This is a genomic window from Pseudomonas sp. XP2, from assembly GCF_053557975.1.
On the sequence record NZ_JBNRIK010000028.1, the window covers coordinates 19,637 to 76,592 of the forward strand.

Below are 56,956 nucleotides of genomic sequence, written 5' to 3' on the forward strand. Positions count from 1 at the left end.
TGGTTCCCCGGCGATAGGGCCGGTACAGGAAAACGGCGAACTTACAGGCCTGGCAACCGCTGGCGAATCTGCTCGATCACCTGGTCCATGCTGCCAGCATCCTGGGTATCGACCCGTGTGCTCTGCACCAGCTCCTGCGCATCCAACGCTTCACGGCTCGCCTGCTGGGCCTTGACCACATCCAGGGTGGCATCGGAGGGGTCGGTGTTTTCGGCCTGACGCTGCTCCAGCCAGCTGGCGATGACGGCCTCGGGTGCGTGGCAGTCGAGGATCAGGAACGGCACACCGGTCTGGCTGGCGACGTCTGCAGCAGCCTGGCGCTGTTCACGCTTGAGGTAGGTGGCATCCAGCACCACCGGGAAGCCGGCGCGCAAAACGGTGGCTGCCACTTCATGCAAACGTTGGTAGGTGGCGGCACTGGCATCCGGGTCATAAATGCCTGCAGTGAGTTGGCCGGCGTGGTCGTGCGGCTGATCGCCGAACAGGCGCTTGCGCTCGACGTCGGAGCGCACGCGAATGGCGCCCAAGGCCTCGACCAGGCGCATTGCCACGTGGCTCTTGCCCACTGCCGAGACACCATGGGTGATGGCCAGCAGCCGCGAAGGGATGGCGCTGTAGCTTTCCGCCAGGTTGGCGTAGTTGCGGTAGGTGCGCAGGGTAGTGGCCCGCTGCACGCCATCGGCATTGGCCGGCATGCTGAACAGCGCGACCTTGGCCCGTACCAGGGCGCGATAGGCTTTGTAGAAGTTGAGCACCTCCAGGCCTTCATAATCGCCGGTCAGCTCCAGGTACTGACTGATGAAACGTCGTGCCAGGCACTTGAGGCCGCGATCTTCCAGGTCCATGGCGAGGAAGCCGGTGTCGGCCCAGACATCGGTCATGCGGAACGGTTCGTTGAACTCGATGCAGTCGAAGATCACCACCTGGCCGTTGATCAGGGTCGCGTTGCCCAGGTGGATGTCGCCATGACACTCGCGGGTAAAGCCATTGGCCTTGCGCGAGGCGAACAGGCCTTGCAGCCGCTCGAAACTGCTCCGCGCCCACGCCTGCAGGTTGTCCAGTTGCAGCAGGTCGGCCTTGTCGCTGAGGAATGGGCGGATCTGCTCGAAGTTCTGCTCGACCGGGGCCATGACGCTTTCAGGCGAACCGTAGGGCTGCTCGGCAGATACCTTGGGGGTCTGCAGGTGAAACTCGGCAATTTGCCGGGCCATCTGGTCAATGTGCGCGGCATTCAGTTCACCATTGGCCTGCAGGGTGCTGAGCATCTGCCCCTGAGGGAACTGGCGCATCTTCAGCGCGTATTCGATGGCCTCGCCGTCGCCACCGATCTGCGGCGCTTCGACACTACCGGTCACCGCCAATACCTCCAGGTACAGGCCATCGGTCATGCGCTGGTTCAGGCGCAACTCTTCGTTACAGAAATGCTGGCGCTGACCCAGTTCGGTGAAATCGAGGAAGCCGAAGTTCATCGGTTTCTTGATCTTGTAGGCGTACTCGCCGGTGAGCAGCACCCAGGAGATATGCGTCTCGATGAGCTGGAACCCATCCACGGGGTGAGGGTACAGGGCGGGGTTCTGCAACGCAGTGATAAGAGCTTGGCTCACGGCAAATCCTTCCGGGGCAGGGAATTCGAATGCGCCATTATGGTCAATGGTGCCGTCCCTGCCTACCGCTGGGCCGTCTGCCCAGCCTTTATAAAGTGCGTATAATCCGCCGCCATGACCCGATCTCGAAATCCTCGTACCCCTCAGAAACCCTCGACCAGCCGTTCTCGCGCCTGGCTGGGCTGGGCTTTGAAGCTCAGCCTGGTAGGCCTGGTGATCGTTGCCGGCTTCGCGGTTTACCTCGATGCTGTCGTGCAGGAGAAGTTCTCCGGCAAGCGCTGGACCATCCCGGCCAAGGTGTATGCCCGGCCGCTGGAGCTCTTTACTGGTCAAAAACTGAGCAAAAACGACTTCCTTACCGAACTCGATGCGCTCGGCTACCGGCGTGAGAGCGCGGCCAACGGCCCAGGTGCGGCGGCCGTCAACGGCAATACCGTCGACCTCAACACCCGTGGCTTCCAGTTCTACGAGGGGATGGAACCGGCGCAGTTCGTGCGCGTGCGCTTCTCCGGCGATTACGTGGCGGGCCTTTCTGCGGCCAACGGCAAGGCGCTCGACGTGGTGCGGCTGGAGCCGCTGATGATCGGCGGCATCTACCCGAAGAACCTCGAAGACCGCATCCTGATCAAGATCGATCAGGTACCCAAGTACCTGCTCGAAACACTGGTAGCGACCGAAGACCGCGACTTCTACAGCCACTACGGCGTGTCGCCCAAGTCCATCGCCCGGGCAATGTGGGTCAACACATCGTCGGGGTCCATGCGCCAGGGGGGCAGTACCCTGACCCAACAGCTGGTGAAGAACTTCTACCTCAGCAGTGAGCGCAGCCTCAGCCGAAAGCTGACCGAGGCAATGATGGCGATGCTGCTTGAGCTGCATTACGACAAGCGCGAGATTCTCGAGGCCTACCTCAACGAGGTGTTCGTCGGTCAGGATGGCCAACGTGCAGTTCACGGTTTCGGTCTGGCCAGCCAGTTCTTCTTCAGCCAACCGCTGTCTGAGCTGAAACTGCACCAGATCGCCCTGCTGGTAGGCATGGTCAAAGGCCCGTCCTACTACAACCCGCGGCGTTACCCTGACCGTGCCCTGGCTCGCCGCAACCTGGTGCTCGACCTGGTGGCCGAGCAAGGCGTGGCCAGCCAGGCGGAAGTTGATGCAGCGAAGAAGATGCCGCTGGGCGTGACCAAGCGCGGCAGCCTGGCTGACAGCTCGTTCCCGGCCTTCCTCGACCTGGTCAAGCGTCAACTGCGCCAGGACTACCGCGACGAAGACTTGACTGAAGAAGGCCTGCGTATTTTCACCAGCTTCGACCCGATCCTGCAGATGAAGGCCGAAACTTCGATGAGCGAGACCTTCAAGCGCCTGTCGGGGCGCAAGGGTGCTGACGAGGTGGAATCGGCAATGGTCGTGACCAACCCGGAAACCGGTGAGGTACAGGCGCTGATCGGCAGCCGCCTGGCAGGCTTCGCCGGTTTCAACCGGGCCATTGATGCTGTGCGGCCGATCGGCTCGCTGGTAAAACCGTCGGTGTACCTGACTGCGCTGGAGCAGCCGAGCAAGTACACCCTGACCAGCTGGGTGCAGGATGAGCCATTTTCGGTCAAGGGTGCCGATGGTCAGGTCTGGCGCCCACAAAACTACGACCGTCGACCGCATGGCACCATCTATCTGTATCAGGGGCTTGCCAACTCGTACAACCTTTCGACTGCCAAGCTTGGCCTGGAAGTGGGCGTGCCCAATGTGATCAAGACCATTGGCCGGCTAGGGGTAAATGTCGACTGGCCAGCCTTCCCGGCCATGCTGCTGGGTGCTGGTGGCATGTCGCCGATGCAGGTTGCAACCATGTACCAGACCATCGCCAACGGCGGTTTCAACACCCCGATGCGCGGTATCCGCAGCGTGTTGACTGCCGAAGGCGAGCCGCTCAAGCGCTACCCGTTCCAGATCCAGCAAACCTTCGACCCGGGCGCCATCTACCTGGTGCAGAACGCCATGCAGCGGGTCATGCGCGAAGGTACCGGGCGCTCGGTGTACAACACCTTGCCGCGCTCGCTGACCCTGGCGGGCAAGACCGGTACCAGTAACGACTCGCGCGACAGCTGGTTCTCCGGCTTCAGCCAGGACCTGCTGGCCGTGGTGTGGATGGGCCGTGACGATAACGGCAAAACACCCTTTACCGGTGCCACCGGTGCCCTGCAGGTATGGACCAGTTTCATGAAAAAGGCCGACCCGCTGCCGCTGGACATGCCGCAACCGGACAACGTGGTGCAGGCCTGGATCGACCCTTACACTGGCCATGGGTCTGATGCCAGCTGTCCGGGAGCGGTGCAGATGCCGTATATTCGCGGGAGTGAACCGCCCGCCGGTGCGACCTGTGGCGGCGAGCAGAATCCTGCCGAGTCGGTCATGGACTGGGTCAAAGGCTGGATGAATTAAGCACAGGCTGCATTGATGAGGTGTGACGTGAACAAGTGGCTGTTTCCTGCCGTGACGGCGTTGGCTGTGCTCCAGGGGTGCTCAAGCGTCCCGCGCGGCAATATACCGGTGGTCGATTCGAGCACCCGCGTGTCCAACAGCGAGCGCGTGACGGCTAACCGCTCGGCGGGTGGCTATAACACGGGCACCGCGCAAGCGCAGACGCTGCCCGAAGACTCCGGTGTTACCGTGATGATTCCGCAGGGCGCTGGCGCTTCAGGTATCCAGACGTTCCCGGCTGCCAATGGCGCGGCACCGATCAGCACCTCGCCTATCACGCCTGGCCCGATTACCCCGGGCCCGGTCAGTTCGGCGCCGATGACCACAAACCCGAACCCGATCGCCGACGAGCCGTTCGACATCGCGGCCATGAACAGCGCCCCGGCAAGCACCAGCGCGCCAACCGGTATTCCGCGCAGCAGCACCGCTGCCGGTGGTCTGTCGGCCGACGAGCAGCTAGATGGCCCGGTGCTGGCCCTGTTGACCACCGCGCAGACCCAGCAGGGCAGTGGTGACTTCAACGGCGCTGCTTCGAGCCTTGAGCGTGCCCAGCGCATTGCCCCGCGCGAGCCGCAAGTGCTGTACCGCCTGGCCCAGGTACGCCTGTCGCAGGGTGATGCCGCCCAGGCCGAACAGTTGGCGCGTCGCGCCCTGACTTACGCCAACGGCCGGCCAAGCCTGCAGGCCGAGCTATGGAACACCATCGCCCAGGCCCGTGAAAAGCAAGGTGACAGTGCTGGCGCAGCACTGGCCCGGCAGAAGGCACGGGTCAATTCGTGATGATCGAGCAACGTATTCTGGATATTGCCGACCACCTGTTGCTGATCGAACGTGAACTGGTGGTGCAGGGGTGGTGGGATGACGAGCCACCCAGCGACGAGGCATTGGCCAGTACTGTGCCGTTCGCTGTCGATACCCTCAGTTTCGAGCAGTGGCTGCAATGGATTTTCCTGCCGCGCATGAAGATCATCATCGAGCTGGGCCATCCCCTGCCCAACGCCTCCAGCATCCTGGTCATGGCCGAGACCGTGTTTACCGACCGGCCGGAGCAAAGTCGTGAGCTGCGCCGACTGTTGGCAGCATTTGACCAATTGATCGCTCCTTCCGCCTGATTTCTTCAGTTTTTCCTTCAAGGGCCGCAGATTGTGGCCCTTTTTTGTGGAAATCTTATTTATTCTGCTGCTGAAGCGATTTTTAGTGGTGGCAGGAATTCATCTTGGGGAAAAATTGGCAATAATTTTTCTTGACATGTTGGCGCCGAATCACAAGAATCCAACTTCCGCTGTAGAGGGACTGCCAGAAGCAGACCCGCTAGGCAGATCATGAGGTGCACACCCGCGCCGACCTGTTACACCCCGCAACGCGTTACCTCGCGCTGGGTGGGAAAACCCCGCAACACTCTGGGGTGCTCCCAATACTTGCTCAGTCAGTGCTGACGTTTTCGCTCATGCTCTGCTTGGCAGTAAACCTATTAAGACCCGTCCACTAGGGACGGTATTCTGGCGTTTTAGAGGTGAACAACGTGGAGCTTTTATCTGGCGCTGAGATGGTCGTCCGCTTTTTGCGTGACGAAGGCGTTAAGCACATCTACGGGTACCCTGGTGGTGCTCTCCTGCATGTTTACGACGCGCTGTTCAAAGAACCGGAAGTGGAACACATCCTGGTTCGTCACGAGCAGGCGGCAACCCATATGGCGGACGGCTATGCCCGCGCCACCGGCAAGGCCGGTGTGGTGCTGGTAACCTCCGGCCCGGGCGCGACCAATGCCATTACCGGCATTGCCACCGCCTACATGGATTCGATTCCGATGGTCATCCTGTCCGGCCAGGTGCCTAGCACCATGGTGGGTACCGATGCCTTCCAGGAAACCGACATGATTGGTATCTCGCGGCCGATCGTGAAGCACAGCTTCATGATCAAGAACCCGACCGAGATCCCTGAAGTCCTCAAGAAAGCTTTCTACCTGGCGCAATCCGGTCGCCCAGGTCCGGTCGTGGTCGACATTCCAAAAGATATGACCAACCCGGCCGAGAAGTTCGAATACGTCTATCCGAAAAAGGTCAAGCTGCGTTCCTACAGCCCGGCGGTCCGTGGCCATTCTGGCCAGATCCGCAAGGCTGCCGAGATGCTCCTGGCTGCCAAGCGCCCGATCGTCTACTCCGGTGGTGGCGTGATTCTGGGCGGTGGCTCCGAAGCCCTGACCGAAATCGCCAAGTCGCTGAACCTGCCGGTCACCAACACCCTGATGGGGCTGGGTGGCTTCCCGGGTACTGACCGCCAGTTCCTCGGCATGCTTGGCATGCACGGCAGCTACACCGCCAACATGGCCATGCACAATGCCGACGTGATCCTCGCTGTGGGCGCACGCTTTGACGACCGTGTGGTCAACGGCCCGGCCAAGTTCTGCCCGAACGCCAAGATCATCCACATCGACATCGACCCGGCGTCGATCTCCAAGATGATCAAAGCCGACGTGCCAATCGTTGGTCCGGTCGACAGCGTGCTCAGCGAAATGCTCGGCATCCTCAAGGAAATCGGCGAGCAGCCTGACAAGGCGGCGCTGGATGCCTGGTGGAAGCAGATTGACGAATGGCGTGGCGATGGCGAGCTGTTCCCTTACGACAAGGGCGATGGCAACGTCATCAAACCGCAGAAAGTCATCGAGACCCTGTGCGAAGTGACCAATGGCGATGCCTTTGTGACCTCCGACGTGGGCCAGCACCAGATGTTTGCGGCGCAGTACTACCGCTTCAACAAGCCGAACCGCTGGATCAACTCCGGTGGCCTGGGCACCATGGGCTTCGGCTTCCCGGCGGCGATGGGCGTGAAGCTCAACTTCCCGGACCAGGACGTTGCCTGCGTGACCGGCGAAGGCAGCATCCAGATGAACATCCAGGAGCTGTCCACCTGCATGCAGTACGGCCTGCCGGTGAAAATTGTCAACCTGAACAACGGTGTGCTGGGCATGGTCCGCCAGTGGCAGGACATGGCCTACAACGGTCGTCACTCGCACTCGTACGTCGAGTCGCTGCCTGACTTCATCAAGCTGGCCGAGGCCTATGGCCATGTGGGTATCCGCATCACCAGCCTGAAGGACCTCAAGCCGAAGCTGGAAGAAGCGTTTGCGATGAAGGACCGCCTGGTGTTCATCGACATCGCGGTTGACCGCAGCGAGCACGTCTATCCGATGCAGATCAAGGATGGCTCGATGCGTGACATGTGGCTGAGCAAGACGGAGCGTACCTGATATGCGGCACATCATTTCCCTGCTGCTGGAAAACGAACCAGGTGCGTTGTCCCGTGTGGTCGGCCTGTTCTCCCAGCGCAACTACAACATTGAAAGCCTGACCGTGGCGCCGACCGAAGACCCGACCCTGTCGCGTCTGACGCTGACCACCGTTGGCCATGACGAAGTGATCGAACAGATCACCAAGAACCTGAACAAGCTGGTCGAAGTGGTCAAGCTTGTCGACCTGTCGGAAAGCGCTCATATCGAGCGCGAACTGATGCTGGTCAAGGTCAAGGCCACCGGTGCCCAGCGCGCCGAGATCAAGCGCACCACGGATATCTTCCGTGGCCAGATTGTCGACGTGACCGCCAGCGTGTACACCGTGCAGCTGAGCGGCACCAGTGACAAACTGGACAGCTTCATCCAGGCGATCGGCACTGCATCGATTCTCGAAACCGTGCGCAGCGGCGTTACCGGCATTGCCCGTGGCGACAAAGTGCTCAGCATCTAAATTCAAAAATTAGCGATGGCTCCGCAGGGGCCGAGATATAACCAGGGGTATTTCATGAAAGTTTTCTACGATAAAGACTGCGACCTTTCCATCATCCAGGGCAAGAAAGTCGCCATCATCGGTTACGGCTCCCAGGGCCACGCTCAAGCGTGCAACCTGAAGGACTCCGGTGTAGACGTTACCGTCGGTCTGCGTAAAGGTTCGGCTACCGTTGCCAAGGCTGAAGCCCACGGCCTGAAAGTTGCCGACGTTGCAACCGCTGTCGCTGCGGCTGACCTGGTCATGATCCTGACCCCGGACGAGTTCCAGGGCGCGCTGTACAAGAACGAGATCGAGCCGAACATCAAGAAGGGCGCTACCCTGGCCTTCTCCCACGGCTTCTCGATCCACTACAACCAGGTTGTTCCGCGTGCCGACCTCGACGTGATCATGATCGCACCGAAGGCCCCGGGCCACACCGTTCGCTCCGAGTTCGTCAAAGGCGGCGGCATCCCTGACCTGATCGCTATCTACCAGGACGCTTCGGGCAATGCCAAGAACGTCGCCCTGTCTTACGCTTCGGGCGTTGGTGGTGGCCGTACCGGCATCATCGAAACCACCTTCAAGGACGAGACTGAAACCGACCTGTTCGGTGAGCAGGCCGTTCTGTGCGGCGGTACCGTCGAGCTGGTCAAAGCCGGTTTCGAAACCCTGGTCGAAGCTGGCTACGCGCCAGAAATGGCCTACTTCGAGTGCCTGCACGAACTGAAGCTGATCGTTGACCTCATGTACGAAGGCGGCATCGCCAACATGAACTACTCGATCTCCAACAACGCCGAATACGGTGAGTACGTTACCGGCCCGGAAGTCATCAACGAAGAATCCCGCAAGGCCATGCGCAACGCTCTGAAGCGCATCCAGGACGGCGAGTACGCGAAGATGTTCATCTCCGAAGGTGCTACCAACTACCCATCGATGACCGCCAAGCGCCGCAACAACGCCGCTCACGGTATCGAAATCATCGGCGAGCAACTGCGCTCGATGATGCCGTGGATCTCGGCTAACAAAATCGTCGACAAGACCAAGAACTAAGTCTTATCGATAGATGAAAAACGCGGCTTCGGCCGCGTTTTTTCGTTCTGGGAGCCCGCTTCTGGTATAAAGCAGACCAGTGGCCTGCTGTCAGAACCTGTTTCGCGGGCCCGTGTCGAACATTTTCCATCCTGTTGCAAGGTACCCTTTATGAGCGAACGTCCCGAAGAGCCGAACAAGCCCTCCGACGCCGAAAGCCTGCTACCTGTCGATGAGCACGTTGAAGAAGGGCATGACGCCGAAGGCCGCAAGGTGCGCCACCGCGGCATCTACCTGCTGCCCAACCTGTTTACCACCGCCAACCTGTTTGCCGGCTTCTATTCCATCATCAGCTCGATGAGCGCACAGAGCGCCCTGAGTGCCGGTGACCCGCGCGAGGCGAGCAAGTACTTCGCCTTTGCCGCCATCGCCATCTTCGTGGCCATGGTGCTCGATGGCCTGGACGGCCGCGTTGCACGCATGACCAATACCCAGAGTGCCTTCGGTGCCGAGTACGACTCGCTGTCGGACATGGTTGCCTTCGGCGTGGCCCCTGCTTTGCTGGCATTTGGCTGGGCGCTGGGTGACATGGGCAAGGTCGGCTGGATGGTCGCCTTCATTTATGTGGCCGGTGCCGCGTTGCGTCTGGCACGCTTCAATACCCAGGTCGGCACTGCCGACAAGCGTTACTTCATCGGCCTGGCCAGCCCGGCTGCCGCAGGGGTGGTGGCGGGTACCGTGTGGGCGTTCAGCGATTACGGCATTCAGGGCTCCAAGCTGTCGTTCCTGGTGGCGCTGCTGGTAGCGGCTGCCGGCATGCTGATGGTCAGCAATATCAAGTACAACAGCTTCAAGGAGCTGGACCTCAAGGGGCGCGTGCCGTTCGTGGCCATCCTTGCCGTGGTGCTGGTATTTGCCGTCGTGTTCAGCGACCCGCCGCGCATCCTGCTGCTGATCTTCCTCGCCTATGCGGCATCTGGTCCGATCCAGTTCCTGCTGAAGGCGCGCCGGCGCAAAGCGTGAAAATCGCTTAACGCTGGAATAACCTTCCGGCTCCATAGTCATACTGGTACATCCGTTACCCAGTGCTATGGAGCCGCCCATGCTCATCAAGCTTCCCAGGTCTTCCGAGTGCAAGGCCTCGCAGATCACGCCAGAAGGCATCTACCTTTCCCGTCGCACATTGCTGGGTGGCTCGTTGGCCGGTCTGGCGCTGGGCGCCCTGCCAGGCGGGGCTGGGGCTGCAGAAGTCTCGCGTTATGCCGATGTGCAGGCCGGCACCGCGCCAGCCTGGTTCGCCGACAAGCTCGCTGCCACGCGCTGGCAGGCGATGACGGTGAAGGACGAGGCGATCACGCCGTTCAAGGATGCCACCCATTACAACAATTTTTACGAGTTCGGGCCCGACAAGGGTGACCCGGCAGCCAATGGCGATAGCCTGAAGACCGAGCCGTGGTCGGTTGTGGTGGATGGTGAGGTGGGCAAGCCTGGGCGCTATGCGCTGGAAGACTTCGTCAAGCCTTATCAGCTTGAAGAGCGGATTTATCGGCTGCGTTGCGTAGAGGCTTGGTCGATGGTTATCCCTTGGTTGGGATTCCCTTTGGCGCAGGTGCTCAAGCAGGTGGAGCCCACGTCCAAGGCGCGGTATGTGCGCTTCGAAACATTGAAGGATCCGCAGCACATGCCCGGGCAGCGTTCGGGGTTCGCCCTGATCGACTGGCCTTATAGAGAGGGGCTTCGCCTGGACGAGGCAATGCACCCTTTGGCGATCCTGGCGGTAGGCATGTATGGCCGCGAACTGCCGAACCAGAATGGCGCGCCGTTGCGCCTGGTGGTGCCGTGGAAGTATGGCTTCAAGAGCATCAAGTCGATCGTGCGCATCAGTTTGGTGGCTGAACAGCCCGGCACTACCTGGGAAGGGCTGGCGCCGGATGAGTATGGCTTCTATGCCAATGTGAACCCTACGGTCGATCACCCGCGCTGGAGCCAGGCACGTGAGCGCCGATTGCCCAGCGGGTTGTTCAGCCCCAATGTGCGAGAGACCCAGATGTTTAATGGCTACGCCGATGAAGTGGCGTCGCTGTATACCGGGCTCGATCTGCGGAAGAACTATTGATGCGTTACCCCTGGTTTCGCCTGGCTATTTTCGTCGTGGGATGTCTGTTCCCGGCGTGGTGGTTATATGAGGCAGCGATGAACCTGCTGGGGCCTGACCCCGGGAAGATCATGATGGATCGCCTTGGGCTTGGGGCACTCACCTTCCTGTTGGTGTCCTTGAGCATGACGCCACTGCAGAAGGTGACGGGCTGGTCGGGGTGGATCGTGGTGCGTCGGCAGCTGGGGTTGTGGGTGTTTGCTTATATAGTGCTGCACATCCTTTGTTACCTGTTCTTTATTCTTGGGCTGGATTGGGGGCAGTTGGCGGTGGAGCTGAGTAAGCGGCCCTACATTATTGTGGGTGCGCTTGGGTTCCTGTGCTTGCTGGCCTTGGCGGCTACCTCGAATCGGTATAGCCAGCGGCGGCTGGGGGCGCGGTGGAAGAAGCTGCACAGGTTGGTGTATCTGGTTCTTGGGCTGGGCTTGCTGCACTTTTTGTGGATCGTGCGTTCGGACCTGCGGGAGTGGGCTGTCTATGCGTTTATTGGTGCTGTGCTGATGGTGCTGCGGATTCCTGCTGTTGGGCGGGGGCTTTCGAGGGTTGGTCGGAAGCAGGGCAGGGCGGTTTGAGAGTGAGGTGGGGCTGCCAAGGGTCGGTCTCGAGATAGTAGTGGCTGTGAAAGGTGCTTGCCTTTGATCTTGTGGCGCCTGTGAGATCGAGCGCCGCCCGCGCGGCGCATCGCGACGCAAGGCCGCTCCCACATTTGTTTCGGGCCAGTCCAGCCTGTGCCATTGGCGCGCGCCCCCTTGTTTGTTCCCTTCAATATTGAAGGTTGCGCCGCCCCTTCACTGCAATCTCCAGCCATACACCCAGGGTGCGAGTGCGGAAGAGGCAGGAGTAACTGGCCCGAAACAAATGTGGGAGCGGCCTTGCGCCGCGATGCGCCGCGCGGGCGGCGCTCGATCTCACAGGCGCTGACTGTGTTGTGGCGGACACCTGGTGGCCTTTCTACGGTGTTCCCTGCTTATATTTCAGTTTCTTGAAATTAAAGGTTGACGCCCTTCTGAATCCCCTTATAATGCGCCCCACTTCCAGCGACATCGGAACGACAAACTCCTTGAGATTCAATGAGTTAAGTAGTTAAGGTGGCGTTGAAAGGGCTACGATCGAAAGATCGCAAGCGGTTGAAATGGTGGTTGACAGCGCTTCTAAACGCTGTATTATTCACCTCCCGCTACGAGAGATCGCAGCGAGTTAAGTGATTGAAGCTAAACGAGTTTCTCGCAAAAAACTTCAAAATAAACGCTTGACAGGCTCTGAGGAATGCGTAGAATGCGCGCCTCGGTTGAGACGAAAAGCTCTTAACCAAACGCTCTTTAACAAATCGAATCAAGCAATTCGTGTGGGTGCTTGTGAGTACGGACTGATAGTCAAAAAGATTATCAGCATCACAAGTGACCATGCGAGAAATCACATAGTCATTTGAGATTGCTGAGCCAAGTTTAGGGTTTCTTAAAAACCCAAGCAGTATTGAACTGAAGAGTTTGATCATGGCTCAGATTGAACGCTGGCGGCAGGCCTAACACATGCAAGTCGAGCGGATGAGAAGAGCTTGCTCTTCGATTCAGCGGCGGACGGGTGAGTAATGCCTAGGAATCTGCCTGGTAGTGGGGGACAACGTTTCGAAAGGAACGCTAATACCGCATACGTCCTACGGGAGAAAGCAGGGGACCTTCGGGCCTTGCGCTATCAGATGAGCCTAGGTCGGATTAGCTAGTTGGTGAGGTAATGGCTCACCAAGGCGACGATCCGTAACTGGTCTGAGAGGATGATCAGTCACACTGGAACTGAGACACGGTCCAGACTCCTACGGGAGGCAGCAGTGGGGAATATTGGACAATGGGCGAAAGCCTGATCCAGCCATGCCGCGTGTGTGAAGAAGGTCTTCGGATTGTAAAGCACTTTAAGTTGGGAGGAAGGGCATTAACCTAATACGTTAGTGTTTTGACGTTACCGACAGAATAAGCACCGGCTAACTCTGTGCCAGCAGCCGCGGTAATACAGAGGGTGCAAGCGTTAATCGGAATTACTGGGCGTAAAGCGCGCGTAGGTGGTTTGTTAAGTTGGATGTGAAAGCCCCGGGCTCAACCTGGGAACTGCATCCAAAACTGGCAAGCTAGAGTACGGTAGAGGGTGGTGGAATTTCCTGTGTAGCGGTGAAATGCGTAGATATAGGAAGGAACACCAGTGGCGAAGGCGACCACCTGGACTGATACTGACACTGAGGTGCGAAAGCGTGGGGAGCAAACAGGATTAGATACCCTGGTAGTCCACGCCGTAAACGATGTCAACTAGCCGTTGGAATCCTTGAGATTTTAGTGGCGCAGCTAACGCATTAAGTTGACCGCCTGGGGAGTACGGCCGCAAGGTTAAAACTCAAATGAATTGACGGGGGCCCGCACAAGCGGTGGAGCATGTGGTTTAATTCGAAGCAACGCGAAGAACCTTACCAGGCCTTGACATGCAGAGAACTTTCCAGAGATGGATTGGTGCCTTCGGGAACTCTGACACAGGTGCTGCATGGCTGTCGTCAGCTCGTGTCGTGAGATGTTGGGTTAAGTCCCGTAACGAGCGCAACCCTTGTCCTTAGTTACCAGCACATTATGGTGGGCACTCTAAGGAGACTGCCGGTGACAAACCGGAGGAAGGTGGGGATGACGTCAAGTCATCATGGCCCTTACGGCCTGGGCTACACACGTGCTACAATGGTCGGTACAGAGGGTTGCCAAGCCGCGAGGTGGAGCTAATCTCACAAAACCGATCGTAGTCCGGATCGCAGTCTGCAACTCGACTGCGTGAAGTCGGAATCGCTAGTAATCGCGAATCAGAATGTCGCGGTGAATACGTTCCCGGGCCTTGTACACACCGCCCGTCACACCATGGGAGTGGGTTGCACCAGAAGTAGCTAGTCTAACCTTCGGGAGGACGGTTACCACGGTGTGATTCATGACTGGGGTGAAGTCGTAACAAGGTAGCCGTAGGGGAACCTGCGGCTGGATCACCTCCTTAATCGACGACATCAGCCTGCTGATGAGCTCCCACACGAATTGCTTGATTCATTGTNGAATGTTGATTTCTGACTTTTGTCAGATCGTTCTTTAAAAATTCGGATATGTGATAGAAATAGACTGAACACCAGTTTCACTGCTGGTGGATCAGGCTAAGGTAAAATTTGTGAGTTCTGCTCGAAAGAGCGACGTGCGAATTTTCGGCGAATGTCGTCTTCACAGTATAACCAGATTGCTTGGGGTTATATGGTCAAGTGAAGAAGCGCATACGGTGGATGCCTTGGCAGTCAGAGGCGATGAAAGACGTGGTAGCCTGCGAAAAGCTTTGGGGAGTCGGCAAACAGACTGTGATCCAGAGATCTCTGAATGGGGGAACCCAGCCAGCACAAGCTGGTTATCTTGTACTGAATACATAGGTGCAAGAGGCGAACCAGGGGAACTGAAACATCTAAGTACCCTGAGGAAAAGAAATCAACCGAGATTCCCTTAGTAGTGGCGAGCGAACGGGGACCAGCCCTTAAGTTGGTTTGAGATTAGTGGAACGCTCTGGAAAGTGCGGCCATAGTGGGTGATAGCCCCGTACACGAAAATCTCTTATCAATGAAATCGAGTAGGACGGAGCACGAGAAACTTTGTCTGAATATGGGGGGACCATCCTCCAAGGCTAAATACTACTGACTGACCGATAGTGAACTAGTACCGTGAGGGAAAGGCGAAAAGAACCCCGGAGAGGGGAGTGAAATAGATCCTGAAACCGTATGCGTACAAGCAGTGGGAGCCTACTTTGTTAGGTGACTGCGTACCTTTTGTATAATGGGTCAGCGACTTATATTCAGTGGCGAGCTTAACCGAATAGGGGAGGCGTAGCGAAAGCGAGTCTTAATAGGGCGTTTAGTCGCTGGGTATAGACCCGAAACCGGGCGATCTATCCATGGGCAGGTTGAAGGTTAGGTAACACTGACTGGAGGACCGAACCGACTACCGTTGAAAAGTTAGCGGATGACCTGTGGATCGGAGTGAAAGGCTAATCAAGCTCGGAGATAGCTGGTTCTCCTCGAAAGCTATTTAGGTAGCGCCTCATGTATCACTGTAGGGGGTAGAGCACTGTTTCGGCTAGGGGGTCATCCCGACTTACCAAACCGATGCAAACTCCGAATACCTACAAGTGCCGAGCATGGGAGACACACGGCGGGTGCTAACGTCCGTCGTGAAAAGGGAAACAACCCAGACCGTCAGCTAAGGTCCCAAAGTCATGGTTAAGTGGGAAACGATGTGGGAAGGCTTAGACAGCTAGGAGGTTGGCTTAGAAGCAGCCACCCTTTAAAGAAAGCGTAATAGCTCACTAGTCGAGTCGGCCTGCGCGGAAGATGTAACGGGGCTCAAACCATGCACCGAAGCTACGGGTATCACCTTTTGGTGATGCGGTAGAGGAGCGTTCTGTAAGCCTGTGAAGGTGAGTTGAGAAGCTTGCTGGAGGTATCAGAAGTGCGAATGCTGACATGAGTAACGACAATGCGAGTGAAAAACTCGCACGCCGAAAGACCAAGGTTTCCTGCGCAACGTTAATCGACGCAGGGTTAGTCGGTCCCTAAGGCGAGGCTGAAAAGCGTAGTCGATGGAAAACAGGTTAATATTCCTGTACTTCCAGTTATTGCGATGGAGGGACGGAGAAGGTTAGGCCAGCCTGGCGTTGGTTGTCCAGGTTTAAGGTGGTAGGCTGAAATCTTAGGCAAATCCGGGATTTCAAGGCCGAGAGCTGATGACGAGTTGCCTTTAGGCGACGAAGTGGTTGATACCATGCTTCCAAGAAAAGCTCCTAAGCTTCAGATAACTGGGAACCGTACCCCAAACCGACACAGGTGGTTAGGTAGAGAATACCAAGGCGCTTGAGAGAACTCGGGTGAAGGAACTAGGCAAAATGGCACCGTAACTTCGGGAGAAGGTGCGCCGGCGAGGGTCAAGGACTTGCTCCGTAAGCCCATGCCGGTCGAAGATACCAGGCCGCTGCGACTGTTTATTAAAAACACAGCACTCTGCAAACACGAAAGTGGACGTATAGGGTGTGACGCCTGCCCGGTGCCGGAAGGTTAATTGATGGGGTTAGCGCAAGCGAAGCTCTTGATCGAAGCCCCGGTAAACGGCGGCCGTAACTATAACGGTCCTAAGGTAGCGAAATTCCTTGTCGGGTAAGTTCCGACCTGCACGAATGGCGTAACGATGGCGGCGCTGTCTCCACCCGAGACTCAGTGAAATTGAAATCGCTGTGAAGATGCAGTGTATCCGCGGCTAGACGGAAAGACCCCGTGAACCTTTACTATAGCTTTGCACTGGACTTTGAATTTGCTTGTGTAGGATAGGTGGGAGGCTTTGAAGTGGGGACGCCAGTTCTCATGGAGCCATCCTTGAAATACCACCCTGGCAACTTTGAGGTTCTAACTCAGGTCCGTTATCCGGATCGAGGACAGTGTATGGTGGGTAGTTTGACTGGGGCGGTCTCCTCCCAAAGAGTAACGGAGGAGTACGAAGGTGCGCTCAGACCGGTCGGAAATCGGTCGTAGAGTATAAAGGCAAAAGCGCGCTTGACTGCGAGACACACACGTCGAGCAGGTACGAAAGTAGGTCTTAGTGATCCGGTGGTTCTGTATGGAAGGGCCATCGCTCAACGGATAAAAGGTACTCCGGGGATAACAGGCTGATACCGCCCAAGAGTTCATATCGACGGCGGTGTTTGGCACCTCGATGTCGGCTCATCACATCCTGGGGCTGAAGCCGGTCCCAAGGGTATGGCTGTTCGCCATTTAAAGTGGTACGCGAGCTGGGTTTAGAACGTCGTGAGACAGTTCGGTCCCTATCTGCCGTGGACGTTTGAGATTTGAGAGGGGCTGCTCCTAGTACGAGAGGACCGGAGTGGACGAACCTCTGGTGTTCCGGTTGTCACGCCAGTGGCATTGCCGGGTAGCTATGTTCGGAAGAGATAACCGCTGAAAGCATCTAAGCGGGAAACTTGCCTCAAGATGAGATCTCACTGGGATCTTGAATCCCCTAAAGGGCCGTCGAAGACTACGACGTTGATAGGTTGGGTGTGTAAGCGCTGTGAGGCGTTGAGCTAACCAATACTAATTGCCCGTGAGGCTTGACCATATAACACCCAAGCAATTTGCTAGCGCAGATTGCGGTGGTGAAGATGATACGAACCGAAAGTTCGCAACGAACCACAAATATCACATATCCGGATTCGCTGGGCTGTCCATTTGGACATTCTGGCTACAGAATTTCTTGACGACCATAGAGCATTGGAACCACCTGATCCCATCCCGAACTCAGCAGTGAAACGATGCATCGCCGATGGTAGTGTGGGGTTTCCCCATGTGAGAGTAGGTCATCGTCAAGATTCATTTCGCAAAACCCCTATCTGCGCATGCAGGTAGGGGTTTTGTCTTTGTGGGCAAAAAATCTCAGCCCTGCCCGAACCCCTGTAGGAGCAGCCTTGTGCTGCGAAGAGGCCGGTAAGGCTAAAGATTATCTTCGGCTGCAATGGCCTCTTTGCAGCACAAGGCTGCTCCTACAGGGGTCTGTGGTAAGTCGCCTCCCACAATTTGAGCCAGAACACTAGAATAGGCCCACGCACCTTTCCAGAAGCGCCATATGCCCAACCCTGACGAACACGAAGCCTTGGCCCAATTGCCGCTGGACGAGCTTGTCGCCTGCCACGAATGCGACCTGCTGCTCCGTAAGCCTGTGCTCAAGCCCGATGAAAAAGCCCAATGCCCACGTTGCGGCTACGAGCTCTATGCCCATCGGCATAATGTAGTCAACCGCAGCCTGGCTCTGGTACTGACCGCGTTGTTACTGTTCGTACCTGCCAATTTTCTACCGATCATGCAGCTGCACCTGCTTGGCCAGACCTCGGACGATACTGTCTGGAGCGGCGTACTCGGCCTGTACAATTCGCAGATGCGTGGTGTAGCGGTGGTCGTGTTCCTCTGCAGCATGGCCATCCCCCTGGCAAAACTGCTCTGCCAGCTGGCGGTATTACTGAGTATTCGCTTGAACATGGGCCGTAACTTCGGCCTGCTGTTCTATCGCATCTATCACCACTTGCGTGACTGGGGCATGCTCGAGGTCTATTTCATGGGGGTGCTGGTGGCCATCGTCAAGCTGGTGGACCTGGCCGAACTGACCGTGGGCCTGGGGTTGTTCTGTTTCATCAGTCTGTTATTGGTCCAGGTGTGGCTTGAAGTGGTGATGTCTGCGCACCAGATCTGGAGTGCGCTATCGGGGGAGGACCTGCATGCGGGCGATTGATGCAGGCATTCTTGTCTGCAATGAATGTCATGAACTGAACAAGCAAGTGCCAGATAGCACTTCGCAGCACTGCACGCGCTGCGGCGCCATTGTGCATGCTCGCCGCCCTAACAGTATCGTGCGCACCTGGGCGCTGCTGGTTGCTGCGTCGATCCTGTACATCCCGGCCAACCTGCTCCCTATCATGACCGTGAGTACACTCGGGCAGGGCAGCCCGGACACGATCATGTCCGGCGTCATCACCCTGCTCAAGCACGGTATGGTGCCCATTGCCGCCGTGGTGTTCATTGCCAGTATCCTGGTGCCCACGTTCAAGCTGGTGGGCATTGGCTTGCTGTTGTACTCCGTTCAGCGTCACCAGCCGCTTTCGGCTCGGCAACGGATAATGATGTATCGCTTCATTGAATTCATTGGGCGCTGGTCCATGCTCGATATCTTCGTCATCGCCATTCTGGTGGCAGTGGTGAATTTCGGCCGAATCGCCAGTGTCGAAGCCAACCTGGGCGCTGTCGCCTTCGCAACTGTGGTGATCCTGACAATGCTTGCCGCTTTAACTTTCGATCCCCGACTGATTTGGGATAACACGGAGTCGGATGACGACCATGAGTGACCTGCCAACGGCTAAAACCCGCCCAGCCTCAAACTGGTCGGCCATCTGGATCCTGCCCTTGATCGCCCTGATGATCGGGGGCTGGCTCGCATGGCAGGCCTACAGCGCGGCCGGCGTGGAAATTGAAGTCCGCTTCGAGTCGGGTGAAGGTATCGTCGCCAACAAGACCGAAGTCATCTACAAGGGCATGCCGGTAGGCAAAGTGAAGAGCCTGGTACTCGATGCCGAGGGCGACAACCAGGGGGTGATCGCCACCATCGAGATGAACAAGGCCGCCGAGCCTCACCTGACCAAGGGCACACGCTTCTGGCTGGTGAAACCGAGTGTGAGTCTGGCGGGTATCACCGGCCTTGAAACCCTGGTGTCGGGTAACTACATCGCCGTCAGCCCGGGCGAGGGGGAGCGTACCAAGCGCTTTACCGCGTTGAAGGTGGCGCCGCCGCTCTCGGATTCGGAGCCAGGCCTGCATTTGACCCTCAAAGCCGAAAGGCTCGGCTCGCTCAACCGTGACAGCCCGATATTCTACAAGCAGATCCAGGTGGGTCGGGTGAAGAGCTATCGCCTGTCCGAGGACCAGAGCACCGTCGAGGTCAAGGTGTTCATCGAGCCTGCCTACGCCAGCCTGGTGCGCAAGCACACGCGTTTCTGGAACGCCAGCGGCGTCAGTATTGATGCGTCGCTGTCGGGTGTGAAGGTGCGCAGCGAGTCGCTGTCGAGCATCGTGGCCGGTGGTATCGCTTTTGCTACGCCGGAGTACCGCAAGGACAGCCCGCCCACCGATCCGAGCCTGCCGTTCCGCCTGTACGAAGACTTCGATGCAGCCCAGGCAGGTATCCGGGTCAAGGTGAAGCTGAGCGATTACGAGGGCCTGCAGGCAGGCCGCACGCCGGTCATGTACAAGGGCATCCAGGTGGGCTCGCTGAAAGCCCTGAAAATGGAAGACAACCTGTCCAGCGCATCGGCCGAGCTGACGCTGGACCCGCTGACCGAAGACTACCTGGTCGAGGGCACACAGTTCTGGGTGGTCAAACCGTCCATTTCCCTTGCAGGTATCACTGGCCTGGAAGCGCTGGTCAAAGGCAACTACATCGCCATACGCCCGGGGGAGAAGGGTGAGCGACCCGAGCGTGAGTTCGAGGCCCGCGCCAAGGCGCCGCCGCTCGACCTCAAGGCGCCGGGGCTGCACATGGTGTTGTTTGCCGATACCTTGGGGTCGCTGGAGATCGGCAGCCCGGTGATGTACCGCCAGGTCAAGGTGGGTAGCGTGCAGAGCTATCAGTTTGCGCGTAACAGCAACCGCATCCTGATCGGTGTGCATATTGAAAAGGAATACGAAAAACTGGTTAACGGTTCGTCGCGCTTCTGGAACGTCAGTGGCATCACCCTGACGGGCGGCCTCTCGGGCATCAAGATCAAGAGTGAGTCGCTGCAAACGCTGATGGCCGGCGGTATTGCGTTCGACACGCCGCGCCCGGATGTGGCGCTGAAACGCCGCATTCCACGCTTCCGCCTGCATGACAGCCAGGAGGCGGTAAACCGCGCGGGTACTTTGATCACCGTCCGTGTAGACCGTGCAGATGGCCTGAAGCCGGGTACGCCGATCCGCTTCCGTGGCCTGGATGTGGGCAGTATCGAAAGCGTTGACCTGACCAATGACTTGCAGGCAGTGCTGCTGCGGGCACGTATCACCGAAGCGGCGGACCGTATTGCCCGTGCCGGTACGCAGTTCTGGGTGGTCAAGCCGGCATTGGGCCTGGTGCGCACCGAGAACCTCGACACCCTGATCGGCGGGCAGTACCTGGAGGTACAGCCAGCAACCAAGGACCGTGGCCCTCAGCGCGATTTCATCGCTTTGGCCGATGCCCCGCAAGTGACGGGGCCGGAGGTCGGCTTGCCCTTGACCCTCAGCGCCCCGCGCCGTGGATCGATCAAGCCGGGTGTGCCAGTGACATACCGTGAGGTGGCGGTCGGCAAGGTGACAGGCTTCGAGTTGGGGCAGAGCGCTGACCGCGTGCTGATCCATATCCTCATCGAGCCACGCTATGCGGCACTGGTACGCAGTGGTAGCCGCTTCTGGAACAGCAGTGGCTTCGGTTTCGACTGGGGGCTGTTCAAGGGGGCTACGGTGCGTACCGAGTCGGTGGAAACCCTGATCGATGGCGGTATCGCTTTTGCGACGCCGGATGGCGAGCAGATGGGCAACCCGGCCCGGCCGCAGCAGACCTTTGCCTTGTTCGACAAGGCCGAGGATGAATGGCTGCAGTGGGCGCCGAAGATTCAGATAGCCAAGTAATGTAAAAGCAGGGTCGCCAACTGCGGCCCTGCTTTTTTGTGGGAGCGGCCTTGTGTCGCGAAAGGGGCGCGTAGCGGCCCCTCGGTCTCAGCGCAGAAGCTGAGATTGCCGGGGCTGCTTTGCAGCCCTTTCGCGACACAAGGCCGCTCCTGCAGAGACCGAGCTCCACATGGAGCCGTGCCCGCAAGCATAAATCGCAGGCAACAAAAAACCGACCCTAGGGTCGGTTTTTCGAATAGCGCGTCGCTTAGGCAGCTGCAGCTTCTTTCAGCGCCTTGATGTGGCCATTCAGACGGCCTTTGTGACGAGCAGCTTTGTTCTTGTGGATGATACCTTTGTCGGCCATACGGTCGATTACAGGTACAGCCAGAACGTAAGCGGCTTGCGCTTTGTCGGCGTCTTTTGCGTCAATGGCTTTAACTACATTCTTGATGTAGGTGCGGACCATGGAACGCAGGCTGGCGTTGTGGCTGCGACGCTTCTCAGCCTGTTTTGCACGTTTCTTGGCGGAAGGTGTGTTGGCCACCGTCGAGCTCCTCGAAAGACTTTAGGTAAATAGCAAACAAAATAGGCCGCGAATCATGCCGATCAGTAGATCGATTGTCAAGGCCACCTGCAAGGTTCCGCCGAGCGGTGCGCCAACAAGAGGGAAAGATTCCTTTCTGCTGCGCGACCTGTACACTCGGGAATTTTTGGCTCCCCTGCGAAGGCGCGGGAGTATCGCACATTCGGACGCTGTCTGGCAGCGTCCTCTGCCCTTGGCGTGAATCTTTTCGATGAACCTGCTCAAATCCCTGGCTGCAGTAAGCTCGATCACCATGGTTTCCCGGGTGCTGGGCTTCGTGCGTGACACCATCCTGGCTCGCATCTTTGGTGCCGGTGTTGCCACTGACGCCTTCTTTATCGCGTTCAAATTGCCCAACCTGCTGCGGCGCATTTTCGCCGAGGGTGCGTTTTCCCAAGCTTTTGTGCCGATCCTGGCCGAGTACAAGACCCAGCAGGGCGAGGAAGCGACGCGTACCTTCATCGCCTACGTCAGCGGCCTGCTGACCCTGGTCCTCGCCCTGGTGACTGCCATCGGTATCCTGGCGGCGCCATGGGTGGTATGGGCAACAGCCCCCGGTTTTGTCGACAACGCGGAAAAGTACGAGCTGACCACCGCCCTGTTGCGGGTGACCTTTCCTTATATATTGCTGATTTCGCTTTCTTCCCTGGCCGGCGCAATCCTCAATACCTGGAACCGTTTTTCGGTACCGGCCTTCACCCCGACCCTGCTGAACGTGGCGATGATCGCCTTTGCCGTGCTGCTGACGCCGTACTTCAACCCGCCAATCATGGCCCTGGCCTGGGGTGTGCTGGCGGGTGGCCTGGCGCAGTTGTTGTACCAGCTGCCGGCATTGAAGAAAATCGGCATGCTCGTGCTGCCGCGTCTGAATCTCAAGGACGCGGGAGTGTGGCGGGTGCTGAAGCAAATGCTGCCGGCGATTCTTGGGGTATCGGTGAGCCAGATCTCGCTGATCATCAACACCATCTTTGCCTCCTTCCTGGTGGCCGGCTCGGTGTCGTGGATGTATTACGCCGACCGCCTCATGGAGCTGCCGTCGGGCGTGCTGGGCGTGGCCCTGGGCACCATCCTGCTGCCGACCCTGGCCAAGACCTACGCCAACAAGGACCGCGAGGAATACTCGCGGATCCTCGACTGGGGCCTGCGCCTGTGCTTCCTGCTGGTGCTGCCGTGCACCCTGGCGTTGGCCATTCTTGCCGAGCCGCTGACCGTTGCGCTCTTTCAATATGGCAAGTTCAGCGCGTTTGATGCGGCCATGACCCAGCGGGCGCTAATGGCCTATTCCGTAGGCTTGCTGGCGATCATTCTGGTCAAGGTACTGGCACCCGGCTTCTATGCGCAGCAGAATATCCGCACACCGGTGAAGATCGCGATTTTCACCCTGTTCTGTACCCAGCTGTTCAACCTCGCCCTGGTCGGCCCGCTTGCGCATGCCGGCCTGGCGCTGGCGATCAGTCTCGGTGCGTGCCTGAATGCCGGCTTGCTGTTCTGGAAGCTGCGCAGTCAGCAGTTGTTCGAGCCTCAGCCAGGCTGGGCAGTGTTTCTGCTCAAGCTTGTTCTGGCAGTGGCGTTGATGTCGGCGGTCCTGTTGGCGGGCATGCACTATATGCCGGCCTGGGAGCAGGGCATCATGCTTGAGCGCTTCATGCGGCTTGGCGCACTGATCCTGGCTGGTGTCGTGACGTATTTCGGCTGCCTGTACCTGTGCGGCTTCCGGCCCCGGCATTTCGCCCGCAAGGCCTTGCACTGAGGCTTCAGGTGGGTCAGGCGTCGGTTTTTCGCATTCCACGCCGCCCTTGGGCGTTGCTGCCTGTCACCGGCGCCCGGGTGTGGTTATAATCGGCCACTTTATGAGCAAGAAGCGCGTTATGCAGCTGGTTCGAGGTCTTCACAACCTGCGCCCCGAGCACCGGGGCTGTGTCGCCACCATTGGCAACTTCGACGGGGTTCACCGCGGCCACCAGGCAATCCTGGCGCGCCTGCGCGAGCGCGGCCAGGCCTTGGGCCTGCCGACCTGCGTGGTGATTTTCGAACCTCAACCACGCGAGTACTTTGCCCCCGATACCGCGCCGGCGCGCCTGGCCCGTCTGCGTGACAAGGTCGAACTGCTGGCCGCCGAGGGCATCGACCGGGTGCTGTGCCTGGCGTTCAACCAGCGCCTGAGCCAGCTCAGCGCCGACGCTTTCGTCAAGGCCATCCTGGTCGACGGCCTGGGCGTGCGCCACCTAGAAGTGGGTGATGACTTCCGCTTTGGCTGCGACCGCGCCGGCGACTTCGCCTTCCTGATCGAAGCCGGCAAGCAGTACGGCTTCACCGTCGAGGCCGCCAATACGGTGATCCAGGACGGTCTGCGCGTCAGCAGCACCGAAGTGCGCAAGGCCTTGTCCGAAGGCAATTTCGAGCTGGCCGAGCACCTGCTGGGCCGCCCGTACAGCATTACCGGCCGCGTGCTGCATGGCCAGAAGCTGGCCCGCCAGCTCGGTACACCTACCGCCAACATCCAGCTCAAGCGCCGCCGCGTGCCGCTGTCCGGGGTCTACCTGGCCAGCATCGAAGTCGACGGCAAGGCCTGGCCGGGTGTGGGCAATATTGGCGTGCGTCCCACCGTTGCCGGTGATGGGCGCCCGCACCTGGAAATTCATCTTCTGGATTTTGCCGGCGACCTGTATGGCCGGCGTCTGACGGTGGAGTTCCACCACAAGCTGCGTGAAGAGCAGCGATTCGCCTCCCTGGAGGCGCTGAAGTCGGCGATCGATGCGGATATCGCCGCCGCACGTGCACATTGGCACGCTCAACCGCTAACGAAGAGCCTGAAATGACCGACTACAAAGCCACGCTTAACCTTCCGGACACCGCCTTCCCCATGAAGGCCGGCCTGCCTCAGCGCGAACCGCAGATCCTGCAGCGCTGGGACAGCATTGGCCTGTACCAGAAGCTGCGCGAAATTGGCAAGGATCGTCCCAAGTTCGTCCTGCACGACGGCCCGCCCTATGCCAACGGCAAAATTCACATCGGTCATGCGCTGAACAAAATCCTCAAGGACATGATCGTCCGCTCCAAGACCCTGGCCGGCTACGATGCACCGTATGTCCCGGGCTGGGACTGCCATGGCCTGCCGATCGAACACAAGGTCGAGGTGACCCACGGCAAGCACCTGTCTGCCGATCGCACCCGTGAGCTGTGCCGCGAGTACGCCGCCGAGCAGATCGAAGGGCAGAAGACCGAGTTCATTCGCCTGGGTGTGCTGGGTGACTGGGACAACCCCTACAAGACCATGAACTTCGCCAACGAGGCCGGTGAAATCCGCGCCCTGGCCGAGATGGTCAAGCAGGGCTTCGTGTTCAAGGGCCTCAAGCCTGTGAACTGGTGCTTCGACTGCGGTTCGGCGCTGGCGGAGGCCGAAGTCGAGTACGCCGACAAGAAATCCCAGACCATCGACGTGGCCTTCCCGGTTGCCGACGAGGCCAAGCTGGCTGCCGCCTTTGGGCTGGATGCGCTGACCAAGCCAGCCGCCATCGTGATCTGGACCACCACCCCCTGGACCATCCCGGCCAACCAGGCGCTGAACATCCACCCGGAGTTCAAGTACGCCCTGGTCGACACCGGTGAGCGTCTGCTGGTGCTGGCTGAAGAGCTGGTCGAGTCGTGCCTCAAGCGCTACAACCTGGAAGGCTCGGTCATCGCCACAGCCCAAGGTTCGGCACTGGAGCTGATCAACTTCCGGCACCCGTTCTACGACCGCCTGTCGCCAGTCTACCTGGCCGACTACGTCGAGCTGGGCGCCGGTACCGGCGTTGTGCACTCCTCGCCGGCCTACGGCGAAGACGACTTCGTCACCTGCAAGCGCTACGGCATGGTCAACGATGACATCCTCACTCCGGTGCAGAGCAACGGCGTGTATGTCGAGTCGCTGCCATTCTTCGGCGGCCAGTTCATCTGGAAGGCCAACCCGGCCATCGTCGAGAAGCTGAGCGAAGTCGGTGCGCTGATGCACACCGAAACCATCAGCCACAGCTACATGCACTGCTGGCGCCACAAGACCCCGCTGATCTACCGCGCCACCGCGCAGTGGTTCGTGGGCATGGACAAGCAGCCGAGCACCGGCGAGCCGCTGCGTGAGCGCGCCCTCAAGGCCATCGAAGAGACCAAGTTCGTGCCGGCCTGGGGCCAGGCGCGCCTGCATTCGATGATCGCCAACCGTCCGGACTGGTGCATCTCGCGTCAACGTAACTGGGGTGTGCCGATCCCGTTCTTCCTGCACAAGCAGACCGGCGAGCTGCACCCACGTACCGTCGAGCTGATGGAAGCGGTGGCCAAACGCGTCGAGCAAGAAGGTATCGAGGCCTGGTTCAAGCTGGATGCCGTCGAACTGCTGGGTGAAGAAGCGGCTCAGTATGACAAGATCACCGATACCCTGGACGTGTGGTTCGACTCCGGCACCACCCACTGGCACGTGCTGCGTGGCTCGCACGACATCGGCCACGCCACCGGCCCCGTTGCCGACCTGTACCTGGAAGGCTCCGACCAGCACCGTGGCTGGTTCCACTCGTCGCTGCTCACCGGTTGCGCCATCGACAACCACGCGCCGTATCGCGAGCTGCTGACCCACGGTTTCACTGTGGACGAAAACGGCCGCAAGATGTCCAAGTCGCTGGGCAACACCATCGAGCCGGAGAAGGTCAACAACACCCTGGGTGCCGACATCCTGCGCCTGTGGGTTTCGGCCACCGACTATTCCGGTGAAATGGCGGTTTCCGAGCAGATCCTGCAGCGCAGCGCCGACGCCTACCGCCGTATCCGCAATACCGCACGCTTCCTGCTGTCCAACCTGTCCGGTTTCGACCCGGCCCGCGACCTGCTGGCCCCTGAAGACATGCTGGCACTGGACCGCTGGGCCGTGGACCGCACTCTGCTGCTGCAGCGCGAGCTGGAAGAGCACTACAGCGAGTACCGTTTCTGGAACGTCTACTCCAAGGTGCACAACTTCTGCGTACAGGAGCTGGGCGGCTTCTACCTCGACATCATCAAGGACCGCCAGTACACCACCGGCGCCAACAGTGTTGCCCGCCGTTCCTGCCAGACTGCGCTGTACCACATCAGCGAAGCGTTGGTGCGCTGGATTGCGCCAATCCTGGCGTTTACCGCCGACGAAATCTGGCAATACCTGCCGGGCGAGCGCAACGAGTCGGTGATGCTCAACGGCTGGTACCAGGGCCTGAGCGAGCTGCCGGAAGGCACCGAGCTGGACCGCGCCTACTGGGACCGCGTGATGGCGGTGAAGGCATCGGTCAACAAGGAGCTGGAAAACCAGCGCACCGCCAAGGTCATTGGCGGCAACCTGCAGGCCGAAGTCACCCTGTACGCCGACGAAGGCCTGAGCGCCGACCTGGGCAAGCTGGGCGACGAGCTGCGCTTCGTGCTGATCACCTCGGCCGCCAGCGTGGTGCCGTTCGTGCAGGCACCGGCAGACGCCGTGGCCACCGAAGTCGAAGGCCTCAAGCTGAAAGTGGTCAAGTCCGGCCACGCCAAGTGCGGCCGTTGCTGGCACTTCCGCGCCGACGTCGGCAGCCACCCGGAGCACCCGGAAATCTGCAGCCGTTGCGTCGACAACCTGACCGGCTCGGGCGAGGTGCGTCACTATGCCTAACCCGGCAGTGGGGCGCTTCGGGCGCCTTGCATGGCTTTGGCTGAGCTTGCTGGTGCTGGTCCTCGACCAGGCCACCAAGCTGTATTTCAACAACGCCCTGACCATGTACCAGCAAATTGTGGTGATTCCTGACTACTTCAGCTGGACCCTGGCCTATAACACCGGCGCCGCTTTCAGCTTCCTTGCTGATGGCGCTGGCTGGCAGCGCTGGTTGTTCGCCCTGATCGCGGTGGTGGTCAGTGCCGTACTGGTGGTGTGGCTCAAGCGCCTGGGGCGCAACGAGACCTGGCTGGCCGTGGCGCTGGCGCTGGTGCTGGGTGGTGCCATTGGCAACCTGTACGATCGCATCGTGCTGGGCCATGTGGTCGACTTCATCCTGGTGCACTGGCAGAACCGCCATTACTTCCCGGCCTTCAACGTGGCCGACAGCGCCATCACCGTTGGTGCGGTGATGCTGGCGCTGGATATGTTCAAGAGCAAGAAGTCCGAGGATCCGGTCCATGACTGACACCCGTATCGGCCAGAACACCGAAGTCACCCTGCACTTCGCGCTGCACCTGGAAAACGGCGACACCGTCGACAGCACGTTCGACAAAGCCCCGGCCACCTTCAAGGTGGGCGATGGCAACTTGCTGCCGGGCTTCGAGAGCGCGCTGTTTGGCTTCAAGGCCGGTGACAAGCGTACTCTGGTAGTGGCCCCGGAGAACGCCTTCGGCCAGCCCAACCCGCAAAACGTGCAAGTCATGCCGCGGTCCAACTTCGAGGGCATGGAGCTGTCCGAAGGGCTGCTGATCATCTTCAACGATGCCGCCAACGCCGAGCTGCCGGGCGTGGTCAAAGCGTTCGATGACGACCAGGTGACCATCGACTTCAATCACCCACTGGCTGGCAAGACCCTGACCTTCGAGGTGGAGATCCTCGAGGTGAAGGCCCTGTAAGCCTGGAGCCGAGCATGCAAATCAAACTCGCCAACCCTCGCGGCTTCTGCGCGGGGGTCGACCGGGCGATCGAGATCGTCAACCGTGCGCTGGAAGTCTTCGGCCCGCCGATCTACGTGCGTCACGAAGTGGTGCACAACAAGTTCGTGGTGGAAGACCTGCGCAACCGCGGTGCCATCTTCGTCGAAGAGCTGGACCAGGTGCCGGACGATGTCATCGTCATCTTCAGCGCCCATGGTGTGTCCCAGGCCGTGCGCCAGGAAGCCGCTGGCCGTGGCCTGAAAGTGTTCGATGCCACCTGCCCGCTGGTCACCAAGGTGCACATCGAGGTGGCGAAGTACAGCCGTGACGGCCGAGAGTGCATTCTCATCGGCCATGAAGGGCACCCGGAAGTCGAAGGCACCATGGGCCAGTACGACGCCAGCAATGGTGGCGCCATCTACCTTGTCGAGGACGAGGAAGATGTTGCCAGATTGCAGGTGCGCGACCCTGATCACCTGGCCTTCGTGACCCAGACCACGTTGTCGATGGACGACACCAGCCGCGTCATCGACGCCCTGCGTGCGCGCTTCCCGAACATCGGTGGCCCGCGCAAGGACGATATCTGCTACGCCACCCAGAACCGCCAGGACGCCGTCAAGCAGTTGGCCGGTGAGTGCGACGTGGTGCTGGTGGTCGGCAGCCCGAACAGCTCCAACTCCAACCGCCTGCGTGAGCTGGCCAAGCGCATGGGCACCCCGGCTTACCTGATCGACGGTGCCGAGGACCTGCAGCAGGGCTGGTTTGAACAGGCAGCACGCATTGGCATAACCGCTGGCGCTTCGGCCCCCGAAGTGCTGGTGCGTGGCGTGATCGAGCAGCTCAAGGCCTGGGGCGCTACCGGCGCTGAAGAGCTGGACGGGCGTGAAGAGAACATCACCTTCTCGATGCCAAAAGAGCTGCGGGTTCGCTCGCTGATCTGACTGAAGCCTGTACTGGCCTCATCGCTGGCAAGCCAGCTCCCACAGGTACTGCACAAGCCTTGAAGGCAGTGGTATCCAGTGGGATCTGGCTTGCCGGCGATAGGGCCGGCAAGCTCGGCTCAAGGCTATGTGCTTGCACAGCGAGTATTGTTTCGGTCCTCTGCAAGCAATCTGACTCTGCCGCTCGATGCCAGCACCACTTGGTATCGGCTGCTGGCAGATGAGCGTTCACACACTTCCAGCGTTGTTCCCAACCAGCTGTTGTTCAGCGTCATTGGAACCCCCAACGCACTGAACTTGAACCGCTCCCCGCGATTGCTCGTAATCTTGAGCGGCCTCGAAAGGCGCTGCTCGCGCAACAGCTGCTGGTTATGCTCCAGCATTACCTGCCAACCGTTCCCCCAATTACCGTCCAGCGCCTGCACCAGCACCGGCTGGCTTTGCAGCATGGCGTGGCTGCGTGCGCTGCGCAGTGCCTGTGCCAAATCGCGGGCAGCGGCTGCCCGGTGTAGGTCGTCGCTCATCCTGGCGTAGGCCGGCATACCGAGCTGTGTCAGCAAAACGGTCACTGCCAAGGCCGACAACATTTGTATCAGTGTTACGCCTCGTTGCTTCACCGTGCATTCCTCCGTGAAAGTGCTTGGCTATAGCTTCACGTTGGCTGGCCAAGCGGTCTAGTCGGCCAGGTTAAGGGCTGTTGCAGGAAAATTCGCAGGAGTGCAGGGATGCACACAAAGCATCGGGGCATGACGCTGCTGGAAGTGTTGTTGGCAGTCGTGGTGGTGGCCGTGGGCATGTTCGCAGCGGCAGCGATACAGTTGCAGGCATTGCAGGCTGCGGACAGCGCGCGCCGTGATGGGCAGGCGGTAATGGCGACGCACAGTGAGCGTGAACGGGGGCGTCGATGAGGCGCGCCCAAAGTGGTTTTGGTTTGCTTGAGTTGATGCTGGGGCTAGGTATCGGCTTGGTATTACTGGCGGCGGTTAGCCAGGTCTTTACATCAGCTCACCAGGCCTGGCGCCTGCAAAGTACCGCGGTGCGCATGAATGATGAGGCGCGGCAGGCATTGTTGCGCATGGCGCAGGACGTGCGCATGGCCGGAATGTTCGGCTGTATGCGCCTCAAACCTGGCGACTTCCTGGACGTGGCTGCGCAGCCTGCCTTTGCCCGGCCACTGCAGGCCGATAGGTCAAGCTTGAGCCTGGTTGTCGCCGAGCTGCCAGGGTATGCGGGCGACCCGGAGTGGACCGTGGTGACGAACTGTATCGACGAAGTGAGGGTTCATAAGCATCGAGTACAAGGCGATGAAAAGCTGATGGCTGTGCCCGTCAGTCGCCATCACTATGTGCACAGTGGCACCACGCTTTTCTTCAAGCGGGGTCACATTAATCAGCCACTGGTCGATCATGTACGGGAGCTGCGAGTGGGGTATGTACCTGGTGAGCGGGTCGATCTTCTACTCACATTGTATGAACCCAGCTTGCAGCTTGAGCAGCATCACTCGCTGAGCGTGGCACTCCGCAACCCGGTACCCGCTTCATGAGCCGCCAGCGTGGTGTGGTTCTTCTGTTGGCCCTGGTCCTGAGCATGCTGCTGGGTCTGCTTGCAGCATCTGCCCTGCGCGACGCCCTGGTGGAAACGCGAATGACGGGATACCTGAGCGATGGTCTGCGAGCGTTCGAAGAAGCCGAGGCTGCGCTGCAGGCAGGGAAACACGAACTTGAGCGGGCACCTCCTGACCCTTGTGGCGCGTGCCTGCCACCAGCCCGACCGCACGATCTGGCAGGGCAGTGGCAGGGCACCCACAATGGTTACTTCCATATACAGAACCTGGGCACGAGCACTCGCGCTGCGCACCTGCCAGACGAGCAGCTGGTTACCCTGTTCCGCATAACTGGAGTCAGCAAGCAAACCCAGTCACGGCATGTGCTGGAAGCCGTCTATGCCATGGCTGGCGACACCACCCGGCGTATCAGCTGGCGGCAAAGACTGAGAGGAGACTGACATGCAGCAAGGCTTGAGCCTGATCGAGTTGTTGATTGTGCTGGCCGTGACCGGCATTCTGGCAGCCATTGCCTACCCCAGTTACAGCGACCAGCTTCGGCGAGCCGCACGCAGCGAAGTGGTTGGCCTGCTGCATGATGCCGCCCTGCGCCTGGAGCGCCACCGCGTGCGCACCGGCCAATATGCCGAGGGTGACCCGGCCTTGCCCGACGGTACCCGCTATTACAGCCTGCAGGCCCAGCGCGACAGCGACACCTTCACGCTGCGCGCACGGCGGCTGCCCAGTGGGCTGATGGCGCAGGATCGCTGTGGCGACTTCCAGCTCGACCAGGCCGGCGCGCAGCGCAATCCGGGTGCCGTTGGCGGCAGCGAGCACTGCTGGGGAAGCTGAAGGTTGAATGATGCCCGGTGCATCGCGGTTTTACTTCAGGTGTTGGATCGACAGATGAGCAAGCAAGTAGTGGTGGTCGGCGGCGGGGTGATCGGCCTGCTGACGGCGTTCAACCTGGCGGCCAAGGTCGGGCAGGTGGTGGTATGTGACCAGGGTGAGGTCGGGCGTGAGTCGTCGTGGGCCGGTGGTGGCATCGTTTCGCCGCTGTACCCTTGGCGCTACAGCCCGGCTGTGACCGCCCTGGCGCACTGGTCGCAGGACTATTATCCGCAGCTGGGCGAGCGTTTGTTCGCCAGCACCGGTGTCGATCCCGAAGTGCACACCACGGGACTGTACTGGCTCGACCTGGATGACGAAGCCGAAGCGCTGGCCTGGGCCGAGCGTGAGCAGCGGCCGCTGAGTGCCGTGGATATCACGGTGGCCTACGGCGCAGTGCCGGTGCTGGGCCCGGGTTTCAAGCGCGCGATCTACATGGCTGGCGTGGCCAACGTGCGCAACCCGCGCCTGGTGAAATCGCTGAAGGCGGCGCTGCTGGCGCTGCCCAACGTCACCTTGCGCGAAAATTGCCAGATCACCGGCTTCGTTCAGCAGGGCGGGCGCGTGACCGGGGTGCAGACCGCTGAAGGTGTGCTGGCGGCGGATGAGGTGGTGCTCAGTGCCGGGGCCTGGAGTGGCGACCTGTTGCGTACCCTGGGCCTTGAGCTGCCGGTAGAGCCGGTGAAGGGCCAGATGATCCTGTTTAAATGCGCTGAGGACTTTTTGCCGAGCATGGTGCTGGCCAAGGGGCGCTATGCGATCCCGCGGCGGGATGGGCACATTCTGGTGGGTAGCACGCTGGAGCATGCCGGGTATGACAAGACCCCGACCGGAGATGCGCTGGAAAGCCTGAAGGCATCGGCGGTGGAGTTGCTGCCTGGGCTCGAAGGGGCCACGGTGGTGGGGCACTGGGCCGGGCTGCGGCCAGGCTCGCCAGAGGGCATTCCCTACATTGGGCCGGTGCCAGGGCACGAGGGGTTGTGGCTGAACTGCGGGCACTATCGCAACGGGTTGGTGCTGGCGCCAGCGTCTTGCCAGTTGTTTAGCGACTTGCTGACCGGTGCCGAGCCAATCATCGACCCGGCGCCGTATGCACCGGCAACGCGGTTGGGCTGAGGGCTTCTGCGGTCAAGCACAGCCCTTGAAGACCATGAAAACCCTGTGGGAGCGGGGTTTTCCCGCGAACACCGGCGAGGCCGGTGTCAGGCACCGCGTGGCCCCATTCGCGGGACAAGCCCGCCCCCACAGTGATCACTGTTTTCTGCGTGACAGCGCAGCCCAAGGGGCTGGGCAATCTTCTACAGGTGTTGTGTTCAGCCCTGTCGGCCAGGCCCCTGTTGCAGGTGCGCCTGGCTGCAATACCACTCTTTGCCCTGCTGCAGCGCCCGGTCGTTGGGCAGGTGTACGCCGCAATGGGCGCAGCGCACCATCTGCAGTGGCGCATCCAGTTTCGCCTCGGGGTGCGACTGTTGGCTGACTTTGAACTTGCGCCACAGCCAGAACGCGGCGGCGATCAGGGCGATCCAGAAAAGTAGGCGAACCATGGTGTCCAGCTTGTCGGTTGAAGAAGCTGACAGTCTAGGATGCGGCCAATAAAAAAGGGAGGCCCAAGGCCTCCCTTTCATGTACCGCTGTGTATCAGTCGAACAGACCAAAGGTCATGTAGCTGAACCAGGAGCGGTCTTTTTCTGCTTGTTTCGGGCCTTCCGGCACGATCGGGTCGCCGTTTTCGTCTTTCGGCAGCAGCTCTTGCGGCATCTCGTCACGCGCGTCCTGGAACTGCTTGACCACGTCCTGGTTCGCGCGGGTTTCGCCCGGCGGCAGCGGCGTATCGGTTTCGATCAGGCCCAGGGTGGCCTTGGACAGCCAGCCGCGCCCGTCAGACTCGGTCTGCTTGGGCTGGAACTCGCCATCGGCCAGGCTCGGGTGGTCAGGGTAGTTGAGCTTGAGGGTTTCCAGGCTGCTGGCGGCCAGTTCGTCCAGGTGCATCTTCTGGTACGACTCGACCATTACTGCCAAGCCGTCGCCGACCGATGGGGTTTCCTGGAAGTTTTCTACCACGTAGCGACCACGGTTGGCGGCGGCCACATAAGCCTGGCGGCTCAGGTAGTAGTCGGCCACGTGGATTTCATACGAAGCCAGCAGGTTGCGCAGGTAGATCATGCGCTGCTTGGCGTCGGGCGAGTAGCGGCTGTTGGGGAAGCGGCTGGTCAGCTGGGCGAACTCGTTGTACGAGTCGCGGGCGGCACCCGGGTCACGCTTGGTCATGTCCAGCGGCAGGAAACGGGCCAGCAGGCCACGGTCCTGGTCGAACGAGGTCAGGCCTTTCAGGTAGTAGGCGTAGTCGACGTTCGGGTGCTGCGGGTGCAGACGAATGAAGCGCTCGGCGGCCGACTTGGCAGCCTCGGGCTCGGAGTTCTTGTAGTTGGCGTAGATCAGCTCGAGCTGCGCCTGATCGGCATAGCGGCCGAACGGGTAGCGCGATTCCAGGGCCTTGAGCTTGTTTACGGCGCTGGTGTAGCTGGAGTTGTCCAGATCAGCTTGCGCCTGCTGGTACAGCTCGGCTTCGCTGAGGTTCTCGTCAATGACCTCTTTATTAGAGGAACAGGCCGCGGTAAGCCCGAGGATGGCGATCAGCAGCAGGTGTTTCACTTGCATGGCGGCTTGCGTCCCTTTGACGGCCGCTGTCTTGGGCGGTGCCGTCCTGTTATGATGAGCGCCCCGGCCAACCCCGGGACAAAAGAAGCCGTATTTAACCACAAGCTCGCAGCCGAAACCAAAGGCTGTGCGCCCGCCGAATCGAGCATGTCCGAGATCATTCAACTTAGCGCAGAGGTACCGTCCGAACTGGGCGGCCAACGCCTCGACCAGGTCGCCGCCCAATTGTTCGCTGAGTACTCGCGTTCGCGGCTTACTTCGTGGATCAAAGAGGGCCGCCTGACGGTCGATGGCGCCGTTGTGCGCCCTCGAGACACCGTCTATGGTGGCTCGCTGCTAGCACTGCAGGCCGAACAAGAGGCCCAGGGCGAGTGGATCCCAGAAGATATCGAACTGGATATCGTCTACGAAGACGACCATATCATGGTAATCAACAAGCCTGCCGGGCTGGTCGTGCATCCGGCTGCCGGTCATGCCAGTGGTACGTTGCTCAATGCGCTGCTCCACCACGTGCCAGACATCGTCAACGTACCGCGCGCCGGCATCGTTCACCGGCTGGATAAAGACACCACCGGCTTGATGGTGGTGGCCAAGACCTTGCAGGCGCAGACCAGGCTGGTCGAGCAGATGCAGGCGCGCAAGGTCAGCCGCATTTATGAATGCATCGTGATCGGCGTGGTCACTTCCGGTGGCAAGATCGATGCCCCGATCGGTCGCCACGGCGGCATGCGCCAGCGCATGGCAGTCACCGACGGCGGCAAGCCGGCGGTCAGCCACTACCGCGTGCTCAAGCGCTTCCGCTCGCACACCCACGTGCGGGTCAAGCTGGAAACCGGCCGTACTCACCAGATTCGTGTGCACATGGCCCATGTTGGTTTCCCGCTGGTCGGCGACCAGACGTACGGTGGGCGCTTCCGCATTCCGCCGGCTGCCAGCCCAACCATGGTCGAGGCGGTCAAGACCTTCCCGCGCCAGGCGCTGCACGCGCGTTTCCTGGCCTTGGCCCACCCGATTACCGGTGAAATCATGAAGTGGGAATCGCCACTGCCCGATGATTTCGTGTGGTTGCTGTCGCTGCTCAACCAGGACCGCGAGAGCTTTATCGGATGAGTGGCCTGACGCAGTCGCTGTTGTTTCCCGACTGGCCCGCCCCGGCCTCGGTTCGCGCCTGTGTCACCACCCGTCAGGGCGGCATCAGCCTGCCGCCCTACGAAACTTTCAACCTTGGCGACCACGTTGGGGATGACCCTGCTGCCGTTGCCGAGAACCGCCGCCGCCTGAGCGACGCGTTCGCCATCCGCCCTGCCTGGCTGAAGCAGGTGCATGGGCTGGTGGTGGCGGATGCCGACCCTGCCGTGGTGGCCGAAGCCGACGCCAGCTGGACCGACCAGCCTGGTATTGCCTGTACCGTGATGACCGCCGATTGCCTGCCCGCGCTGTTCTGCGACCGGGCCGGTACTCGCGTGGCGGCGGCGCATGCTGGCTGGCGCGGGTTGGCGGGCGGCGTGCTGGAAGCCACCCTGGACCGCCTGGCACTGCCGCCTGAAGAAGTGCTGGTGTGGCTGGGGCCAGCCATTGGCCCACAGGCTTTCGAAGTGGGGCTGGAAGTGCGTGATGCCTTTACCGCCGTGCACCCGCAAGCTGCTCGGGCATTCGTCGAGGGCGAACGGCCAGGCAAGCTGATGGCGGATATCTACGAGCTGGCGCGCATTCGTCTGGCTGCCCGTGGCGTAACTGCCGTGTATGGCGGCGGCCTGTGCACGGTCAGTGATGCGCGGTTCTTCTCCTATCGCCGTACCCCGCAGGGTGGGCGCTTCGCATCACTGGTGTGGCTGCAACCCCGCTAGCCTGTACTGGCCTCTTCGCGGGCTCGCCCGCTCCCACAGGAATCCACACCTTTTGAAACTGTTGGTGGACCTGTGGGAGCGGGCATGCCCGCGAATGGCCACCGTTAATTCAACAGGTTGACTTCGGTCAACCCCGCTACGCTTGAATCTTCCAGAATCAGCCTTATCTATAAGTTCATCTCAGGCAGGTTTCTTCATAAACAGGCGCTGTCCATCGCTCCGACCTGCCCTTTAAAGGAAGGTACACCATGCGAATAGACCGTTTGACCAGCAAGCTGCAACTCGCAATATCCGATGCTCAATCCCTGGCCGTTGGCATGGACCACCCAGCCATCGAGCCCGTGCACCTGATGCAGGCACTGCTCGAACAGCAGGGCGGTTCGATCAAGCCGCTGCTGATGCAGGTTGGCTTCGACATCAACAGCCTGCGCCAGGCGCTGGTGAAAGAACTCGACCAGCTACCAAAAATCCAGAACCCCACCGGCGACGTGAACATGTCGCAGGACCTGGCGCGCCTGCTCAACCAGGCCGACCGCCTGGCCCAGCAGAAAGGCGACCAGTTCATTTCCAGCGAACTGGTGCTGCTGGCCGCCATGGACGAGAACAGCAAGCTCGGCAAGCTGCTGCTGAGCCAGGGCGTGAGCAAAAAGGCCCTGGAAAATGCCATCAACAACCTGCGCGGTGGTGCCGCAGTCAATGACGCCAACGCCGAAGAGTCGCGCCAGGCGCTGGACAAGTACACCGTCGACCTGACCAAGCGCGCCGAAGAAGGCAAGCTGGACCCGGTAATCGGCCGTGACGATGAAATCCGCCGTACCGTGCAGGTGCTGCAACGCCGTACCAAGAACAACCCGGTGCTGATCGGTGAGCCTGGTGTGGGTAAAACCGCCATCGCCGAAGGCCTGGCCCAGCGCATCATCAATGGTGAAGTGCCTGACGGCCTCAAGGGCAAGCGCCTGCTGGCGCTGGACATGGGGGCGCTGATTGCCGGTGCCAAATACCGTGGCGAGTTCGAAGAGCGCCTGAAATCCCTGCTGAACGAGCTGTCCAAGCAGGAAGGCCAGATCATCCTGTTCATCGACGAACTGCACACCATGGTCGGCGCCGGCAAAGGCGAGGGCGCCATGGACGCGGGCAACATGCTCAAGCCTGCCTTGGCCCGTGGCGAATTGCACTGCGTCGGTGCCACCACGCTGAACGAGTACCGCCAGTTCATCGAGAAGGACGCCGCCCTGGAGCGCCGCTTCCAGAAGGTGCTGGTGGAGGAGCCGAGCGAGGAAGATACCATCGCTATCCTGCGTGGTCTGAAAGAGCGCTATGAAGTGCACCACAAAGTGGCCATCACCGACGGTGCCATTATCGCTGCGGCCAAGCTCAGCCACCGCTACATCACCGACCGCCAGCTGCCGGACAAGGCTATTGACCTGATCGACGAAGCGGCCAGCCGTATCCGCATGGAGATCGACTCCAAGCCGGAAGTGCTCGATCGCCTTGATCGCCGCCTGATCCAACTGAAGGTGGAATCGCAGGCGCTGAAGAAGGAAGAAGACGAAGCAGCGAAAAAACGCCTTGAGAAGCTGACCGAGGAAATCGAGCGGCTGGAGCGTGAATATTCCGACCTGGAAGAAATCTGGGCATCGGAGAAGGCAGAGGTGCAGGGCTCGGCGCAGATCCAGCAAAAGATCGAGCAGGCCCGCCAGGAGCTGGAAGCCGCCCGTCGTAAAGGCGACCTGAGCCGCATGGCCGAGCTGCAGTACGGGGTGATCCCCGACCTGGAGCGCAGCCTGCAGATGGTCGACCAGCACGGCAAGACCGAGAACCAGTTGCTGCGCAACAAGGTGACCGAGGAAGAAATTGCCGAGGTGGTGTCGAAGTGGACCGGTATTCCCGTGTCGAAGATGCTCGAAGGTGAGCGCGATAAGCTGCTGAAAATGGAAGCATTGCTGCACCAGCGTGTGATTGGCCAGGACGAAGCGGTGACCGCCGTCGCCAACGCAGTACGTCGCTCGCGTGCGGGGCTGTCTGACCCGAGCCGGCCAAGCGGTTCGTTCCTGTTCCTTGGCCCCACCGGTGTGGGCAAGACCGAGCTGTGCAAGGCGCTGGCCGAGTTCCTGTTCGACACCGAAGAGGCGATGGTACGCATCGACATGTCCGAGTTCATGGAGAAACACTCCGTGGCTCGCCTGATCGGTGCACCACCAGGGTATGTAGGGTATGAAGAGGGCGGTTACCTGACCGAGGCCGTACGGCGCAAGCCATACTCGGTGGTGCTGCTGGATGAGGTGGAGAAAGCCCACCCGGATGTGTTCAACGTGCTGCTGCAGGTGCTGGAAGACGGCCGCCTGACCGACAGCCACGGGCGCACCGTGGACTTCCGCAACACGGTGATCGTGATGACTTCCAACCTGGGCTCGGCGCAGATCCAGGAACTGGTAGGCGACCGCGAGGCACAGCGTGCGGCGGTGATGGATGCAGTGGGCGCGCACTTCCGTCCGGAGTTCATCAACCGTATCGACGAAGTGGTGGTGTTCGAGCCACTGGGCCGCGAGCAGATTGCCGGCATTACCGAGATCCAGCTGGGCCGCCTGCGCAGCCGTCTGCTGGAGCGCGAACTGTCGCTGAGCCTGAGCCCGGAGGCGTTGGACAAGCTGATTGCCGTGGGTTACGACCCGGTGTACGGCGCACGGCCGCTGAAGCGGGCTATCCAGCGCTGGATCGAAAACCCGCTGGCGCAGCTGATCCTGGCAGGCCAGTTTGTGCCAGGTACGTCGATTACCGCCACGGTGGAAGGCGACGAAATCGTCTTTGGCTAATGCGTTGCACCATGAGCCCCGCTTATGCGGGGCTTTTTTTTGCTTTCTCACACCCGCTGTGGGGCCCCTGTGGGAGCGGGTTTACCCGCGAAGAGGCCGGTGCAGCCCAGTAAAACCGGGGCTTTCGGGGAATTCAGGTTAACTTGCTGAAATTTTTGAAATTTTTGCTTGCATCAAGATTCGGGTGACCCTAATATACGCCGCGTTGTCAGGCACTAAGCGAATCACCAGCAACATCGGTGACCGCAAAACAACTTACAAATCAGTAAGTTGAATGAAAAAAAGTGGTTGACAAGCAAAACGAAGAATGTAGAATAGCCGGCCTCAGCAGCGACAAAGCGAAAGCTAAGAAGCTAAAGGGTCCGAAGCGAACACAGTCTTCGGAGTAGTAAATCGGTAAGTTGTACCGAAATTTAGTTCCGCGATAGCTCAGTCGGTAGAGCAAATGACTGTTAATCATTGGGTCCCTGGTTCGAGTCCAGGTCGCGGAGCCAATCTCGGGGTGTAGCGCAGTCCGGTAGCGCGCCTGCTTTGGGAGCAGGATGTCAGGAGTTCGAATCCCCTCACCCCGACCATTTTTGGGTCGTTAGCTCAGTTGGTAGAGCAGTTGGCTTTTAACCAATTGGTCGTAGGTTCGAATCCTACACGACCCACCATGTAAAGAAGGGCATCTCAAAGAGATGCCCTTTTTTTTGAAAGACCCGGGGTGTAGCGCAGTCCGGTAGCGCGCCTGCTTTGGGAGCAGGATGTCAGGAGTTCGAATCCCCTCACCCCGACCATTTTTGGGTCGTTAGCTCAGTTGGTAGAGCAGTTGGCTTTTAACCAATTGGTCGTAGGTTCGAATCCTACACGACCCACCATGAATAAAGGGCATCTCGAAAGAGATGCCCTTTTTCTTTTGCTCAGATTTAACCCACCTCTTACCGCAACACGGGCCCTTGTGGGAGCAGCCTTGTGCTGCGAAAGGGCCGGTACGGCAAAAGATTTTCTCGGCGGGTAATGGCCTCTTCGCAGCACCAGGCTGCTCCTACAGGTCAGCGCATTGCCTGCAGGAGCGGGTGCCTGTCAGTGCAGCTTCAGGCGCGGCTCGGTACCCCGGCCAATCTTGCTACCCAGCATCATCAACGCCGTGCGGAAGAACCCGTACAACGCCATCTGGTGCATGCGGTACAGCGACACGTAGAACATCCGCGCCAGCCAGCCTTCCAGCTTTACGCTGCCCATCAGGTTACCCATCAGGTTGCCCACCGCCGAGAAGCGCGACAGCGACACCAGCGAGCCGTAGTCTTTGTACTCGTAAGTCGGCAGCGCCTTGTTCTCCAGCCGCGCCTTCAGGCTCTGTGCGAGCATCGACGCCTGTTGGTGCGCGGCCTGGGCCCGGGGCGGCACGTTGCGGTCGCTGCCCGGTTGCGGGCAGGCGGCGCAGTCGCCGAAGGCGAAGATGTTGTCGTCGCGGGTAGTCTGCAGGGTAGGGCGCACCACCAGCTGGTTGATACGGTTGGTCTCCAGGCCATCGATGTCTTTGAGGAAGCCAGGCGCACGGATACCGGCCGCCCACACTTTCAGGCTGGCCTGGATCACTTCGCCGTCCTTGGTCTTCAGGCCGTCCTCGGTCACTTCACTGACGGCAGCGTTGGTCAACACCTTCACCCCGAGCTTTTCCAGGGTCTTGTGCACCGGCACGCTGATGCGCTCTGGCAGCGCCGGCAGCACGCGCGGGCCTGCCTCGATGAGGGTGATGTGCATGTCCTTTGGCTGGATGCGGTCCAGGCCATAGGCCGCCAGTTCGTGGGCGGCATGGTGCAGTTCGGCCGCCAGCTCCACGCCGGTGGCACCGGCGCCGACGATGGCTACGCTGATCTGCTCGCTGGCCACGTCGCCGGCGTGGGCGCGCAGGTAGTGGTTGAGCAATTGCTGGTGGAAACGCTCGGCCTGCTTGCGCGTGTCGAGGAACAGGCAATGCTGCGCCGCGCCCAAGGTGCCGAAGTCGTTGGTATTGGAACCCACGGCAATGACAAGGGTGTCATAGCCCAGGGTGCGCGCAGGCAGCAGTTCGCGGCCCTCATCATCGAGGGTGGCGGCCAGTTGAATCTGCTTGCCCTCGCGGTCCAGGCCGCTCATGCGCCCCAGCTGGAAGTTGAAGTGGTTCCACTTGGCCTGCGCCACGTAGTTGAGTTCGTCTTCCGAGGAGTTCAGCGAGCCGGCGGCCACTTCGTGCAGCAGTGGCTTCCAGATGTGCGTCAGGTTGGTGTCGACCAGGGTGATCTCGGCTTGCTTGCGCTTGCCCAGGCTTTTACCCAGGCGGGTCGCCAGTTCCAGGCCGCCGGCGCCACCGCCGACAATCACGATGCGATGAGTCATGGGGATATCTCATAAGGTTTACGGAATTCGTGGCCCGGGGGGCCGGCCGCAAACTGCACGAGGGGAGGGCGAGCGCGAGGCAGCTCATAGCACCAGTCCACTCAGCAGGCGGCTGATGAGACCCAACCCGATGGTCACGGCTACCACCAGCACAAGGAGCAGCCACGGCCGGAAAGGCCTGCGCTCGACTTGATGCTGGGGGGCTCGCAGATACTCATCGACACGACGCTGATCTTCCGGGTTCAGGCGGCTGGTCATGGTGGGCCTCGTCAGGTAGACGTCTGTGACTGCGCAAACGCTACAGCGTTCGTGCAGGCGCTTGAAACAAATGATAATGCTTTCTATCCCTGGCGCCGAGTGTACGCCATCGCAAACACTCGCTGCACTGGATCAAAGACTGATGCCCACGTCGAAGACAATGCTGCGGCCCAGGTTGCCGCGCAGGAAGTCTGGTGCATCGGGGTGGGCGAACAGCACCCGGGCAAAGGTCGGCCCCACCAGCGACAGCGAGCGCCAGCCCTGGCGCAGGTATTCGGTGGGCGGCGGGAAGTGGGTGTTCAGGTCGAGCACTTCGCGCTTGAGGCTGGCGAAGGCGATGATGTCCAGCTCGTTCAGCTCCAGCCCGCGTTCCCGGTAGTTGTGCGCCTTCTTGCGCAAGGTCGGCGCCAGGCGCCCCAGCAGCTCGGTGGCACTGATGCGCCGCGGGCGCGCTTCACGGCGCACCAGCTGTGCCAGGGAAAACGCACTGCGCCGGCGCTGCAGCTCTTCGCGCCACTCATCGTTCAGCCGACGCCCCTCGTCGAGCACAAAAAACACCTCGAAGGCCGCGTCGCGGAACAGCACATCGGGCGGCTCTTGCCCGGCCGGGGTGAAGTCTTCGCTGCGGTAGGGGATATTCAACCCCTGCAACAGTCGCTGGCACACCCAACGCTCCCGCTCCCACTTGCGGGCGTTGGAGAGAAAGGCGTTAGCTTGTTCGGCCTGGATGGTAAGCAGGCGCAGGTAGTCTGAGTCATCCATGCAGACAAGCTTAGCCGCTAATCGATGACGGTAAGATGCTGTTTAAGCGTGGGAATCAGCTCAATACTGGCCACTGCTGCACGAGCCCGACCAGGTGGACCAGGCCGAAGCCCAGGCAGATCAGCGAACTGACTACGATAAAACGCTGCGAACGCCCGGTGCCCGCCAGCAATCTTGGCCCCAGCACGCCGCGTAGCAGGTACACCAGGGTGATCAGGCAGAGGATTGGCAGCAGCAACGGCAGCCTGCCGATTGCCCCTGCCGCCGACAGCGCATAAGCCGACCAGGCCAGTAACACGCAGGCGATGGCGGCGGTGATCAGCCCCGGGTACCAGCGACCCTTTTCGGCTGCCACCGCCATACGCTCGCCAGCCCCGAACAAACGGTACCAAGGCGGGCCTACGGCGATGATGACGAGATGAAGTACGCCGATGATGGCGTTGAGTGCCGCTGCCAGCAGAAGGGCAGGGTTGAGTCCTTCCGGCATGACCAATACTTCCTGCATCGAACGAGGCCGCCAGCCTACCGCAGCCGAAGGAAAGGGAGAAAGGGTGTAGACTCGGTTTTATCCACATGGCTGCAATGGGTATTGTTCAGGTGATCAGCGCGCAGGTGTTGTCCGGTACCACGTTAAGCCTTGGCTGGCTGGGTTATGTGCCATTGCTGATCTGGGCGGTAAGCCGGGTTCGCTGGGTTGAACTGTTCACCGACCGGCGCCGCCAGCATTTGCTGTTTGGCACGGTGTTCTGCCTGTTTGCGCTGTGGTTGGTGAGGCGCGATTTCGATACCGGGGTGTCGTACCACTTCATTGGCATGACGGCGGTCACCCTGTTGCTGGACTGGCCGCTGGCGGTGCTGGGCGGGTTCATGGCCCAGCTCGGCTTGCTGGCGCTGGGGCGCCAGGACCTGGCGGCGCTGGGGGTGAATGGCTTGCTGCTGGTTGGCTTACCGGTGCTGATTACCGAGGTGTGCGCGATACTGGTCGAGCGTGCACAGCCGCGAAACCTGTTCGTTTATATCTTCTGTTCGGGGTTCTTCCCGGCAGCACTGACCGTGCTGGTTTGCGTGCCCGCAGCGCTAGGCTTGTTGTGGCTGGACGGGCGTTTTGCCCTGCCGGAGTGGCTCAGCGACTTTGTCGGCTATCTGTGGCTGATGATGTTCCCCGAGGCGTTCATCAACGGCATGGTGATCAGTGCGCTGGTGGTGTTTTGCCCGGAGTGGCTGGAAACCTTCAACCGCACGCGGTACCTGCAGGCGCCCTGGAAGGAAGATGAGCGGTGAATGTATGGTGGCTGCGCCGGCCTCTTCGCGGGTAAACCCGCTCCCACAGGTACTGCACAGCACTCAGAGGTTGCACTCTCACTGTGGGAGCGGGCATGCCCGCGAACACGGGCGAAGCCCGTGCCATCCCCTGCGCCGCCTGCTTCGCGGGCTTGCCCGCTCCCACAGGTACCGCGCGGGTTGTGGGCACACGTTGTATGTGTGGATCAGCTCAGTGCCGCGGCTCCAGGTCACCCGAATACAGCTCATCCTCGGACTCTTCTGCCCCCGGAATCTTGTGCTCTTCGGCCGCCCAGGCCCCCAGGTCGATCAGCTTGCAACGGTCCGAACAAAACGGCCGGAACGCGCTTTTCTCGTTCCATTCCACAGGTGCGCCACAGGTCGGGCAATCGACGGTCAATGGCTGGCTCATGGCTGGCCTCCTTTCAAAGTCAGGTAAAAGTGGTGCAGGCGGTCAATCTGCTCATGCAGCGCGGCCAGGTCGCCGTCGTTGACCACCACATCATCGGCATGGCGCAGGCGTTCCTCACGGGCCAGTTGGGCCTGCAGAATCGCCTGCACCTGTTCGGCACTGGTGTTGTCCCGCGCCAAGGTACGGGCTATTTGCAGTTCCTGCGGCGCATCGATCACCAGCACGCGCTGGGTCTTGTGGTACTGCCCCGATTCGATCAGCAACGGCGACACATACACCGCATACGGCGACTGCGTCTTGGCCAGGTAGCTGAAAATCTCCTGCCCGATCAGCGGGTGCAGCAGTTGCTCCAGCCATTTACGCTGGGCCGGGTCGGCGAAGATCAGCTGGCGCAGGGCGGCGCGATCAAGCTGGCCGTCAGCCTGCAACACACCCGGGCCGAAGCGCTCGACGATGCTGGCCAGGGCCGGGCGGCCAGGTTCGACAACCCAGCGCGCCGCCTGGTCGGCATCGACCAGGTGCACGCCAAGTTCGACAAAACGCTCGGCAGCGGCGCTCTTGCCGCTACCAATGCCGCCGGTCAGGCCGAGAATCCAGGGGGTAAAGGCTGCAGTGGCCATCAGTATCCAAGCAGTTGCATGTAAGAGGCGTATATTTCATCACCCCAGAGCACAGCAATCCACCCCGCAATCGCCAGATAAGGGCCAAAGGGGATCGCCGTACCCAGCGCATGCCGGCGCAAACGCAGCAGGCACACGCCTACCAGCGCCCCCACCACCGACGACAGCAGCAGCGTCAACGGCAGCACCTGCCAGCCGCCCCAGGCCCCGATCAGCGCCATTAGCTTGAAGTCGCCATAGCCCATGCCTTCCTTGCCGGTGACCAGCTTGAACACCCAGTACACCGTCCACAGGCTGAGGTACCCGGCCACCGCGCCCCACAACGCGTCAGCCAGTGGCACATACAGGCCGAAGGCGTTCACGATCAGCCCAAGCCACAGCATCGGCAGCACCAGCACATCCGGCAGCAATTGGTGGTCCGCATCGATCAGGCTCAGGGCCAGCAGGCACCAAGTGAGCGGCAGTGCCAGCAACGCCTCGGCCGAAGCACCAAAGCGCCAGGCCACCACCAGCGACAGCAGCGCGCTGGCTATCTCGACCAGCGGGTAGCGCGGGCTGATACGGGCCTTGCAGGCTGAGCAACGCCCGCGCAAGGCCAGGTAGCTGAGTACCGGAATGTTCTCCCACGCGCGAATCTGATGCGCGCAATGCGGGCAGCGGGATGCCGGCAGGCACAGGTCGAAGCGTTCGTGTCGCGCAAGCGGCAGCCCCAATACCTCTTGCGCCTCACGCTGCCATTGTCGCCCCAGCATGATCGGCAGGCGATACACCAGCACGTTGAGAAAGCTGCCCACCAGCAGGCCGAGCACCGTGGCCAGGGTGAGGAAGTACGCCGGCTGCTCAGCCAGCAAAGTCCATAGAGTCATGTTCAGATCAGGCTACCCAACTGGAAGATTGGCAGGTACATCGCCACCACCAGGCCACCCACCAAAAGGCCCAGGATCAGCACGATGGCCGGCTCCAGCAGGCTGGTCAACTGGTCCAGCGCCTGGCTGACCTGTTCCTCGTAATGGCTGGCGGCTTTTTCCAGCATCTGGTCCAGCGTGCCACTGGACTCACCGATGGCCGTCAGCTGCACCAGCAACGGTGGAAACAGCGTCTCGCCTGCCATCGCCTGGTTCAGCCCTTGCCCATTGGCCATGCCCTGGCGTAGCCGCAACACCGCTTGCTCGTGCAGCTCGCCCCCGGTCACCCTGGCTACCGTGCCCAGCGCATCCAGCAACGGCACCCCGGCGCCGTACGACGTTGCCAGGCTACGCGCAAACCGCGCCAGCGCCGCCTCCCTCAGCAACTTGCCGAACACCGGCAAGCCCAGCACCCGCCGAGATATCCACAGGCGCGCTGGCGCATGCTGGCGGTACAGCTGGCGCACGGCCAAACCCAGCACCACCCCCAGCACCAGCAACAGCGGCGCGAACCGGCTCAGGGCTGTGGACAAGTCGATCACCCACTGGGTAAATGCTGGCAACGCCGCGCCCATGCCCGAGAACATGCTTTCAAATTTCGGGATAACCTCCAGCAACAAGATCGCCGACACCCCCAGCCCGGTCAGCAACAGCAGCAGCGGATAGACCATCGCCTTGCGCACCTTCTTGTGCAACGCCCGGCGCTGTTCCAGCATACCCGCCAGTTGTTCCAGCTGCCGGTCAAGCGTGCCCGACTGCTCACCCACACGCACCAGGTTGCAGTACAGCGCATCGAACCACGCCGGGTGGCGCTGCAACGCATCTGCCAGCCCAAGGCCCGAGGCCACATCCTGTTTCAATCTATCCAGCAACGCCGCCTGTGCCGCATCGCAACCACTGCGCCCCATCACTTCGAATGCCTGCAGCAGCGGCACCCCGGCCTTGAGCAAGGTCGCCAATTGCCGGCTGAAACCCGCCGGGTCCGCCTTCGCCCGCCGCTTCGGCAAACTGAATGTCAGCCCGCTGACTGGCCGCAAACTGGCCACCGTGATGCCCTGGCGAATCAGCCCGGCACGTACATAAGCCGGGCTGCGCCCAGGCGTTTGGCCGCTGACCGGCGTGCCGTTGGCGTCGGTGCCGTGCCAGCGGTAAAGCAGTGAAGTCGAAGCCATGCAAAGGTCCTTTTTCTGCCCCAGCGACAAGCCTGGAAACAGCTTGCCGCGTCCATGCCAGGGCGCGCGTCCATGATGCTCACTAGAGTAGTTCAGCGAAGATGACGCCCAAGCGGGCAGGGGTGACAAAAGGTGTCTGTTCAGGCCTACTGCGCCGCTGCCGGTTGGGGCGCAACCCACCTCAATGTGTAAGCGAATCAAAAAGGAAAGATGTTCATGAAAGGGCAACGCGGTATCACCCTGATCGAACTGATGATCGTTGTCGCGATCATCGGCATTCTGGCGACCATCGCCTTACCGATGTACACCAACCACCAGGCACGCTCCAAGGCCGCGGCCGGGCTGCTGGAAATCAGCGCGCTGAAGACGGCGATGGACCTGCGGTTGAATGACGGGAAAGACGTAGCGGGCGTGGCCGAACTGGGTGGCCAGCCGGCAACGGCGCATTGTGCGATTACCGCTAGCGGCAAGGCCGCAGATGGCAGCGGCAGCATTGCCTGCACGCTGGTGGATGCGCCGGCAAACGTGCTGGGCAAGGCACTGACCCTGACGCGTTCCGCCAGCGGCTGGGCGTGCACTACCGACATCGAAGAAGACCTGGCGCCCAAGGGGTGCAAGGGGGCTTGAGGGCAGGGTAATAAACTAGCGGAAACAGGGGTTTGCGTTGCGGGTGTGAGCAGTGGTACGTTGCGCTACACGCCGGTGTAGCTCAGTCGGTAGAGCAGCGCACTCGTAACGCGAAGGTCGCAGGTTCGATTCCTGTCTCCGGCACCAGAATCAGTTGGCCTATGGCGATTTCTCGCTACCTGGCACCAATAGAAGCCCGCCTTGTGCGGGCTTTTTTGTTCCCGCTTTTTTCCCCACGGATCTGCGTGTTTTTGACTTTATGGTCCGCAGTTTTCCACTTAGGGTTGCGCGTATTTTTAGATAATGGTTAGCTGTCGATCAGGTTCTTGCCAGTGTTTACGGGGTTAGAGCCGAATTTTTTCTAGATAATGATTTTGCCGTTTAGAGATAATTTTGAGATGCCCTCGTTTTCTCACCACGACCTGCAGCTACTGAACCCATCCTTCGACTCGCCGCTGGTTGACGTTCTGGCCGAGCTCGAATTTCTGCGCAGGCTGAGGCTGGAAGGGGACACCCCACCTCAGGTGTTCTTTCAGTTGAAGGCGCTGTTCCACACGCTGGAGAGCCTGGGCTCTGCTCGAATCGAGGGCAACCACACCACACTGGCCGACTACATCGACAGCAAGGTCGAAGGGAAGGCCGAGAGCACCGATCAGTTGCTGGAAATTGCCAACATCGAGAAGGCGATGGATTACATCGAAGAGGTGATCAAGCCCGGTGCAGACCTGACAGAGCATACGATCCGAGAATTGCACGCGATGACCGTACTGGGGTTACGGCGTGAAGGCGATAGAACGCCAGGCGCCTACCGGGAAGGGGCGGTCAGGATCGCCCAGGCGGAGCATGTGCCTCCGGACGGTGTGCTGGTGGCGCAGTACATGCAGGAGTTGGTCAGTTTCATCAATCGCGACGATTCCCCTAAATACGCGCTGATGAAGGTCGCCCTGGCGCACCACCGTTTCGGTTGGATTCACCCATTCGGCAATGGAAATGGGCGGGTGGTAAGGCTGCTGACCTATGCGCTGTTGATGAAGTACGGCTTCAACGTGAACACGGGTGGTCGGGTACTCAACCCCACAGCGGTGTTCTGCAATGACCGGGACAAGTACTACACCATGCTGGGGCTTGCCGATACTGGCACCACAGCAGGGCTGGAGGCATGGTGTACCTATGTGCTGCAGGGTATCCGCGACGAATTGGAGAAGGTGGACAAGCTCACCGACTATGGCTACCTCACGAAGTGCATTCTGCTGCCGGCCGTGAGTTTTGCACGGAGTCGGGAGTGGATTACCGCGACCGAGGAACAGATTCTGGTCAGCGTCATAAAGATGAAGGTCGTGAAATCGAGTGACATTGCTCAGGCACTCCCCGCGCTCACGGCTAACCAACGGACTTATCAGATCAAGAACCTGGTAGAGCAAGGCATGCTTCTGCCAATCAACCCAGGTTCGAGGCAATACACCCTTGGCTTTTCCAACAATTATCTGGTGCGTGGGGTCATCAAGGCACTGAGGGAGCAGGGGTTCATTCCAGAGCCACTCGACAGGCCTTGAATAATCGCAAGGTCGGCACTAATTCAGCTTGAATTTGTCTCATTTCGTGAACATTAAGGCCCGAATGTAAGCACGATGCTCGAATATCCCACGTCCTGTGTGTCGCGAAAGAGCCGCAAGGCGGCCCGGCAATTTCTTGTTCCACCGCTGAACTGTGCCCTGCAACACAGTTCCCTCTCTCCACGAAATCCTTTCAAGATACTTCGGAACAGCTTTACAAAGCATGCGCAGCCGGGCAGTCGAACAGGTATCGCTACCCGGAGCATTGCCCCGTACCTGTTTGAGCCAACTGTCTTGCTCAATTTCTAAAAGCTAGCGCGATCCCTGTGGGTGCGGGCAAGCCCGCGAATGGCTGCAAAGCAGCCCCAATTAAGCCAGAAAACGTTAACTGACTGGTGTTAGGGCTTGCCCGCGAACACGGGGGAAGACCGTGCCACGCACCGAGATACTGACTTGCCGTACGCACGTATAAAAACAGTGCCAATACAATTTTCGTCAGCGACGCTGTGGTACGAGCTCTGAAAGCCCCCGGCAATGATTTTTTGTGTACTCCCCAAGTCGGTAGCTCGCTCGTTCACTACCCATGTGATGGACGCCTATTCCAGTACACCGCTTTCGTGCGCCAGACGTTCCCTCTTTACTTCGCGGCCCTGCAGCAACCTATCCGCTTGGCCGAATCTTGCGCCAACCTGCGCCCGTCTCTTTCTCTGGAAAGAGACGGGCACTTCTACCACTGCTGCAGCCCTGATCGCACAAGGCATTGTGGCATTCCCCCTCGTGACAATCGGCGTGACAAACGCGGATGTCACCAGCAACAGCCTTGTAGATGATGGTGCCGCAGACCACGGAATGGACTGCACCTGACTGACAGTCAGGCATGCCCCGGTCATCGCATTGCTGCGTTCACCCGGCTCAGGATCTCGCGGCACTGGTCTCGTCAGCCAGTGCAGCCTCCACCCGCCCATCGGTAACGGTGCTCAGGAGGCCAGATCATGAGATGCCCTTGCTCCCGGACGTAAGGAGCCGCTAGTCCCGCGTAGTGGACATTCCCCACAGGTCGCAGGGGCCTTGATCCCTGATAACACTCAGCATTCTTGGCGGGATGACGTGGGGCGAGGATCGGAGAACGAAAGATGAGGTGACAGTCATGGCATTGGTGGGTAGACGAGATGGTCGTAATTTCGGCTATGGCAGGCAATTGAGCTATGCAGGGCCGCAAGCGCTGAAAGACATGTTCGGCTGCGGCCATTACGGCACGGTCAAGGCGCACTGTGATCGGTGGCAGGCATTCGTTAGATGGTGCCGTTCCGAACAAGCGCTGCGCGAACGCACTGAGTTCGAGGCTCTATGGGCGAGCACAGTGTGTGCTCGCCCGGTCAAAGTCACCAAGTTCTGGCTTGAGCCAGCTTGTCACTGATTTCCGGCACCAAGAATGCTAAGAGCTTGTTGAACGACGGATCCTGTCGGAAAGCCTCATCGTGCTTCTCCATGCCTTCTTTGATGATCTTCGTACGACGTGCCCATGTGCCCTTGGTGTCCTGGTCTTTCAAAAGCTGCTCATGGCCGTAAAGCCTGAGTGTCCACCCGAACGCGTACAGGTACTCTTTGTAGTGATCAAACGCGGTGTTGGCGACGTTCAGCAAGCGCGGCAGGTTGTAGCCAACCGGGTAGCCAAAACGGGCACTCAACATCAGTGAAACCATGCCGTGGAATTTGCCAGAACGGTGATCCGCCGGCAGCAGGAGATCGGGCATCGCGATGCGCATGTTCTCCCGGAGAATTGTCCAGGCGGCATTTGTCTCCCGGCAGTCGTTCGCCGCATGCCTTGACCAGAAATCTATGAACGACTGACGGGAAGCAGAAGCGCTTAGCAACTGTTCGACCACTGCGCGTACGTACTCGTAATCCCTATAGTAAACCTTCTGATCCTTGGGGTTGATGGTCAGCTGATCCAGGAACACTTCTTCTTTGACCCACCTGTCATAAATCTGGCCATTCTTCACCTCCGGGGTGGCGAACCAGCAGTCCATCGCCATCCGCTTCGACTCCTGCGAGCGCTTCAGTGTGGCCTCATTCACCACGAACACGTTGTAGTTGTTCAAATAGAAGATGTCTTCCTCGGAGGTGCGCGTGAGGCTGGGGTCGAAGTCCTGGAAGACCCAAATTATCGCGCCGTTGTTCAGGCGATAAAACTCACGGCGGCCTACGATCTCGGTCAGGTACGTCGTCGAGAGCTGCACCTCGAAAGCGATCCGCTGGCCGGCGTGTTCGACTTGGACGTCCGGTTTGCGCCATTGCGCCCGGTCGGCCAGTCGAATGCCTTTCCAGACCACCTCAACCTGCGGCTCAGTGCAGTTCTCGTCGGCGATCAGGCTGTCGCGAATGATGCCCTTCAATCTCAGGTGGGCCATGCTTTCTTTTGCTGCGTTGTACTTGATGCAGTTGATCTGCTGAGCACTGAGCTGGCCGCGAGTGGAAATCGAGCACTTTTGCTCGACCTCTTCTACGGGATGGTGACGGAAGTGGAAGCGACGCCCCTTGGTGCGCACGAGAATCACCGGTGCAGTGCACAGGTGGCAGACAAGCCAAGGTGCTTCGCGATTGCGCGTGTAGCGGCTGACCAGTTCAGCGCGGTCTTTGATCACCAGCCCAAGCTCGCGGCTCAGAAACACCTGCAGGTCAACGTCGAGTCCGGTCTCCATGTCGAGGATTGCGGTCAGAAGCATCGTATCGGTGGGTTGTGCGAATTCACGGGTGTACATGGTGCTTTCCTTTCGTTTGGCTCGTGCTTCCAGAATCCCGATTGCGGCTTCGCGCTGCCACCGAACTGCTTACACTTACTACCACCCGGTGATATCCAGCTCCGCTAGACCTATTGATTCATGGCTGAACCTACGTGTCTTTCTTTGCAAGTGCCTCATCAACGCGGCGCTTCAGGTCTGCCGCGAAGGCTTCTATGGCGTAGATCGCTTGCTGAACGTCTTCGATGCTCAGATCAATCGGTTCGTCGTCGACGGTCTTTCCGTTGCGGTGAACGATGTCATGCCGCTTGATGCAGATCCGAGCGATGTCTGCCATCTCAAGCCCTTTCATGTGCTCACCAAACATCGCGCCCAAGATTTCACGGATGGTTGCCACGTTGTGGAAGCTGAGCTCGGATAACACCTTGAGCACAATGCCCTGAACGATCGCGGGATCCTGGGCGACCTGCTTGAGGGAGATCGTTCTCTTGCTCAACGCTTCGTACTCGGTGACGAGGTTCAGCATCAGACGAGGCTCGCTGATGACAAGCTTTCGTACGACGGTGCTGATTAATGCCTCAAGTAAGGTCACTGCATGCGCATACACCAGCTTGTACGTCGTGTCGGCTTGAGTCTGGTTGCCCACAAGCGTCAGCAGGCTGTAGGCGGTTGTCAGGTCTGTGGAGAACTCATGGAAGAACTGCTTGTGCGAATGTCGCTCCAGCCACAGGTACTCGGCTTGTTCCGCATCGAGCATCTCTATGTACTCTTCGTAGAACTCATTCCAGAGCCCCGTTGTGTCTTCAGCGGTGAGATCCAGGCCGTACTTGTTGTGAATCCATAAACTGCATTGTTGCGCCTCGATTTCGAAGAACACGTCCTTGCTTGCACTCATGTAGCCTCCTGTCCCATGTCGGTGGTGCTGCCTTTAAGTCGCGGCCCGGTCTGGGCCATGCAGCTTTGACAGCGGCGTATTGACTGTGAGTGATCATCAGCGATCATGCTCTGCATGCGTGCCTGTATTCTGCCACCATCGAGCGAAAGGATGATGTGATCGCCATGCTTCAAGAAACCGTCTGTTACGAATGCGTTGTCGATCCTTATCTGGGTGGGGAGATTCGAGACAGTGGCGCCTCAGCCGTCTGTAGCCTGTGTGACTCGAATCGCCAATGCGTCCCGCTCTCCGAGATCGTCACCCTCGTCAAGGCAATCCTCGATCGTTACATCTGTGAGGGCGAGTTCGACTTCCGCTGGAATGGTGTTGAATCTGAGCAATACCAGTACGGTAACCCGCTCGATTTCTGGGTCGGAGAAGTGTTTGGCTGCGACAACGTCGAACCTATCGTTACGGCGGTGTGCAGTGAGCTCGCGTCATACAGCGATGGTGTGACGTACTCCAGGGTGTCCGCGATGCCGAACGACATTCGCTTTCAGTGGGGCGAATTCCAGGAGGGCATGAAGCACGGCAATCGGTTCTTCAACGATAACGCGAAGGCCTTTCTCGACTGGTTGTTCGACGACCTAGGTGAGTACTGCGCCCCATTGAGTGAACACGCGGTTGTTCGTGTACTCACGGCTGACAACGCACCGCCGATCTACCGCGCCCGCACCTGCCTGGCATCGGGAAGCGTGGATGAAATCCTGGCCAATCCTGCCCGCAATCTCGGGGCGCCGCCGAAGGCCAGGGCGGGCGAGGGCAGGATGAATCCCGCTGGTGTCCCTGCTTTCTATGTTGCGCTGGAGCGCCTGACTTGCATCGCCGAACTTCGGCCTCCAGTGGGCGGCACGGTCGTGAGCGGTGAGTTCAGATTGAACAAGGACGTCAGGGTGCTGGACTTCACGCGCCTGGAGGAGGCTGATCCGGGGCCCATGCTTAGCTTTTTCGATCCAGCGTTTTTCGCCAAAGAGGGCCGGCGAGAATTCCTGAGGTATCTGCACGGCGAGATTACTCTGCCGGTTCTGCCAGGCCTGGAGCGCGACTATCTGACTACCCAGGTCATCGCCGAGTACCTGGCGACGCACTGCAAACCTCGGATTGATGGTGTGATGTTCAGTTCGGTGCAGCAGGACTGTGGAACCAACATCGTGCTGTTCTCGCACGTGGCCTGCACAGCGGAGTCGATGACATTCCGCTTCAATGGTGGCATGGGGCTCAGGGGGGCGAAAGCATCTGACGCACCGCGAATCGAATATGTGCCGGGCAGCTTGATCTATCACAAGATTCGAGGCTTGGTGTACGACCCAAGCGATGAACCCCTACGAGAGAACTCGCTTGGGCCGCTGACTGAGATGCATGAGTTCTAGTGCGCGAACCCTCTGCAACCAGGCTCGGGCGCCAAGAAACGCCCCAGCCTGGCTGACACCTGTCTGTCAGGGGAACAGCATGAAGGTGCTGTTGGGGTGGCGCTGGGACTCGTCGAGTTCGGAAGTATCAAGCCCGTAGGTACGCAGCATCCAGCGGGACACGCCGCCGTGTCCCTCGCCGACCTTTGTCCGGCCATGCAGCGCGATGCGGTTGTTGACGATGGCAATGTCCCCGGGCGCCAGGGCGACAGGGATCACGCAGTTCAAGCAGGCCTGTGTCAGCGCATGCATCGCCTTCTTGGCGGGCGTTTCACCAACATCGGCTGGCTGAGTGGAGCTGTGGCTGTAGCGAATCCAGAATCCGCTCTGCATGCGAAACAGCAGTTGGGCGTCATCGACCAGCAGTTCTTCGCCCAGGATCTCCTCCATGCCGTCGCGGAAGGTGAGCTGCGACTGCAGGATGTATTGCGGTTTCTGCAGTTCCTGAATGTGCTCGGGGTCAAGCTCGCTCAAGATGGCTTCAAGCGGCATCACGGTCGTCGGCACTGCGTTGGGGTTGCGCAGCGCTGACAGGCAAACAAAGTCCGGCGATGGTGCAATGCGCGGGTTTTCAGGGTCGCGGTGGCCGCGCACGGGGAACGAAACACCATCGGTGTGGCCGTTCATTTTTCCCTGCGACTTTTCAGAAACCCGGCCTTCACCCGGAATCACGACCAGGTTCACGAAGAGGTCGCCGCCGTTTTCCGAACCATACGACACGGTATCGGCCCCCAGTCCGGCCAGGCAGATGATTGCCGTGGCACGCGCTACCAGTGTACCGACGCAGTCCGGTACCGGACGAAAGCCGATTGGCGTGTCAGGAATGCTCTGGGGGTCGAACACGCTGCGCAAATGCAGGCACGGCATTTGCCAAGCAAGATCATGAACGTCGCTGCGTTTACAGCCCAGATTGGCCAGTTCGGCATCAAGCGCTGGCAGCAAGGCATGGCCAAATGCAACGGGATCACTGAGCTGTTGAGCCATGTCCTCAACGCTGAGCTGCGACTTCCAGTTCGTGATAACGATTCGCAAAGCAGTACAAAAATGAGCGTCGATCAATTGTGTGCCTACGCGTGCGGGTGATATAAATGTGATATACGCCAGCGTGACCTATCACGCGTCTTCTTGCTAGCGATCGTTCGGATCCATGAAAAAGCCCAGCCTCAAGCTCGCCGATTATCTCAATGGGTGCGCTAGTTTTCTAGCCTGCCTCAAGCCTTATATGAGTCTGACAAAAGCGGCTCAGGGATTCAGATGCAGGCTTACACTCCCTGATGGCACCTGTTTGGATGTGCAAGGCAAGGATAAACCTCATGTCGCGCTAAACCTCATGCACGCGCTTGTGAACGTGATGCCACTGGCTCCACGTGAAGAACAGAAAGAAAAGATGTCTGTCTCAACCAGAGAGCCTGCGGTGAACTCCCAGGCAACGGAGACGATCATGCATTCTGAGGTGAAGGCTAAACAGATGGATGAAGCTACTCGTAAAGCCCGCGAACAGATCGGCGTTACGACTAAGGTATCGCTGCTTGAGGAGATCGACGCGGTCGCCAAGCAGAGGGGCATCTCGCGTGCGATCGCCGCACGTGACCTTCTGCAAGATGGGCTGACTCGCTTCGATCGGGAGTCCCGAACCAAGAGCACATCGAAGCTGCTGGCAGACTACGAACGAAAAGCAAACGACTTCGCCGGTGCCCAAACGAAAAACTGGAGCATTCGTGCTGAGCGTCGACTGGTCATGAAAACGCAGTTGACGGCGGGAGAGTATGAACGCTCCACCTCGTCGTTCGTAAATGGCCTTTTGGCCGAGGCGCTGTCGCACTGTCCGGTGGCCGCTGCGTTGGCCGTAAAGGCGCCGGTAATTGCCGATGCTTCCGTCGCGCTGGCTTTGGAAGCCATCGAGCGTGTAAAGGGGCCGAAGGCCAAGCAGATTGCTGCTGAGGCTGACTTGGGCGACAACCGTGTTCTGGCAACCTTGATTCTGGGCGGATCTGTCTTTGCGCCTGCTCGGGTCATCCGCAAAATGGCGGATTATCTGCAGGTTCCCTTCGACGCGTTTTCCGTTGCGTTGGAGCGACGTTTTACGAGTCAGCCTGTACCTGCCTTCAAGGCCACTACAGGTAAACCACAAGTTGATCTGCAGCGGAAATCCTGGAGTGTTGCAGTGAAGGAGCTGGAATTGTCGCCGGACGAGGAAGCTCGCCTGCTGAAACTGGAGGGTTGAGCATGAATCCCTTCGACAGGGCTCGACGGAAAGCCATGGATGTTCGAGAGTCGCTGGTGGGGTTAGCCGACTCTCATGGGCCAGTTTCTTCCAAGACGCTGCTTGCCAACGTTGAAGTGATCCTCGGCGTTGGGATCGAATTTGTACCACCGGGCCATTCGATTCTGGGTGGCACCGATGGTGTACTCAAGCGCAACGATGAGACCATGTACATCCGCAAGGATGTCAGTGAAGCCGAGAAGGCTTATCTGATCGCGCATGAACTGGGTCACTGGTACCTGGACGCCGATCTGCAGGAGACCACGTACGCCGATCTTGCGGCCATGACCGCCTCCGAAGGCAGCGAGGCGATCGTCAAGGTTGAGGCATACGGCGCAAACGAGCGCACTGAACTGCAGGCCAATGTGTTCGCGCGCGAGTTGCTCTTGCCTCGTATCGTCGCCCAGCAACAGTTTTTCGCGCACCTCGGCGCGAGTCAGATCTCGCTCAACCTGACGGTACCGATTGAGATCGTTCGCCAACAGTTGTTTGACGGTCTTCTGTTGCCGATCCTGCCCACCGTACCGCCTGGCGCATTGCCAGAAATGACCGAT

Annotated in this window: 48 protein-coding genes, 6 tRNA genes, 3 rRNA genes and 1 pseudogene (1 of these 58 only partly in view); 42 read left to right on the forward strand and 16 right to left on the reverse strand. The window is 59.8% G+C overall.

Going from position 1 to position 56,956, the window contains the following annotated elements; translation table 11 throughout:
* Positions 1–41: 41 nt before the first annotated feature.
* Positions 42–1,604: a bifunctional aminoglycoside phosphotransferase/ATP-binding protein gene (locus ACK1VC_RS23625; protein WP_070086835.1), complete on the reverse strand. Its 1,563-nt coding sequence runs from the start codon at positions 1,602–1,604 to the stop codon at positions 42–44.
* A gap of 114 nt (positions 1,605–1,718) precedes the next feature.
* Between ACK1VC_RS23625 and mrcB the strand changes: the two genes are divergently transcribed.
* The 15 genes from mrcB (at position 1,719) to ACK1VC_RS23700 (ending at position 21,243) form a co-directional block, all read left to right on the forward strand.
* A complete protein-coding gene (mrcB, locus tag ACK1VC_RS23630; RefSeq protein WP_016489139.1) occupies positions 1,719–4,040 on the forward strand; it encodes a penicillin-binding protein 1B in 2,322 nt (773 codons plus the stop codon).
* 15 nt (positions 4,041–4,055) lie between these two features.
* A complete protein-coding gene (locus ACK1VC_RS23635; RefSeq protein WP_016489138.1) occupies positions 4,056–4,859 on the forward strand; it encodes a tetratricopeptide repeat protein in 804 nt (267 codons plus the stop codon).
* On the forward strand, positions 4,859–5,191 hold the full coding sequence (locus ACK1VC_RS23640) for a YqcC family protein (protein ID WP_016489137.1): 333 nt from the start codon (positions 4,859–4,861) through the stop codon (positions 5,189–5,191). Before ACK1VC_RS23635 ends, ACK1VC_RS23640 begins: the two co-directional genes overlap by 1 nt.
* A 410-nt stretch (positions 5,192–5,601) precedes the next feature.
* Positions 5,602–7,326, forward strand: a complete 1,725-nt coding sequence (locus ACK1VC_RS23645) for an acetolactate synthase 3 large subunit (RefSeq protein ID WP_031311555.1) — start codon at positions 5,602–5,604, stop codon at positions 7,324–7,326.
* A gap of 1 nt (position 7,327) precedes the next feature.
* A complete protein-coding gene (gene ilvN / locus ACK1VC_RS23650) occupies positions 7,328–7,819 on the forward strand; it encodes an acetolactate synthase small subunit (protein ID WP_003250040.1) in 492 nt (163 codons plus the stop codon).
* Positions 7,820–7,873: 54 nt separating this feature from the next.
* The gene (gene ilvC / locus ACK1VC_RS23655; protein WP_003250043.1) at positions 7,874–8,890 is read left to right on the forward strand and encodes a ketol-acid reductoisomerase; all 1,017 of its coding nucleotides are present in this window, start codon (positions 7,874–7,876) and stop codon (positions 8,888–8,890) included.
* 150 nt (positions 8,891–9,040) lie between these two features.
* Positions 9,041–9,892 carry a CDP-diacylglycerol--serine O-phosphatidyltransferase gene (gene pssA / locus ACK1VC_RS23660; RefSeq protein ID WP_003250045.1) on the forward strand — a complete coding sequence of 284 codons (852 nt, stop codon included), beginning with the start codon at positions 9,041–9,043 and terminating at the stop codon, positions 9,890–9,892.
* Positions 9,893–9,971: 79 nt separating this feature from the next.
* A complete protein-coding gene (gene msrP, locus ACK1VC_RS23665) occupies positions 9,972–10,985 on the forward strand; it encodes a protein-methionine-sulfoxide reductase catalytic subunit MsrP (protein ID WP_095117288.1) in 1,014 nt (337 codons plus the stop codon).
* Complete coding sequence (gene msrQ, locus ACK1VC_RS23670) at positions 10,985–11,596, forward strand: protein-methionine-sulfoxide reductase heme-binding subunit MsrQ (protein WP_191086983.1); 612 nt, start codon at positions 10,985–10,987, stop codon at positions 11,594–11,596. The genes msrP and msrQ overlap by 1 nt, the downstream gene beginning before the upstream one ends.
* A 903-nt stretch (positions 11,597–12,499) precedes the next feature.
* Positions 12,500–14,036, forward strand: a 16S ribosomal RNA gene (locus ACK1VC_RS23675).
* Positions 14,037–14,283: 247 nt separating this feature from the next.
* Positions 14,284–17,176: ribosomal RNA gene (locus ACK1VC_RS23680) — 23S ribosomal RNA — on the forward strand.
* A gap of 134 nt (positions 17,177–17,310) precedes the next feature.
* Positions 17,311–17,426: ribosomal RNA gene (gene rrf / locus ACK1VC_RS23685) — 5S ribosomal RNA — on the forward strand.
* The 16S, 23S and 5S rRNA genes sit together here, the layout of an rRNA operon.
* Before the next feature lie 254 nt (positions 17,427–17,680).
* Positions 17,681–18,340: a paraquat-inducible protein A gene (locus ACK1VC_RS23690; RefSeq protein ID WP_023048220.1), complete on the forward strand. Its 660-nt coding sequence runs from the start codon at positions 17,681–17,683 to the stop codon at positions 18,338–18,340.
* Entirely contained in the window at positions 18,327–18,950 is a 624-nt protein-coding gene (locus ACK1VC_RS23695; protein WP_016484774.1) for a paraquat-inducible protein A, read from the forward strand. Before ACK1VC_RS23690 ends, ACK1VC_RS23695 begins: the two co-directional genes overlap by 14 nt.
* Positions 18,943–21,243, forward strand: a complete 2,301-nt coding sequence (locus ACK1VC_RS23700; RefSeq protein WP_024718079.1) for a PqiB family protein — start codon at positions 18,943–18,945, stop codon at positions 21,241–21,243. Before ACK1VC_RS23695 ends, ACK1VC_RS23700 begins: the two co-directional genes overlap by 8 nt.
* 247 nt (positions 21,244–21,490) lie before the next feature.
* Here the strand turns inward: ACK1VC_RS23700 and rpsT are convergent, their stop codons facing one another.
* A complete protein-coding gene (gene rpsT, locus ACK1VC_RS23705) occupies positions 21,491–21,769 on the reverse strand; it encodes a 30S ribosomal protein S20 (protein ID WP_016484776.1) in 279 nt (92 codons plus the stop codon).
* A 250-nt stretch (positions 21,770–22,019) separates the two neighbouring features.
* Between rpsT and murJ the strand changes: the two genes are divergently transcribed.
* The 6 genes from murJ (at position 22,020) to ispH (ending at position 29,355) form a co-directional block, all read left to right on the forward strand.
* Positions 22,020–23,558, forward strand: a complete 1,539-nt coding sequence (murJ, locus tag ACK1VC_RS23710) for a murein biosynthesis integral membrane protein MurJ (RefSeq protein ID WP_016484777.1) — start codon at positions 22,020–22,022, stop codon at positions 23,556–23,558.
* A gap of 118 nt (positions 23,559–23,676) precedes the next feature.
* Positions 23,677–24,627: a bifunctional riboflavin kinase/FAD synthetase gene (gene ribF / locus ACK1VC_RS23715; RefSeq protein ID WP_191087237.1), complete on the forward strand. Its 951-nt coding sequence runs from the start codon at positions 23,677–23,679 to the stop codon at positions 24,625–24,627.
* Positions 24,624–27,455 (forward strand): isoleucine--tRNA ligase, encoded by a 2,832-nt coding sequence (ileS, locus tag ACK1VC_RS23720; RefSeq protein ID WP_060519480.1) that lies wholly within the window; start codon positions 24,624–24,626, stop codon positions 27,453–27,455. The genes ribF and ileS overlap by 4 nt, the downstream gene beginning before the upstream one ends.
* The gene (gene lspA, locus ACK1VC_RS23725; protein WP_016484780.1) at positions 27,448–27,963 is read left to right on the forward strand and encodes a signal peptidase II; all 516 of its coding nucleotides are present in this window, start codon (positions 27,448–27,450) and stop codon (positions 27,961–27,963) included. Before ileS ends, lspA begins: the two co-directional genes overlap by 8 nt.
* A complete protein-coding gene (fkpB, locus tag ACK1VC_RS23730; protein ID WP_016484781.1) occupies positions 27,956–28,393 on the forward strand; it encodes an FKBP-type peptidyl-prolyl cis-trans isomerase in 438 nt (145 codons plus the stop codon). Before lspA ends, fkpB begins: the two co-directional genes overlap by 8 nt.
* A gap of 14 nt (positions 28,394–28,407) precedes the next feature.
* On the forward strand, positions 28,408–29,355 hold the full coding sequence (gene ispH, locus ACK1VC_RS23735) for a 4-hydroxy-3-methylbut-2-enyl diphosphate reductase (RefSeq protein ID WP_191087239.1): 948 nt from the start codon (positions 28,408–28,410) through the stop codon (positions 29,353–29,355).
* 125 nt (positions 29,356–29,480) lie between these two features.
* On the opposite strand, the gene ACK1VC_RS23740 is transcribed toward ispH, so the two are convergent.
* The gene (locus tag ACK1VC_RS23740) at positions 29,481–29,972 is read right to left on the reverse strand and encodes a GspH/FimT family pseudopilin (protein WP_016484783.1); all 492 of its coding nucleotides are present in this window, start codon (positions 29,970–29,972) and stop codon (positions 29,481–29,483) included.
* Between the two features lie 108 nt (positions 29,973–30,080).
* Between ACK1VC_RS23740 and ACK1VC_RS23745 the strand changes: the two genes are divergently transcribed.
* From ACK1VC_RS23745 to thiO, 5 genes are read left to right on the forward strand one after another with little or no spacing between them, the layout of a single operon-like run.
* Positions 30,081–30,263 (forward strand): prepilin-type N-terminal cleavage/methylation domain-containing protein, encoded by a 183-nt coding sequence (locus tag ACK1VC_RS23745; RefSeq protein WP_016484784.1) that lies wholly within the window; start codon positions 30,081–30,083, stop codon positions 30,261–30,263.
* The gene (locus tag ACK1VC_RS23750) at positions 30,260–30,898 is read left to right on the forward strand and encodes a PilW family protein (protein ID WP_102667848.1); all 639 of its coding nucleotides are present in this window, start codon (positions 30,260–30,262) and stop codon (positions 30,896–30,898) included. Before ACK1VC_RS23745 ends, ACK1VC_RS23750 begins: the two co-directional genes overlap by 4 nt.
* Positions 30,895–31,359 (forward strand): hypothetical protein, encoded by a 465-nt coding sequence (locus tag ACK1VC_RS23755; protein WP_070086706.1) that lies wholly within the window; start codon positions 30,895–30,897, stop codon positions 31,357–31,359. The genes ACK1VC_RS23750 and ACK1VC_RS23755 overlap by 4 nt, the downstream gene beginning before the upstream one ends.
* Position 31,360: 1 nt before the next feature.
* A complete protein-coding gene (locus tag ACK1VC_RS23760) occupies positions 31,361–31,750 on the forward strand; it encodes a type IV pilin protein (RefSeq protein WP_102667849.1) in 390 nt (129 codons plus the stop codon).
* A 54-nt stretch (positions 31,751–31,804) separates the two neighbouring features.
* Positions 31,805–32,902 carry a glycine oxidase ThiO gene (thiO, locus tag ACK1VC_RS23765; protein WP_016484788.1) on the forward strand — a complete coding sequence of 366 codons (1,098 nt, stop codon included), beginning with the start codon at positions 31,805–31,807 and terminating at the stop codon, positions 32,900–32,902.
* Between the two features lie 197 nt (positions 32,903–33,099).
* Here thiO and ACK1VC_RS23770 read toward each other — a convergent pair whose 3' ends face one another.
* The gene (locus ACK1VC_RS23770) at positions 33,100–33,330 is read right to left on the reverse strand and encodes a PP0621 family protein (RefSeq protein WP_016484789.1); all 231 of its coding nucleotides are present in this window, start codon (positions 33,328–33,330) and stop codon (positions 33,100–33,102) included.
* A 94-nt stretch (positions 33,331–33,424) separates the two neighbouring features.
* Entirely contained in the window at positions 33,425–34,444 is a 1,020-nt protein-coding gene (locus ACK1VC_RS23775; RefSeq protein ID WP_016484790.1) for an outer membrane protein assembly factor BamD, read from the reverse strand.
* 147 nt (positions 34,445–34,591) lie between these two features.
* Here ACK1VC_RS23775 and rluD point away from each other — a divergent pair, with 147 nt between their 5' ends.
* The 8 genes from rluD to ACK1VC_RS23815 all read left to right on the forward strand — a co-directional run bounded on the left by rluD (position 34,592) and on the right by ACK1VC_RS23815 (position 39,964).
* The gene (gene rluD / locus ACK1VC_RS23780) at positions 34,592–35,554 is read left to right on the forward strand and encodes a 23S rRNA pseudouridine(1911/1915/1917) synthase RluD (RefSeq protein WP_024718082.1); all 963 of its coding nucleotides are present in this window, start codon (positions 34,592–34,594) and stop codon (positions 35,552–35,554) included.
* Entirely contained in the window at positions 35,551–36,291 is a 741-nt protein-coding gene (pgeF, locus tag ACK1VC_RS23785) for a peptidoglycan editing factor PgeF (RefSeq protein WP_016484792.1), read from the forward strand. Before rluD ends, pgeF begins: the two co-directional genes overlap by 4 nt.
* A gap of 248 nt (positions 36,292–36,539) precedes the next feature.
* The gene (gene clpB, locus ACK1VC_RS23790) at positions 36,540–39,104 is read left to right on the forward strand and encodes an ATP-dependent chaperone ClpB (RefSeq protein ID WP_016484793.1); all 2,565 of its coding nucleotides are present in this window, start codon (positions 36,540–36,542) and stop codon (positions 39,102–39,104) included.
* A 418-nt stretch (positions 39,105–39,522) separates the two neighbouring features.
* Positions 39,523–39,598 (forward strand) — tRNA-Asn (locus ACK1VC_RS23795).
* Between the two features lie 4 nt (positions 39,599–39,602).
* A tRNA-Pro gene (locus ACK1VC_RS23800) sits at positions 39,603–39,679 on the forward strand.
* Between the two features lie 5 nt (positions 39,680–39,684).
* Positions 39,685–39,760 (forward strand) — tRNA-Lys (locus ACK1VC_RS23805).
* 46 nt (positions 39,761–39,806) lie between these two features.
* Positions 39,807–39,883, forward strand: a tRNA-Pro gene (locus ACK1VC_RS23810).
* Between the two features lie 5 nt (positions 39,884–39,888).
* Positions 39,889–39,964 (forward strand) — tRNA-Lys (locus tag ACK1VC_RS23815).
* Positions 39,965–40,169: 205 nt separating this feature from the next.
* On the opposite strand, the gene ACK1VC_RS23820 is transcribed toward ACK1VC_RS23815, so the two are convergent.
* From ACK1VC_RS23820 to ACK1VC_RS23835, 4 genes are all read right to left on the reverse strand, one after another.
* Positions 40,170–41,465 (reverse strand): NAD(P)/FAD-dependent oxidoreductase, encoded by a 1,296-nt coding sequence (locus tag ACK1VC_RS23820; RefSeq protein ID WP_016484794.1) that lies wholly within the window; start codon positions 41,463–41,465, stop codon positions 40,170–40,172.
* 84 nt (positions 41,466–41,549) lie between these two features.
* Positions 41,550–41,723, reverse strand: a complete 174-nt coding sequence (locus tag ACK1VC_RS23825) for a DUF3094 family protein (protein WP_013970765.1) — start codon at positions 41,721–41,723, stop codon at positions 41,550–41,552.
* A 132-nt stretch (positions 41,724–41,855) separates the two neighbouring features.
* Complete coding sequence (locus ACK1VC_RS23830; protein WP_013970766.1) at positions 41,856–42,485, reverse strand: DUF1780 domain-containing protein; 630 nt, start codon at positions 42,483–42,485, stop codon at positions 41,856–41,858.
* A 55-nt stretch (positions 42,486–42,540) separates the two neighbouring features.
* Complete coding sequence (locus ACK1VC_RS23835) at positions 42,541–42,972, reverse strand: hypothetical protein (RefSeq protein WP_016484795.1); 432 nt, start codon at positions 42,970–42,972, stop codon at positions 42,541–42,543.
* Positions 42,973–43,058: 86 nt separating this feature from the next.
* Here ACK1VC_RS23835 and ACK1VC_RS23840 point away from each other — a divergent pair, with 86 nt between their 5' ends.
* The gene (locus tag ACK1VC_RS23840) at positions 43,059–43,766 is read left to right on the forward strand and encodes an energy-coupling factor ABC transporter permease (RefSeq protein WP_060519469.1); all 708 of its coding nucleotides are present in this window, start codon (positions 43,059–43,061) and stop codon (positions 43,764–43,766) included.
* A gap of 211 nt (positions 43,767–43,977) precedes the next feature.
* Here the strand turns inward: ACK1VC_RS23840 and yacG are convergent, their stop codons facing one another.
* The 4 genes from yacG to ACK1VC_RS23860 are packed head-to-tail and all read right to left on the reverse strand — an operon-like array spanning position 43,978 to position 46,875.
* A complete protein-coding gene (gene yacG, locus ACK1VC_RS23845; protein WP_016484797.1) occupies positions 43,978–44,178 on the reverse strand; it encodes a DNA gyrase inhibitor YacG in 201 nt (66 codons plus the stop codon).
* Positions 44,175–44,798, reverse strand: coding sequence for a dephospho-CoA kinase (coaE, locus tag ACK1VC_RS23850; RefSeq protein ID WP_191087240.1), 624 nt, complete (start codon positions 44,796–44,798; stop codon positions 44,175–44,177). The genes yacG and coaE overlap by 4 nt, the downstream gene beginning before the upstream one ends.
* Positions 44,798–45,664, reverse strand: coding sequence for a prepilin peptidase (locus ACK1VC_RS23855; RefSeq protein WP_102667853.1), 867 nt, complete (start codon positions 45,662–45,664; stop codon positions 44,798–44,800). Before ACK1VC_RS23855 ends, coaE begins: the two co-directional genes overlap by 1 nt.
* A 2-nt stretch (positions 45,665–45,666) precedes the next feature.
* Positions 45,667–46,875 carry a type II secretion system F family protein gene (locus tag ACK1VC_RS23860; protein WP_191087241.1) on the reverse strand — a complete coding sequence of 403 codons (1,209 nt, stop codon included), beginning with the start codon at positions 46,873–46,875 and terminating at the stop codon, positions 45,667–45,669.
* 216 nt (positions 46,876–47,091) lie between these two features.
* Between ACK1VC_RS23860 and ACK1VC_RS23865 the strand changes: the two genes are divergently transcribed.
* From ACK1VC_RS23865 to ACK1VC_RS23880, 4 genes and pseudogenes are all read left to right on the forward strand, one after another.
* Positions 47,092–47,502, forward strand: coding sequence for a pilin (locus tag ACK1VC_RS23865; RefSeq protein WP_191087242.1), 411 nt, complete (start codon positions 47,092–47,094; stop codon positions 47,500–47,502).
* A 71-nt stretch (positions 47,503–47,573) separates the two neighbouring features.
* Positions 47,574–47,649: transfer RNA gene (locus tag ACK1VC_RS23870), tRNA-Thr, on the forward strand.
* A gap of 251 nt (positions 47,650–47,900) precedes the next feature.
* Positions 47,901–49,055, forward strand: a complete 1,155-nt coding sequence (locus ACK1VC_RS23875; RefSeq protein WP_023047451.1) for a Fic family protein — start codon at positions 47,901–47,903, stop codon at positions 49,053–49,055.
* A 1,147-nt stretch (positions 49,056–50,202) separates the two neighbouring features.
* Positions 50,203–50,367: pseudogene (locus ACK1VC_RS23880) on the forward strand (integrase domain-containing protein); the annotation flags it as partial.
* 70 nt (positions 50,368–50,437) lie between these two features.
* Here ACK1VC_RS23880 and ACK1VC_RS23885 read toward each other — a convergent pair.
* On the reverse strand, positions 50,438–51,817 hold the full coding sequence (locus ACK1VC_RS23885; RefSeq protein WP_191087243.1) for a DUF6035 family protein: 1,380 nt from the start codon (positions 51,815–51,817) through the stop codon (positions 50,438–50,440).
* Positions 51,818–51,947: 130 nt separating this feature from the next.
* A complete protein-coding gene (locus ACK1VC_RS23890; RefSeq protein ID WP_186556115.1) occupies positions 51,948–52,691 on the reverse strand; it encodes a hypothetical protein in 744 nt (247 codons plus the stop codon).
* Between the two features lie 164 nt (positions 52,692–52,855).
* On the opposite strand from ACK1VC_RS23890, the gene ACK1VC_RS23895 reads away from it, so the two are divergent.
* Positions 52,856–54,100 carry an RES family NAD+ phosphorylase gene (locus ACK1VC_RS23895; RefSeq protein WP_449118059.1) on the forward strand — a complete coding sequence of 415 codons (1,245 nt, stop codon included), beginning with the start codon at positions 52,856–52,858 and terminating at the stop codon, positions 54,098–54,100.
* Positions 54,101–54,166: 66 nt separating this feature from the next.
* On the opposite strand, the gene ACK1VC_RS23900 is transcribed toward ACK1VC_RS23895, so the two are convergent.
* Positions 54,167–55,198, reverse strand: a complete 1,032-nt coding sequence (locus ACK1VC_RS23900) for a TauD/TfdA family dioxygenase (RefSeq protein WP_224372434.1) — start codon at positions 55,196–55,198, stop codon at positions 54,167–54,169.
* Positions 55,199–55,286: 88 nt separating this feature from the next.
* On the opposite strand from ACK1VC_RS23900, the gene ACK1VC_RS23905 reads away from it, so the two are divergent.
* Both ACK1VC_RS23905 and ACK1VC_RS23910 read left to right on the forward strand, forming a co-directional pair.
* Entirely contained in the window at positions 55,287–56,363 is a 1,077-nt protein-coding gene (locus ACK1VC_RS23905) for a hypothetical protein (RefSeq protein ID WP_224372436.1), read from the forward strand.
* A 2-nt stretch (positions 56,364–56,365) separates the two neighbouring features.
* Positions 56,366–56,956: the 5' end (the start) of a UvrD-helicase domain-containing protein gene (locus ACK1VC_RS23910; protein WP_191087244.1), read on the forward strand. The gene runs 2,715 nt beyond the window's last position; the window shows 591 of its 3,306 coding nt (coding positions 1–591); the start codon lies at positions 56,366–56,368; its stop codon lies off the right edge, out of view.

Excerpts from the sequence above, each read along its gene's own strand:
- ACK1VC_RS23745 (WP_016484784.1), top strand. The coding sequence starts at position 30,081 with ATGCACACAAAGCATCGGGGCATGACGCTGCTGGAAGTGTTGTTGGCA.
- ACK1VC_RS23770 (WP_016484789.1), bottom strand. The coding sequence starts at position 33,330 with ATGGTTCGCCTACTTTTCTGGATCGCCCTGATCGCCGCCGCGTTCTGG.
- ribF (WP_191087237.1), top strand. The coding sequence starts at position 23,677 with ATGCAGCTGGTTCGAGGTCTTCACAACCTGCGCCCCGAGCACCGGGGC.
- ACK1VC_RS23890 (WP_186556115.1), bottom strand. The coding sequence starts at position 52,691 with ATGAGTGCAAGCAAGGACGTGTTCTTCGAAATCGAGGCGCAACAATGC.
- lspA (WP_016484780.1), top strand. The coding sequence starts at position 27,448 with ATGCCTAACCCGGCAGTGGGGCGCTTCGGGCGCCTTGCATGGCTTTGG.
- ACK1VC_RS23750 (WP_102667848.1), top strand. The coding sequence starts at position 30,260 with ATGAGGCGCGCCCAAAGTGGTTTTGGTTTGCTTGAGTTGATGCTGGGG.
- ACK1VC_RS23700 (WP_024718079.1), top strand. The coding sequence starts at position 18,943 with ATGAGTGACCTGCCAACGGCTAAAACCCGCCCAGCCTCAAACTGGTCG.
- ACK1VC_RS23775 (WP_016484790.1), bottom strand. The coding sequence starts at position 34,444 with ATGCAAGTGAAACACCTGCTGCTGATCGCCATCCTCGGGCTTACCGCG.
- ilvC (WP_003250043.1), top strand. The coding sequence starts at position 7,874 with ATGAAAGTTTTCTACGATAAAGACTGCGACCTTTCCATCATCCAGGGC.
- coaE (WP_191087240.1), bottom strand. The coding sequence starts at position 44,798 with ATGGCCACTGCAGCCTTTACCCCCTGGATTCTCGGCCTGACCGGCGGC.
- ACK1VC_RS23885 (WP_191087243.1), bottom strand. The coding sequence starts at position 51,817 with ATGTACACCCGTGAATTCGCACAACCCACCGATACGATGCTTCTGACC.
- ACK1VC_RS23840 (WP_060519469.1), top strand. The coding sequence starts at position 43,059 with ATGGCTGCAATGGGTATTGTTCAGGTGATCAGCGCGCAGGTGTTGTCC.
- ACK1VC_RS23835 (WP_016484795.1), bottom strand. The coding sequence starts at position 42,972 with ATGCCGGAAGGACTCAACCCTGCCCTTCTGCTGGCAGCGGCACTCAAC.
- pgeF (WP_016484792.1), top strand. The coding sequence starts at position 35,551 with ATGAGTGGCCTGACGCAGTCGCTGTTGTTTCCCGACTGGCCCGCCCCG.
- ACK1VC_RS23755 (WP_070086706.1), top strand. The coding sequence starts at position 30,895 with ATGAGCCGCCAGCGTGGTGTGGTTCTTCTGTTGGCCCTGGTCCTGAGC.
- msrQ (WP_191086983.1), top strand. The coding sequence starts at position 10,985 with ATGCGTTACCCCTGGTTTCGCCTGGCTATTTTCGTCGTGGGATGTCTG.
- ACK1VC_RS23690 (WP_023048220.1), top strand. The coding sequence starts at position 17,681 with ATGCCCAACCCTGACGAACACGAAGCCTTGGCCCAATTGCCGCTGGAC.
- ispH (WP_191087239.1), top strand. The coding sequence starts at position 28,408 with ATGCAAATCAAACTCGCCAACCCTCGCGGCTTCTGCGCGGGGGTCGAC.
- ilvN (WP_003250040.1), top strand. The coding sequence starts at position 7,328 with ATGCGGCACATCATTTCCCTGCTGCTGGAAAACGAACCAGGTGCGTTG.
- ACK1VC_RS23695 (WP_016484774.1), top strand. The coding sequence starts at position 18,327 with ATGCGGGCGATTGATGCAGGCATTCTTGTCTGCAATGAATGTCATGAA.
- ACK1VC_RS23825 (WP_013970765.1), bottom strand. The coding sequence starts at position 41,723 with ATGACCAGCCGCCTGAACCCGGAAGATCAGCGTCGTGTCGATGAGTAT.
- ACK1VC_RS23640 (WP_016489137.1), top strand. The coding sequence starts at position 4,859 with ATGATCGAGCAACGTATTCTGGATATTGCCGACCACCTGTTGCTGATC.
- ACK1VC_RS23865 (WP_191087242.1), top strand. The coding sequence starts at position 47,092 with ATGAAAGGGCAACGCGGTATCACCCTGATCGAACTGATGATCGTTGTC.
- ACK1VC_RS23875 (WP_023047451.1), top strand. The coding sequence starts at position 47,901 with ATGCCCTCGTTTTCTCACCACGACCTGCAGCTACTGAACCCATCCTTC.
- msrP (WP_095117288.1), top strand. The coding sequence starts at position 9,972 with ATGCTCATCAAGCTTCCCAGGTCTTCCGAGTGCAAGGCCTCGCAGATC.
- mrcB (WP_016489139.1), top strand. The coding sequence starts at position 1,719 with ATGACCCGATCTCGAAATCCTCGTACCCCTCAGAAACCCTCGACCAGC.
- yacG (WP_016484797.1), bottom strand. The coding sequence starts at position 44,178 with ATGAGCCAGCCATTGACCGTCGATTGCCCGACCTGTGGCGCACCTGTG.
- ACK1VC_RS23860 (WP_191087241.1), bottom strand. The coding sequence starts at position 46,875 with ATGGCTTCGACTTCACTGCTTTACCGCTGGCACGGCACCGACGCCAAC.
- ACK1VC_RS23820 (WP_016484794.1), bottom strand. The coding sequence starts at position 41,465 with ATGACTCATCGCATCGTGATTGTCGGCGGTGGCGCCGGCGGCCTGGAA.
- fkpB (WP_016484781.1), top strand. The coding sequence starts at position 27,956 with ATGACTGACACCCGTATCGGCCAGAACACCGAAGTCACCCTGCACTTC.
- murJ (WP_016484777.1), top strand. The coding sequence starts at position 22,020 with ATGAACCTGCTCAAATCCCTGGCTGCAGTAAGCTCGATCACCATGGTT.
- pssA (WP_003250045.1), top strand. The coding sequence starts at position 9,041 with ATGAGCGAACGTCCCGAAGAGCCGAACAAGCCCTCCGACGCCGAAAGC.
- ileS (WP_060519480.1), top strand. The coding sequence starts at position 24,624 with ATGACCGACTACAAAGCCACGCTTAACCTTCCGGACACCGCCTTCCCC.
- ACK1VC_RS23855 (WP_102667853.1), bottom strand. The coding sequence starts at position 45,664 with ATGACTCTATGGACTTTGCTGGCTGAGCAGCCGGCGTACTTCCTCACC.
- ACK1VC_RS23635 (WP_016489138.1), top strand. The coding sequence starts at position 4,056 with ATGAGGTGTGACGTGAACAAGTGGCTGTTTCCTGCCGTGACGGCGTTG.
- clpB (WP_016484793.1), top strand. The coding sequence starts at position 36,540 with ATGCGAATAGACCGTTTGACCAGCAAGCTGCAACTCGCAATATCCGAT.
- ACK1VC_RS23830 (WP_013970766.1), bottom strand. The coding sequence starts at position 42,485 with ATGGATGACTCAGACTACCTGCGCCTGCTTACCATCCAGGCCGAACAA.
- thiO (WP_016484788.1), top strand. The coding sequence starts at position 31,805 with ATGAGCAAGCAAGTAGTGGTGGTCGGCGGCGGGGTGATCGGCCTGCTG.
- ACK1VC_RS23760 (WP_102667849.1), top strand. The coding sequence starts at position 31,361 with ATGCAGCAAGGCTTGAGCCTGATCGAGTTGTTGATTGTGCTGGCCGTG.
- ACK1VC_RS23905 (WP_224372436.1), top strand. The coding sequence starts at position 55,287 with ATGAAAAAGCCCAGCCTCAAGCTCGCCGATTATCTCAATGGGTGCGCT.
- rluD (WP_024718082.1), top strand. The coding sequence starts at position 34,592 with ATGTCCGAGATCATTCAACTTAGCGCAGAGGTACCGTCCGAACTGGGC.
- ACK1VC_RS23895 (WP_449118059.1), top strand. The coding sequence starts at position 52,856 with ATGCTTCAAGAAACCGTCTGTTACGAATGCGTTGTCGATCCTTATCTG.